The 57,671-nt window shown below is 67.7% G+C and carries 47 protein-coding genes, 1 tRNA gene and 2 pseudogenes (1 of these 50 running past the window's edge); 29 read left to right on the top strand and 21 right to left on the bottom strand.

The genetic code is table 11. The features are described from left to right. On the top strand, positions 1–813 hold the 3' portion of the coding sequence (locus AC0KS4_RS13905; protein WP_225327464.1) for a calcium:cation antiporter. Its footprint begins 294 nt before the window's first position; 813 of the gene's 1,107 nt are visible here — the last part of the coding sequence; its start codon lies off the left edge, out of view; it ends in the stop codon at positions 811–813. A gap of 7 nt (positions 814–820) precedes the next feature. On the opposite strand, the gene AC0KS4_RS13900 is transcribed toward AC0KS4_RS13905, so the two are convergent. Then, positions 821–1,279 carry a peroxiredoxin gene (locus tag AC0KS4_RS13900; RefSeq protein WP_238956164.1) on the bottom strand — a complete coding sequence of 153 codons (459 nt, stop codon included), beginning with the start codon at positions 1,277–1,279 and terminating at the stop codon, positions 821–823. A gap of 94 nt (positions 1,280–1,373) precedes the next feature. On the opposite strand from AC0KS4_RS13900, the gene AC0KS4_RS13895 reads away from it, so the two are divergent. The 11 genes from AC0KS4_RS13895 to usfY all read left to right on the top strand — a co-directional run bounded on the left by AC0KS4_RS13895 (position 1,374) and on the right by usfY (position 13,170). Then, positions 1,374–2,912, top strand: a complete 1,539-nt coding sequence (locus AC0KS4_RS13895; protein WP_238956163.1) for an anthranilate synthase component I — start codon at positions 1,374–1,376, stop codon at positions 2,910–2,912. Beyond that, the gene (locus AC0KS4_RS13890; RefSeq protein ID WP_238956162.1) at positions 2,905–3,591 is read left to right on the top strand and encodes a TIGR02234 family membrane protein; all 687 of its coding nucleotides are present in this window, start codon (positions 2,905–2,907) and stop codon (positions 3,589–3,591) included. Before AC0KS4_RS13895 ends, AC0KS4_RS13890 begins: the two co-directional genes overlap by 8 nt. A 113-nt stretch (positions 3,592–3,704) precedes the next feature. Next, positions 3,705–4,523 (top strand): indole-3-glycerol phosphate synthase TrpC, encoded by an 819-nt coding sequence (trpC, locus tag AC0KS4_RS13885; protein WP_225327468.1) that lies wholly within the window; start codon positions 3,705–3,707, stop codon positions 4,521–4,523. A gap of 70 nt (positions 4,524–4,593) precedes the next feature. Beyond that, positions 4,594–5,856, top strand: a complete 1,263-nt coding sequence (gene trpB / locus AC0KS4_RS13880) for a tryptophan synthase subunit beta (protein WP_238956161.1) — start codon at positions 4,594–4,596, stop codon at positions 5,854–5,856. Beyond that, positions 5,853–6,668 (top strand): tryptophan synthase subunit alpha, encoded by an 816-nt coding sequence (trpA, locus tag AC0KS4_RS13875; RefSeq protein WP_225327470.1) that lies wholly within the window; start codon positions 5,853–5,855, stop codon positions 6,666–6,668. The genes trpB and trpA overlap by 4 nt, the downstream gene beginning before the upstream one ends. Beyond that, on the top strand, positions 6,665–8,233 hold the full coding sequence (locus AC0KS4_RS13870; protein WP_238956160.1) for a prolipoprotein diacylglyceryl transferase: 1,569 nt from the start codon (positions 6,665–6,667) through the stop codon (positions 8,231–8,233). The genes trpA and AC0KS4_RS13870 overlap by 4 nt, the downstream gene beginning before the upstream one ends. A gap of 70 nt (positions 8,234–8,303) precedes the next feature. Then, positions 8,304–8,747: a DUF2752 domain-containing protein gene (locus AC0KS4_RS13865; protein WP_238956159.1), complete on the top strand. Its 444-nt coding sequence runs from the start codon at positions 8,304–8,306 to the stop codon at positions 8,745–8,747. 65 nt (positions 8,748–8,812) lie between these two features. Further along, positions 8,813–10,231 carry a pyruvate kinase gene (gene pyk / locus AC0KS4_RS13860; protein WP_238956158.1) on the top strand — a complete coding sequence of 473 codons (1,419 nt, stop codon included), beginning with the start codon at positions 8,813–8,815 and terminating at the stop codon, positions 10,229–10,231. Further along, positions 10,200–11,132 (top strand): acyl-CoA thioesterase II, encoded by a 933-nt coding sequence (locus tag AC0KS4_RS13855; protein ID WP_238956157.1) that lies wholly within the window; start codon positions 10,200–10,202, stop codon positions 11,130–11,132. The genes pyk and AC0KS4_RS13855 overlap by 32 nt, the downstream gene beginning before the upstream one ends. Before the next feature lie 143 nt (positions 11,133–11,275). Beyond that, on the top strand, positions 11,276–12,673 hold the full coding sequence (locus AC0KS4_RS13850) for a bifunctional lysylphosphatidylglycerol flippase/synthetase MprF (protein ID WP_225327475.1): 1,398 nt from the start codon (positions 11,276–11,278) through the stop codon (positions 12,671–12,673). Positions 12,674–12,858: 185 nt separating this feature from the next. Next, complete coding sequence (gene usfY, locus AC0KS4_RS13845) at positions 12,859–13,170, top strand: protein UsfY (protein WP_225327476.1); 312 nt, start codon at positions 12,859–12,861, stop codon at positions 13,168–13,170. A gap of 36 nt (positions 13,171–13,206) precedes the next feature. On the opposite strand, the gene cydC is transcribed toward usfY, so the two are convergent. The 7 genes from cydC to AC0KS4_RS13810 form a co-directional block, all read right to left on the bottom strand. Next, entirely contained in the window at positions 13,207–14,880 is a 1,674-nt protein-coding gene (gene cydC, locus AC0KS4_RS13840; protein ID WP_238956156.1) for a thiol reductant ABC exporter subunit CydC, read from the bottom strand. Beyond that, entirely contained in the window at positions 14,867–16,480 is a 1,614-nt protein-coding gene (gene cydD / locus AC0KS4_RS13835; protein ID WP_275254404.1) for a thiol reductant ABC exporter subunit CydD, read from the bottom strand. The genes cydC and cydD overlap by 14 nt, the downstream gene beginning before the upstream one ends. Before the next feature lie 62 nt (positions 16,481–16,542). Next, positions 16,543–17,583: a cytochrome d ubiquinol oxidase subunit II gene (gene cydB, locus AC0KS4_RS13830; RefSeq protein ID WP_238956155.1), complete on the bottom strand. Its 1,041-nt coding sequence runs from the start codon at positions 17,581–17,583 to the stop codon at positions 16,543–16,545. A gap of 42 nt (positions 17,584–17,625) precedes the next feature. Next, positions 17,626–19,098, bottom strand: a complete 1,473-nt coding sequence (locus AC0KS4_RS13825) for a cytochrome ubiquinol oxidase subunit I (RefSeq protein ID WP_238956154.1) — start codon at positions 19,096–19,098, stop codon at positions 17,626–17,628. Between the two features lie 86 nt (positions 19,099–19,184). Beyond that, on the bottom strand, positions 19,185–19,790 hold the full coding sequence (locus tag AC0KS4_RS13820) for an HdeD family acid-resistance protein (protein ID WP_425326355.1): 606 nt from the start codon (positions 19,788–19,790) through the stop codon (positions 19,185–19,187). Between the two features lie 38 nt (positions 19,791–19,828). Then, positions 19,829–21,160 (bottom strand): adenylate/guanylate cyclase domain-containing protein, encoded by a 1,332-nt coding sequence (locus AC0KS4_RS13815; protein ID WP_238956152.1) that lies wholly within the window; start codon positions 21,158–21,160, stop codon positions 19,829–19,831. A 682-nt stretch (positions 21,161–21,842) separates the two neighbouring features. Further along, positions 21,843–21,919: transfer RNA gene (locus tag AC0KS4_RS13810), tRNA-Leu, on the bottom strand. Between the two features lie 113 nt (positions 21,920–22,032). Here AC0KS4_RS13810 and AC0KS4_RS13805 point away from each other — a divergent pair. Continuing rightward, positions 22,033–22,650, top strand: coding sequence for an ANTAR domain-containing response regulator (locus AC0KS4_RS13805; protein WP_225327483.1), 618 nt, complete (start codon positions 22,033–22,035; stop codon positions 22,648–22,650). A gap of 162 nt (positions 22,651–22,812) precedes the next feature. Here the strand turns inward: AC0KS4_RS13805 and AC0KS4_RS13800 are convergent, their stop codons facing one another. Together AC0KS4_RS13800 and AC0KS4_RS13795 are read right to left on the bottom strand one after the other, a co-directional pair. After that, a complete protein-coding gene (locus AC0KS4_RS13800) occupies positions 22,813–24,021 on the bottom strand; it encodes a lipid-transfer protein (protein ID WP_196773205.1) in 1,209 nt (402 codons plus the stop codon). Next, a complete protein-coding gene (locus tag AC0KS4_RS13795) occupies positions 24,018–24,470 on the bottom strand; it encodes a Zn-ribbon domain-containing OB-fold protein (RefSeq protein ID WP_238956150.1) in 453 nt (150 codons plus the stop codon). The genes AC0KS4_RS13800 and AC0KS4_RS13795 overlap by 4 nt, the downstream gene beginning before the upstream one ends. Before the next feature lie 164 nt (positions 24,471–24,634). Here AC0KS4_RS13795 and polA point away from each other — a divergent pair, with 164 nt between their 5' ends. The 5 genes from polA to coaE all read left to right on the top strand — a co-directional run bounded on the left by polA (position 24,635) and on the right by coaE (position 32,270). Next, positions 24,635–27,295, top strand: coding sequence for a DNA polymerase I (gene polA / locus AC0KS4_RS13790; protein WP_238957307.1), 2,661 nt, complete (start codon positions 24,635–24,637; stop codon positions 27,293–27,295). Between the two features lie 13 nt (positions 27,296–27,308). Further along, positions 27,309–27,938 carry a TetR family transcriptional regulator gene (locus AC0KS4_RS13785; RefSeq protein WP_238956149.1) on the top strand — a complete coding sequence of 210 codons (630 nt, stop codon included), beginning with the start codon at positions 27,309–27,311 and terminating at the stop codon, positions 27,936–27,938. A 17-nt stretch (positions 27,939–27,955) separates the two neighbouring features. Continuing rightward, positions 27,956–29,491, top strand: coding sequence for a carotenoid oxygenase family protein (locus AC0KS4_RS13780; RefSeq protein ID WP_238956148.1), 1,536 nt, complete (start codon positions 27,956–27,958; stop codon positions 29,489–29,491). A 103-nt stretch (positions 29,492–29,594) separates the two neighbouring features. Next, on the top strand, positions 29,595–31,037 hold the full coding sequence (rpsA, locus tag AC0KS4_RS13775) for a 30S ribosomal protein S1 (protein ID WP_014942332.1): 1,443 nt from the start codon (positions 29,595–29,597) through the stop codon (positions 31,035–31,037). Positions 31,038–31,055: 18 nt separating this feature from the next. Beyond that, on the top strand, positions 31,056–32,270 hold the full coding sequence (coaE, locus tag AC0KS4_RS13770; protein ID WP_238956147.1) for a dephospho-CoA kinase: 1,215 nt from the start codon (positions 31,056–31,058) through the stop codon (positions 32,268–32,270). On the opposite strand, the gene AC0KS4_RS13765 is transcribed toward coaE, so the two are convergent. The 6 genes and pseudogenes from AC0KS4_RS13765 to AC0KS4_RS13740 all read right to left on the bottom strand — a co-directional run bounded on the left by AC0KS4_RS13765 (position 32,271) and on the right by AC0KS4_RS13740 (position 36,900). After that, positions 32,271–32,684: a hypothetical protein gene (locus tag AC0KS4_RS13765; RefSeq protein WP_225327488.1), complete on the bottom strand. Its 414-nt coding sequence runs from the start codon at positions 32,682–32,684 to the stop codon at positions 32,271–32,273. A gap of 58 nt (positions 32,685–32,742) precedes the next feature. Then, positions 32,743–33,528, bottom strand: coding sequence for an Fpg/Nei family DNA glycosylase (locus tag AC0KS4_RS13760; protein ID WP_238956146.1), 786 nt, complete (start codon positions 33,526–33,528; stop codon positions 32,743–32,745). Positions 33,529–33,687: 159 nt separating this feature from the next. Next, positions 33,688–33,832, bottom strand: a pseudogene (locus AC0KS4_RS13755) (ATP dependent DNA ligase); the annotation flags it as partial. 32 nt (positions 33,833–33,864) lie between these two features. After that, the gene (locus AC0KS4_RS13750) at positions 33,865–34,449 is read right to left on the bottom strand and encodes a fasciclin domain-containing protein (RefSeq protein WP_275254156.1); all 585 of its coding nucleotides are present in this window, start codon (positions 34,447–34,449) and stop codon (positions 33,865–33,867) included. A gap of 103 nt (positions 34,450–34,552) precedes the next feature. After that, complete coding sequence (locus tag AC0KS4_RS13745) at positions 34,553–36,262, bottom strand: cytochrome c biogenesis protein DipZ (RefSeq protein ID WP_238956145.1); 1,710 nt, start codon at positions 36,260–36,262, stop codon at positions 34,553–34,555. A gap of 89 nt (positions 36,263–36,351) precedes the next feature. After that, entirely contained in the window at positions 36,352–36,900 is a 549-nt protein-coding gene (locus AC0KS4_RS13740) for a fasciclin domain-containing protein (RefSeq protein WP_374109664.1), read from the bottom strand. Positions 36,901–37,268: 368 nt separating this feature from the next. Between AC0KS4_RS13740 and sigK the strand changes: the two genes are divergently transcribed. Further along, positions 37,269–37,832: an ECF RNA polymerase sigma factor SigK gene (sigK, locus tag AC0KS4_RS13735; RefSeq protein ID WP_238956144.1), complete on the top strand. Its 564-nt coding sequence runs from the start codon at positions 37,269–37,271 to the stop codon at positions 37,830–37,832. After that, the gene (locus AC0KS4_RS13730) at positions 37,829–38,527 is read left to right on the top strand and encodes an anti-sigma factor (protein WP_225327493.1); all 699 of its coding nucleotides are present in this window, start codon (positions 37,829–37,831) and stop codon (positions 38,525–38,527) included. Before sigK ends, AC0KS4_RS13730 begins: the two co-directional genes overlap by 4 nt. On the opposite strand, the gene AC0KS4_RS13725 is transcribed toward AC0KS4_RS13730, so the two are convergent. Continuing rightward, entirely contained in the window at positions 38,508–38,957 is a 450-nt protein-coding gene (locus AC0KS4_RS13725; RefSeq protein ID WP_043955770.1) for a ribonuclease FAU-1 family protein, read from the bottom strand. The genes AC0KS4_RS13730 and AC0KS4_RS13725 overlap by 20 nt on opposite strands. Positions 38,958–39,051: 94 nt before the next feature. After that, entirely contained in the window at positions 39,052–41,556 is a 2,505-nt protein-coding gene (locus AC0KS4_RS13720) for an FHA domain-containing protein (protein ID WP_425326354.1), read from the bottom strand. A 152-nt stretch (positions 41,557–41,708) separates the two neighbouring features. On the opposite strand from AC0KS4_RS13720, the gene AC0KS4_RS13715 reads away from it, so the two are divergent. From AC0KS4_RS13715 to AC0KS4_RS13695, 5 genes and pseudogenes are all read left to right on the top strand, one after another. Then, positions 41,709–43,772 (top strand): serine/threonine-protein kinase, encoded by a 2,064-nt coding sequence (locus AC0KS4_RS13715; protein WP_238956142.1) that lies wholly within the window; start codon positions 41,709–41,711, stop codon positions 43,770–43,772. Positions 43,773–43,963: 191 nt separating this feature from the next. Then, positions 43,964–44,260 carry a hypothetical protein gene (locus AC0KS4_RS13710; RefSeq protein WP_238956141.1) on the top strand — a complete coding sequence of 99 codons (297 nt, stop codon included), beginning with the start codon at positions 43,964–43,966 and terminating at the stop codon, positions 44,258–44,260. Positions 44,261–44,263: 3 nt separating this feature from the next. Continuing rightward, positions 44,264–44,986 (top strand): annotated as a pseudogene (locus AC0KS4_RS13705) (hypothetical protein); the annotation flags it as partial. A gap of 562 nt (positions 44,987–45,548) precedes the next feature. After that, the gene (gene uvrB / locus AC0KS4_RS13700; RefSeq protein WP_225327496.1) at positions 45,549–47,720 is read left to right on the top strand and encodes an excinuclease ABC subunit UvrB; all 2,172 of its coding nucleotides are present in this window, start codon (positions 45,549–45,551) and stop codon (positions 47,718–47,720) included. A 57-nt stretch (positions 47,721–47,777) separates the two neighbouring features. Continuing rightward, entirely contained in the window at positions 47,778–49,196 is a 1,419-nt protein-coding gene (locus tag AC0KS4_RS13695) for an MFS transporter (protein ID WP_238956140.1), read from the top strand. Between the two features lie 12 nt (positions 49,197–49,208). Here AC0KS4_RS13695 and AC0KS4_RS13690 read toward each other — a convergent pair whose 3' ends face one another. Then, positions 49,209–50,792 carry a mannosyltransferase gene (locus tag AC0KS4_RS13690; protein ID WP_238956139.1) on the bottom strand — a complete coding sequence of 528 codons (1,584 nt, stop codon included), beginning with the start codon at positions 50,790–50,792 and terminating at the stop codon, positions 49,209–49,211. 284 nt (positions 50,793–51,076) lie between these two features. Here AC0KS4_RS13690 and AC0KS4_RS13685 point away from each other — a divergent pair, with 284 nt between their 5' ends. Next, positions 51,077–51,520, top strand: a complete 444-nt coding sequence (locus tag AC0KS4_RS13685; RefSeq protein WP_225327499.1) for a universal stress protein — start codon at positions 51,077–51,079, stop codon at positions 51,518–51,520. 19 nt (positions 51,521–51,539) lie between these two features. Here the strand turns inward: AC0KS4_RS13685 and AC0KS4_RS13680 are convergent, their stop codons facing one another. Beyond that, positions 51,540–52,238, bottom strand: coding sequence for an MBL fold metallo-hydrolase (locus tag AC0KS4_RS13680; protein WP_238956138.1), 699 nt, complete (start codon positions 52,236–52,238; stop codon positions 51,540–51,542). A 131-nt stretch (positions 52,239–52,369) separates the two neighbouring features. On the opposite strand from AC0KS4_RS13680, the gene uvrA reads away from it, so the two are divergent. Next, entirely contained in the window at positions 52,370–55,288 is a 2,919-nt protein-coding gene (gene uvrA, locus AC0KS4_RS13675; protein WP_225327501.1) for an excinuclease ABC subunit UvrA, read from the top strand. Positions 55,289–55,372: 84 nt separating this feature from the next. Here the strand turns inward: uvrA and AC0KS4_RS13670 are convergent, their stop codons facing one another. Further along, on the bottom strand, positions 55,373–55,618 hold the full coding sequence (locus tag AC0KS4_RS13670) for a hypothetical protein (protein ID WP_225327502.1): 246 nt from the start codon (positions 55,616–55,618) through the stop codon (positions 55,373–55,375). A gap of 338 nt (positions 55,619–55,956) precedes the next feature. Here AC0KS4_RS13670 and AC0KS4_RS13665 point away from each other — a divergent pair, with 338 nt between their 5' ends. Next, positions 55,957–56,691 (top strand): hypothetical protein, encoded by a 735-nt coding sequence (locus tag AC0KS4_RS13665; protein WP_238956137.1) that lies wholly within the window; start codon positions 55,957–55,959, stop codon positions 56,689–56,691. 361 nt (positions 56,692–57,052) lie between these two features. Further along, the gene (locus tag AC0KS4_RS13660) at positions 57,053–57,655 is read left to right on the top strand and encodes a class I SAM-dependent methyltransferase (protein WP_225327504.1); all 603 of its coding nucleotides are present in this window, start codon (positions 57,053–57,055) and stop codon (positions 57,653–57,655) included. Positions 57,656–57,671: the final 16 nt, after the last annotated feature.

The raw sequence follows: 57,671 nt of genomic DNA, 5'->3' as shown, positions 1-57,671 counted from the left end.
AGGGACACCGCGTTCGCCGCGCTGATGATCACCACCAACGGGATCGCCGGTTTGTCGCTGCTGCTCGGCTCGCGGCGCTACGGCGTGACGCTGTTCAACGCCGAAGGCGCCGGCGCCGCGCTGGCCACGGTCACCACGGTGGCCACGCTGAGCCTCGTCCTGCCCGCCTTCACCACCAGCAACCCGGCCAGGGAGTTCACCCCCAGCCAGCTCACCTTCGCCGCGATCGCCACGCTCTTGGTGTACCTGCTGTTCGTGTTCACCCAGACCGTGCGGCACCGCAACTTCTTCCTGCCGATCGCGCAGAGGGGCCAAAAGCGCGTATTCGAGGACGAGAGTCACGCGGATCCACCCAGCAGGCGGCAGGCGCTGAGCAGCCTGGCGCTGCTGCTCTGCGCGCTGGTGGCGGTGGTGGGCCTGGCCGAGGAGGAGTCGCCGGCCGTCGAGCACGCGGTGACGGTGGCGGGCTTGCCGCAGTCGTTCGTGGGTGTGATCATCGCGGCGCTGGTGCTGCTGCCGGAGACGCTCGCGGCGGCCCGGGCGGCGCGCAAGGGCCGCATCCAGACCAGCCTGAACCTGGCTTACGGCTCGGCGATGGCCAGCATCGGGCTGACCATCCCGACGATCGCGCTGGCGTCGATCTGGCTCAAGGGGCCGCTGGTGCTCGGCCTCGGCCCCATCCAGCTGGTGCTGCTCGCGCTGACCGTCGTGATCAGCGTGCTGACCGTCGTGCCCGGGCGGGCCACCCGGCTGCAGGGCGAGGTGCACCTGGTGCTGCTGGCCGCCTACGTCTTCCTGGCGATCAGCCCGTGAGGGTCGGCTAGGCCCGGGCGCGCAGCGTCGCGAGTGCCTTGTCCGCGTGGGTGTCCATGTTGAATTCGCTGGAGATCACCTCGAGCACCGTGCGGTCGGTGTCGATGACGAACGTGGTGCGCTTGACGGGCATCAGCTTGCCCAGCAGGCCGCGCTTGACGCCGAACTGCGCGGCGACGGTGCCGTCGGAGTCCGACAGCAGCGGGTAGTCGAACTTCCGCAGGTCGGCGAACTTGGCCTGTTTTTGCACGGGGTCGGCGCTGATGCCCACCCGGTTGGCCCCGACCGCGGCGAATTCGGAGGCCAGGTCGCGGAAGTGGCACGCTTCTTTGGTGCAGCCGGGCGTCATCGCCGCCGGGTAGAAGAACAGGACGACGGGCCCGCTCGCGAGCAGTTCGCTGAGCCTGCGCGGCGTGCCGGTCTGGTCGGGCAGTTCGAAGTCGGCGACGGTCTCACCAGGTTTCATTCCGCGAGCGTAACGCTGCTGCCAATTGCAGCGCCGAAAAGCGCAGCCACGTTACGCTCGCGAGCCGGCCGAGCCCGTCTGGGAGGATGGGGCGGTGCACGCCCACCTCGCCGCGACGACCTCACGAGAGGACTTCCGCCAGCTCGCCGCCGAGCACCGGGTGGTCCCGGTGACCCGCAAGGTGTTGGCCGACAGCGAGACGCCGCTGTCGGCGTACCGCAAACTCGCCGCCAACCGCCCGGGCACGTTTCTGCTGGAGTCCGCCGAGCACGGCCGTTCCTGGTCGCGGTGGTCGTTCATCGGGGCGGGCGCGCCCTCGGCGCTGACCGTGCGCGACGGCGAGGCGATCTGGCTGGGCGTGGTGCCGCAGGACGCGCCGACCGGGGGCGACCCGCTGCAGGCCCTGCGGGCCACCCTGGAACTGCTGGCTACCGAGCCGCTCGCGGGTCTGCCGCCGCTGTCGGGTGGCATGGTGGGTTTCTTCGCCTACGACCTGGTGCGACGCCTGGAGCGGCTGCCCGAGCTGGCGGTCGATGACCTGGGCCTGCCGGACATGCTGTTGCTGCTGGCCACCGATGTGGCGGCGGTGGATCACCACGAGGGCACCATCACGCTGATCGCCAACGCGGTGAACTGGAACGGGACCGACGAGCGGGTCGACGAGGCCTACGACGACGCGGTCGCCCGGCTGGACGTGATGACCGCGGCGCTGGGCCAGCCGCTGTCGTCGACCGTCGCCACGTTCGACCGGCCGGAGCCGCGCTACCGCGCGCAGCGCAGCGTCGAGGAATACGGGAAGATCGTCGACTACCTCGTCGAGCAGATCGCCGCGGGTGAAGCCTTTCAGGTGGTGCCGTCGCAGCGGTTCGAAATGGACACCGACGTCGATCCGATCGACGTGTACCGGATGCTGCGGGTGACCAACCCGAGCCCGTACATGTATTTGCTGCATGTGCCGAATGACACTGGGGGAACGGACTTTTCGATCGTCGGGTCCAGCCCGGAGGCGCTCGTCACCGTCGCCGACGGCGTCGCGACCACCCATCCGATCGCCGGAACCCGCTGGCGCGGGGAGACCGACGAGGAGGATCAGCTGCTGGAGAAGGAGCTGTTGGCCGACGAGAAGGAACGCGCCGAGCACTTGATGCTGGTCGATCTGGGCCGCAACGACCTCGGCCGCGTGTGCGCGCCGGGCACCGTCCGCGTCGAGGACTACAGCCACATCGAACGCTATAGCCACGTCATGCACCTGGTGTCGACGGTGACCGGCCTGCTCGGCGAGGGCCGGACCGCCCTGGATGCGGTGACGGCCTGCTTCCCGGCCGGCACACTGTCGGGCGCGCCGAAGGTGCGGGCCATGGAGCTGATCGAAGAGGTCGAAAAGACGCGCCGCGGCCTGTACGGCGGCGTGGTCGGCTACCTGGACTTCGCCGGCAACGCCGACTTCGCGATCGCCATCCGCACCGCCCTGATGCGCGCCGGCACCGCCTACGTGCAGTCCGGGGGCGGGGTGGTGGCGGACTCCAACGGCCCCTACGAGTACACCGAGGCGACCAACAAGGCGCGCGCGGTGCTCAGCGCGATCGCCGCCGCCGAGACGCTGGCCGAGCCGGGTGTGAGCCGCGATGACTGAGGCCCGCGCCGAGCGGCGCCGGCTGGACGGCCGGTGGATGATCCGGATCTCCCAGGCGACGCTCGTGGTGGCCGCGGGCGCGCTGTGGGTGGCCTCGCGCCTGCCCTGGGTCGTGATCCGGTCGTTCGACGGGCTGGGGCCGCCCAAGGAGGTGACGCTGTCCGGCGGGACGTGGTCGACGGCGCTGCTGCCGCTGGCGATGCTGATGCTGGCCGCGGCCGTTGCGGTCATCGCCGTGCGCGGCTGGCTGCTGCGCGCGCTGGCCGGGCTGCTGGCGCTGGCCAGCCTGGCGGTCGGCTACCTGGGAATCAGCCTGTGGGCGCTACCCGACGTGGCGGTGCGCGGCGCCGAGCTGGCGCACGTCTCGGTGATGTCCCTGGTCGGAAGCGAGCGGCGGTACTGGGGCGCCGGGGTCACGGTGGCCGCCGCGGCGTGCGCCCTGATCGCGGCCGTCCTGCTGATGCGATCGGCGTCGGACTCCGGGCCCGCCCGCTCCAGCTCGACGAAGTACACGACGCCGGCGACGCGCCGCTCGATTGCGCGACGCAAAGACGCCGACGGGGCGATGCTGGAGGAGCGACAGACGCCGGAAATGTCGGAGCGGATGATCTGGGACGCGCTTGACGAGGGGCGCGACCCAACCGATCGGCCGAGCGGGTCTGACACCGAGGGTCGGTGACGGGCCGCGAGCCGCGGGCCGCTACCCTTCATTGACGTCGTCGCGATCGGCTGGGGACAACCGAGTGGCCGTGCGATGACAGCGGGGCGACAGGGCGAAGGGAAACGACAGGCATGAGTCCGGCAACCGTGCTTGACTCCATCCTCGAAGGAGTCCGGGCCGACGTTGCCGCGCGCGAAGCCCTCATCAGCCTGTCCGAGATCAAAGCCGCCGCCGCGGCCGCGCCACCGCCGCGAGACGTGATGGCCGCCCTGCGCGAGCCCGGAATCGGCGTCATCGCAGAAGTCAAGCGCGCCAGCCCGTCGGCGGGATCCCTGGCGACCATTGCCGATCCGGCCAAACTGGCCAGGGCGTACGAAGACGGCGGCGCGCGCATCATCAGCGTCTTGACCGAGGAGCGCCGCTTCCACGGTTCGCTCGACGATCTCGACGCGGTTCGGGCGGCGGTCTCGATACCGATTTTGCGCAAAGACTTTGTCGTGCAGCCCTATCAGATCCACGAAGCGCGGGCGCACGGCGCCGACATGTTGTTGCTCATCGTCGCCGCGCTGGAGCAGTCCGCACTGGTGTCGATGCTGGACCGCACCGAATCGCTGGGCATGACGGCGCTCGTCGAGGTGCACACCGAAGAGGAAGCCGACCGGGCGCTCAAGGCCGGGGCCAACGTAATCGGCGTCAACGCCCGCGATCTGGCCACGCTGGCGGTGGACCGGGATTGCTTCGCGCGCATCGCTCCCGGGCTGCCCAGCAACGTGATCAGGATCGCCGAATCCGGTGTGCGCGGCACCGGAGACCTGCTGGCGTATGCCGGCGCGGGCGCCGACGCCGTGTTGGTCGGCGAAGGTCTGGTCAAAAGCGGTGACCCACGCGCCGCGGTCGCCGACCTGGTGACCGCGGGCACCCATCCGTCCTGTCCGAAACCGTCTCGCTAGTCGCTGCGTCACTGAAGAGCCCCTGCGCTGTAACGTTGAACCCCATGAGCCATCCCCGCGTAGAGCCTTGGTGATGGTGGACCTGTCCCGCCCGGACCTTCCGCTTCCGAGCGCAGCCATCGCCGAACCCACCCGTCACGAACCCGATGCGGGTGGCCATTTCGGCGTGTACGGCGGCCGCTACGTCGCCGAGGCGTTGATGGCCGTCATCGAAGAGGTCACCGCGGCCTACGAGAAGGAACGCGTCAACCAGGACTTCCTGGACACGCTGGATTACCTGCAGGCGCACTACGCCGGGCGGCCGTCGCCGCTGTATGAGGCGCCTCGCCTGTCCGAGCAGGCCGGCGCCCGCATCTTCCTCAAGCGAGAAGACCTGAACCACACCGGTTCTCACAAGATCAACAACGTGCTCGGTCAGGCGCTGCTCGCTCAGCGCATGGGCAAGAAGCGGGTGATCGCCGAGACCGGGGCCGGGCAGCACGGCGTGGCGACCGCCACCGCCTGCGCCCTGCTCGGCCTGGAATGCGTGATCTACATGGGCGCCGTGGACACCGAGCGCCAGGCGCTCAACGTGGCACGGATGCGACTGCTGGGAGCCACGGTCGTCTCGGTCCAGAGCGGTTCGAGGACGCTCAAAGACGCCATCAATGAGGCGTTCCGGGATTGGGTTACCAATGCCGACAACACCTTCTACTGCTTCGGCACCGCGGCCGGACCCCATCCCTTTCCCGCCATGGTCCGCGATTTCCAGCGCATTATCGGCCTCGAGGCGCGCGCCCAGATTCAGGCGCAGGCGGGCCGGCTGCCCGACGCGGTGGTGGCCTGCATCGGTGGCGGATCGAACGCGATCGGCATCTTCCACCCGTTCATCGACGATCCCGGCGTGCGGCTGATCGGATTCGAGGCGGCCGGCGACGGTGTCGAAACCGGAAGGCACGCCGCAACCTTCAGCGGCGGTTCCCCCGGGGCGTTTCAGGGGTCATTCTCCTACCTGCTGCAGGACGAGGACGGTCAGACCATCGAATCCCATTCCATCTCAGCGGGTCTCGATTACCCGGGAGTGGGCCCAGAACATGCGTGGCTGCGTGAGAGTGGACGCGCCGAGTACCGGCCCATCACCGATTCCGAGGCGATGGAGGCATTCCGCGCCCTGTGCCGCACCGAAGGGATCATCCCCGCCATCGAATCCGCCCACGCGGTGGCCGGGGCCCTGAAGGTGGCGCCCGAATTGGGGACGGCCGCGATCATCGTGGTGAACCTGTCGGGGCGCGGGGACAAGGACGTCGAGACGGCCGCGCAGTGGTTCGGGCTGTTGGGATCCAGCGACCGATGACCGTCAAGCAGAGCGAAGCGAGCCGGCTCGGGCCGGTCTTCGAGGCGTGCCGCGAAGGCGGCCGCGCGGCGTTGATCGGCTATCTGCCCACCGGCTACCCGGATGTGCGGACCTCGGTGGACGGAATGATCGCCCTGGTCGAATCGGGTTGCGACATCGTCGAAGTCGGGGTGCCCTATTCGGATCCCGGAATGGACGGCCCGACCATCGCCAAGGCCACCGAGGCCGCGCTGCACGGGGGAGTGCGCGTGCGCGACACCCTGGCGGCGGTCGAGGCGATCAGCGCCGCCGGTGGCCACGCCGTCGTGATGACCTACTGGAACCCCGTGTTGCGCTACGGAATTGACGCCTTCGCCCGTGACCTGGCATCGGCCGGCGGTTACGGCCTGATCACCCCGGATTTGATTCCCGACGAAGCCGGGCAGTGGCTGGCGGCGTCCGAGGAGCATCGACTGGACCGGATATTTCTGGTGGCGCCCTCCTCGACGCCGCAGCGCTTGGCGATGACGGTCGAGGCGTCCCGCGGATTCGTCTACGCGGCATCGACGATGGGTGTGACGGGAGCGCGCGACGTGGTATCCAATGCCGCGCCCGAGTTGGTGGGCAGAGTCAAGGAGATATCGGACATCCCGGTCGGTGTCGGGCTGGGAGTGCGGTCGCGAGAGCAAGCCGCGCAGATCGGCGGCTACGCCGACGGTGTCATTGTCGGTTCCGCGCTGGTGTCGGCGCTCGGAGACGGGGGTTTGACCGCATTGCGCGCACTCACTGAGGAACTCGCCGCCGGTGTACGCCACAGGGCGGTCGCGTCGTGACGACGTTGCTCGCCTATTTTCCGAGTCCCGCGCAGGGCGTCTGGCACGTTGGGCCGCTGCCCATTCGGGCCTACGCGCTGTTCATCATCGCCGGCATTGTGGCCGCCCTGCTGATCGGCGACCGGCGCTGGGAGGCGCGCGGCGGCGAGCGCGGCGTGATCTACGACATCGCGCTGTGGACGGTGCCGTTCGGGCTGATCGGTGGTCGGCTCTACCATCTGGCCACCGACTGGCGCACCTATTGGGGCCCGGGCGGAGCCGGACTCGGCGCGGCCGTACGGATCTGGGACGGCGGCTTGGGCATCTGGGGCGCGGTGGCGCTCGGCGCCGTGGGCGCTTGGATCGGGTGCCGCCGGCACGGCATTCCGCTGCCGGCCTTCGCCGACGCGATCGCGCCGGGAATCATCCTGGCGCAGGCCATCGGTCGGCTCGGTAACTACTTCAACCAGGAACTCTACGGCCGCGAGACCACACTGCCGTGGGGGCTGGAGATCTTCTATCGCCGGGACCCCTCGGGTTATATCGACCCGCATTCGCTGGACGGGATCTCCACGGGCCAGGTGGCACTGGTCGTGCAGCCGACGTTCCTCTACGAATTGCTCTGGAACCTACTGATTTTCGTCGTTCTGCTCTATGCGGATCGACGATTCACGCTGGGCCACGGCCGGTTGTTCGCGCTGTATGTGGCCGGTTATTGCGTGGGACGCTTCTGTGTGGAGCTGCTGCGCGACGACACCGCCACCCACATCGCCGGCATCCGGATCAATTCGTTCACATCGACTTTCGTGTTCATCGGGGCGGTGGTGTACCTGATGGCGGCGCCCAGGGGCCGCGAAGATCCCGAGAGCCTGCGCGGAAACCAATACGTTGACGAGGAATACGCCGAGCCGGAACTGGAGCCGGCGACCGTGGCGGCGACGGCGGCCGCGGGGGGTGCGGCTGGTGCCGCGGGTGCTGCCGACGACGACGTGCCGACCGAATCTGTGGTGGGGACCGCGGAAGTCGCCGACACGGGCGGCGACGAGGCGGAATCCGACGAGCCGGAGGCCGAGGCGGTAGCCGACGAGGCCGAGGCGGAGGAATCAGAGGCCGAAGAGCTCGAGCTCGACGAGGCGGAATCCGACGAGGCGGAAGCCGAGGAACCGGAAGTCGAAGAGCCGCAAGCCGAAGAGCACGCGGATGAATCGGAGGCCGAGGCGGTAGCCGACGAGGCCGAGGCGGAGGAATCCGAGGCCGAAGAGCTCGAGTTCGACGAGCCGGAAGCCGACGCGGAAGCCGAGGAACCGGAAGTCGAAGAGCCGCAAGCCGAAGAGGCCGACGAGGCGGAAGCCGACGCGGAAGCCGAGGAACCGGAAGCCGAAGAGGCCGACGAGGCGGAAGCTGACGAGGCGGAAGCCGAAGAACCGGAAGCCGAAGCCGACGCAGAGGATTCCGAATCCGAAGAACCGGAAGCCCAAAGCGCAGAACCCGCTACGGAAGAGCCCGTCGCCGAAAAGGTTTCGGATCAACCAGAAGCCCGGCGGCGATGGGGCTCGCGACTGCGGAACCGACTGTCGGGCCGCTGACTACCCGCTCACTACCGGCGCGCCGGATCCAAGCGCCGGGGCGCCGCGAATCTGGCATGCTGGAAGCACTGTGACCAACGCGAGGTCAGCCCTTCCACCCGCGCATGCCGGCTCGCACGGCCTGCGTGCTCCTCTCGGCTATGCCGGGGCGGCGACCGGCCTCGCGCTGGGCGGCGCGCTCGGCTACGTCGCGCTGGCCGACCCGCACAATCCCGCTTCGATCTATCCGCCGTGTCCGTTCAAGTGGCTCACCGGCTGGAATTGCCCGTTTTGCGGCGGGCTGCGCATGACGTATGACGTGGTGCACGGCGACCTGGCGGCCGCCATCCACGACAACGTTTTTGTGCTGGCCGGAATCCCGATGCTGGCCGCGTGGCTGCTGGTTCGCCGCGCACGCGGCGCTTCGCCGCTGCCGCGGACGGCGTTGCTGACCGTCGTGGCCGCGACGGTCGTCTGGACGGTTGCGCGTAACTTGCCCGCCTTCCCGTTGATTCCGAGCGTTCTTGGTGGGTAAGAGCACACTGCGCGGCGCCGTTATGTGCGGGCCGTTGGGGATACACGCGACTATGCTGGGTCGGCGTGAGTAGACGCGGAAAGATCGTCTGCACCCTTGGGCCTGCGACCAATTCGGACGAGTTGATCTTGGCGCTGGTTGAGGCCGGAATGGACGTCGCCCGGTTGAACTTCAGCCACGGCGATTACGCCGATCACAAAGCCGCCTACGAACGGGTCCGGGTCGCCTCCGACGCGACCGGCCGCGCCGTCGGTGTGCTCGCCGACCTGCAGGGCCCCAAGATCAGGCTGGGACGCTTCGCCACCGGCCCCACCTACTGGGCCGACGGTGAGACGGTCCGGATCACCGTCGCGGACTGCGACGGCAGCCACGACCGGGTGTCGACCACGTACAAAAGGCTGGCGGAGGACGCCGCCGTCGGTGACCGGGTTCTGGTCGACGACGGCAAGGTCTGCCTGGTGGTCGACGGCATCGAGGGCGACGACGTCATCTGCACCGTCGTCGAGGGCGGCCCGGTCAGCAACAACAAGGGCATCTCGCTGCCGGGCATGAACGTGTCCGCACCGGCCTTGTCGGAGAAGGACATCGAGGACCTCACCTTCGCGCTGGACCTCGGTGTCGACCTAGTCGCGCTGTCCTTCGTGCGTTCGCCGGCCGACGTCGAGTTGGTGCACGAGGTGATGGACCGGGTCGGCCGGCGGGTTCCGGTGATCGCCAAGCTGGAAAAGCCCGAAGCCGTCGACAATCTGGAAGCCATCGTGCTGGCCTTCGACGCCATCATGGTGGCCCGCGGCGACCTCGGCGTCGAGCTGCCCTTGGAAGAGGTTCCGCTGGTGCAGAAGCGGGCCATCCAGATGGCCCGCGAGAACGCGAAGCCGGTCATCGTGGCCACCCAGATGCTCGATTCCATGATCGAGAACTCACGGCCGACCCGCGCGGAGGCGTCCGACGTCGCCAACGCCGTCCTCGACGGCGCGGATGCGGTGATGCTGTCCGGGGAGACGTCGGTGGGCAAGTATCCGATGGCGGCCGTACGGACCATGTCGCGCATCATCTGCGCGGTCGAGGACAATTCCACGGCCGCCCCGCCGCTGACCCACGTCCCGCGCACCAAACGGGGCGTGATCTCCTATGCGGCCCGCGACATCGGCGAGCGGCTCGACGCCAAGGCCCTGGTCGCCTTCACCCAGTCCGGCGACACGGTCAAGCGGCTCGCGCGCCTGCACACCCCGCTGCCGCTGTTGGCCTTCACCGCCTGGCCCGAGGTGCGCAGCCAGCTGGCCATGACCTGGGGCACCGAGACGTTCATCGTCCCGATGATGACCTCCACCGACGGCATGATCCGCCAGGTCGACAAGTCGCTGCTCGAACTCGGCCGCTACAAGCGCGGCGACCTGGTGGTCATCGTCGCCGGCGCGCCACCTGGCACAGTAGGGTCCACCAACCTGATCCATGTGCACCGGATCGGGGAGGACGACGTTTAACGCCCGGACCGAAGGAGAGGCCGCCATCAGCACCGATTCTGATTTCCAGGAGCTGCTGGCGACACTCGACCTTCACCGTGTCTCCGATGACCTATTCATCGGCTCGCACCCCAGCAAGAACCCGATGCGCACGTTCGGCGGTCAGCTCATGTCGCAATCGTTCGTCGCGGCCAGCCGCAGCCTGATTCGCGACGACCTGCCCCCGGGCGCGCTATCGGTGCACTTCATCAACGGTGGCGACACCGGCAAGGACATCGAATACCGCGTGACCCGGCTGCGCGACGAGCGGCGGTTCGCCAACCGGCGCGTCGACGCGATGCAAGACGGCACGTTGCTGTGCTCGGCGATGATCTCCTTCATGTCCGGCGGCCGAGGCCTCGAGCACGGAATCGATCCACCCCAGGTGGCCGAACCGCACACCCAGCCCACGATCGGCGAACTGCTGCGCGGTTACGAAGACACCGTCCCGCACTTCGTCAACGCCCTGCAGCCCATCGAATGGCGCTACACCAACGACCCCGCCTGGGTGATGCGGTCGAAGGGGGATCGGCTGCCCCACAACCGGGTCTGGGTCAAGGCGCTGGGAGAGGTTCCCGAGGACCCGGTATTGCACACGGCGACAATGGTGTATTCCTCGGACACCACGGTGTTGGACTCGGTCATCACCACGCACGGTCTTTCCTGGGGATTCGACCGCATTTTCGCCGCGTCGGCCAATCATTCCATTTGGTTTCACCGGCAGGTCAACTTCAACAACTGGGTGTTGTACTCGACGTCGTCGCCCGTGGCGGCGGATTCGCGCGGCCTGGGCGCCGGGCATTTCTTCGACCGGTCCGGGCAGCCACTCGCCACCGTGGTGCAAGAGGGCGTGCTGAAGTACTTTCCGTCTTCTCGCCGATAAACCGTTACCCAATAGCCGCAGGATATCCGCCCGAATCTCTCCCGGTAGGGCCTTGATCGGGCGTAACTTTGACCTAGCCGGGTATTCGGTGCAGAGGCGGCGGACACGCCGCCCAGCTGTTGTCAGCGCATCGGGAGGTGAGTGTGAACGGGCCGGTCGTGGACGTCACGGCAAGACCTCGCGCGCGCGAACGCGTTGTCGTTTCGGCCGATTCACTGGCGGCCCGCCTGATCGGTGCCCTGGCCCTGCTCTGCGCGACGTGCTGGCTCATCGAGATACTCGCTCGCCACCACAGCCAACCCAACTGGCAGTTCGCGGATCGGTTGGCCTGGTCGGTGACGGTGCTGATCGCTGTGGCATGGATCGCGCGCGGCGTGTTCCTGGGCCGCCCGGTGACGACGATGCACGCCATCGCGGCCGCGCTTTTCGTGCTGGCGGGGCTGGGCCTGCACGTGTTGTCCTTCGACCTGCTCGGCGACGTCGTGATCGCCAGCTCGGGCATGGTGTTGATGTGGCCGATGACCTCGCACCCGCGGCCCGCCGACCTGCCGCGTGTGTGGGAATTGATCAACGCGACCAGCGATGACGCGTTGGCGCCGTTCACCATGCAGACCGGCAAGAGCTACCACTTCACCGCCGACGGCTCCGCGGCGCTGGCCTACCGGACGCGAATGGGAATCGCCGTGGTCAGCGGCGACCCCATCGGTGACGAGACGCACTTCCCGGAACTGGTGGCCGATTTCGCCGCCACCTGTCATGCCCACGGATGGCGGATCGCGGTGGTGGGGTGTGGCGAGCGGCGGCTCAAACTCTGGAGCGACTCGGCGACATTGGGACAAACGTTGTGGCCCATACCGATTGGGCGCGACGTGGTGGTCGACGTGTCGGGCTTCGACATGGTGGGCCGAAAGTTCCGCAACCTGCGTCAGGCCGTGAAGCGCACCCATAACTGCGGCGTCACAACCGAAATCGTGGCGGAGCAGGGGCTCGACGACGCGCTGCTGACCGAGCTGACCGAGGTGGTGCGGGAATCGTCCAAAGGGGCGCATGCCGACCGCGGATTCCACATGAATCTCGACGGCGTGTTGGAAGGCCGTTTCCCCGGGATACAGCTGATCATCGCCAGGGACGCCGCGGGCAAGGTGCAGGCATTTCACCGATACGCCACGGCCGGCGGCGGTAGCGACATCACCCTCGACGTCCCGTGGCGGCGCCGCGGTGCCCCCAACGGACTCGACGAGCGGCTCAGCGTCGACATGATCATGGCCGGTAAAGACAATGGGGCACAGCGGGTTTCGCTCGCGTTCGCCGCATTCCCCGAGATATTCGACGACAAGAACCGCGGCTGGACCCAGCGCGTCTTGTACCGGCTGACCCACATCCTCGACCCGCTGATCGCGCTGGAGTCGCTGTACCGGTACGTGCGCAAGTGGCACGCGCTCGACACGCGCCGGTACGCGCTGATCTCCCTGACACAGATCGTCCCGCTGCTGTTCGTGCTGTTGTCGCTGGAGTTCATGCCGCGCCGGCGACACCTCTAACCCGCCGCCGGCGGTGGGGGACAGCCCGATTGGCAGCGGCTGTCCAGTTACTAGACAGAACATTCTCACCCACGGTGACTACCGTTGAAGGCATAGACATGGTCGGCTTCCGCATGTGCGTGGTCGCATGATCGACGCACTGTCCGGACGCCCCCCTGGTGAAACTACGGGGAAAGGGAATTGTCATGGGTGACACGTTTCGCGACCCCATCGACCATGCGAGGACGACGAGGCCGCATGCCGGTGAGTCGCTGATCGACGTGATGAGTTGGCCGGGGTACCTGTTCATGCTCGTGGGCGTGATCGCCGTCTTTCGGTGTCTCGTCGCCCTCGGCACGGGTCACGAAGGCCGCAGTGTGATCGGCGCCGTGATAGCGGTCGCGGCGATGACGGTCGGGTTGGTGTGGCTCAAGGTCGAACGCGGGCGGGTCCGCAAGCTCGAGAACCGCTGGTATGAGGAGCACCCGGACGCCTATCGGCAGCGCCCGGCCAGCTGACCGCTCCCCGGGCGGACACGCGGTAGCTCCTGGCGCTCAGGCTTTGTGACCGACGCGCAGTTCGTCGCAGCCGATTCCCTTGGCCAGGTGGTGAGTGGCCACCACCACGGTGCGCTCGGGGGACAGCAGCCGGGAATCCGGGGCCAACAGGTCGCGCAGGACCTGCTCGGCGTCGGTGACGTCGAGGTGCTCGGTGGGCTCGTCGAGCAACACGATCCGCGCGGGCGAGAGGACCGCCCTGGCCAGCAGTAGTCGCCTGCGCTGGCCCGCCGAAAGGGCTTGCGCGCCACCGATCAACACCGTGGCCAAGCCGTCGGGCAGGCCGGCCAGCCACGCGCCTAGCCCGACGGCGCCCAGGGCCGCGGTGAGTTCGTCGTCTCGGCAGTCGCCGCGGGCGACCAGCAGGTTGTCCCGGATCGTGGTGGCGAAAATGTGGGCGTCCTCGGCGAAAAAGCCGATGGCGCACCGCAAGTCGACTTCGTCAAACTGAGTCAAGGCGACGCCGTCGAGCAGCACCTGCCCATCGCGCGGCGGCAGCAACCCGGCGAGCGTCATCAGCAGCGTCGTCTTCCCCGACCCGCTGGCGCCGGTCACGGCCAGCCGCGCGCCCGGGGGCAAGTCCAGCGCGACGCGGATCGAGCCTGCCGCACCGTGACCGGAACGCACGTCGGCGGTCAACCGGCCGGCGCCGACGGGCCTCGGTGCTGCGTTTGTGGTTTCGACCGCCTCACGCGGAGCGTCGGCCGCCAACTCGAGCAATCGGCGCGCGGCGATCCGCGACCGCGTCAGCTGCACGGCCGCCGCCGGCAGCGGCGTCATCGCCTCGAAGGCGGACAACGGCAGCAACATCAGCACGGCCAGTGTGGTGGGCGCGACCGCGTGCGCCAACCCGATGCCGGCCACCACCGCGCCCAGCACGCTGGCCCCGACGGCCGCGGTGGGCATCGCCTCGGCAATGGCGGCCGGTTTGGCGGCGGCGTCCAGGGCATCGCCCCACGCACGTTGCCGGCGTTGCGATTCGGCGATGACGCCGGGTAGCAGGCCGGCGACGCGAAGCTCGGGCGCATGTTCGAGAGCGATCATCGCCGCGGTGTCGCGCTCGGAATGATGGTGCCGTGCGATGTCTTCCTGGGTCGCGGCCGCCCGGCCGGCGAGGCGGGGCGCGACGAAACCGGCGATCAGCAGGCAGACGGCGAGGACGGCGGCGGCCGCCGGCGAGATGGCGGCGACGACCGCGGTGGCCGCGAGCGCCAGCACCCCCGCGACCCCGATCGGCACCAGGGCGCGCACCAACACGTTGGCCAGCTCGTCGACGTCGGCGCCCACCCGGGCCACCAGCTCACCGCTGTGCAGCCGGACGGCGCCCGCCGCGGGTCCGCGCGCCAGCCGTCGATAGACCTGCACCCGGGCGGTGCCGGACGCGCGCAGGGCCGTGTCGTGGGTGACCAGGCGCTCGCAGTAGTGCAGCACGGCCCGCGAGATGGCGAACATGCGGACCGCGACCGCGGCGATCGAGAGGTCGAGCACCGGCGGCATCTGCCAGGCGCGGGTGATCAGCCACGCCGCGATGCCGGCCAGCGCCAGCGCGCTGCCCAGCGACAGCACCCCGAGCGCGATCGCCGCCAGCACCCGCGGCAGCCGGGGCCGCAACAGTGCCGCCGCGGCCAGTAGGGGTTCGGCGCGGCTCGTCGTCGAATCAGACTGGGGCATAGCGCACCCCACGGTCGGCGGTCACCTCGACGACCTGATCACCGATGGCAAGCACCGGCTCTCGGTGCCCGACCACGATCACGGTCGCACCGGCGCGGGCCCGGTCCACGATGGCCCGCAAGACCCGTTGCTCGGTGTGGGCGTCCAGGTGCGCGGTCGGCTCGTCGAGCAACAGCACGGCGGCCGCCGATCCGAGAGCCCGCGCGAGTCCCAGCCGCTGCCGCTGCCCCAGGGACAGCCCGACGCCGCCGCGCCCCAGCACGGTGTCGCCCCCCGCGGGCAGCTCCGCCAACACCGCATCGAATCTGGATACCGCGCAAGCGTTTTCGAGGTCCTCGAGTTCGCCGAGCAGCGCCAGGTTGTCGTCGACGGTGCCGGGCACCAGCACCGGGCGTTGCGGCAGCCAGGACAGCTGTCCCCACCACCGGGCCGGGTCCAGATCGGCGACATCGATCCCCGCGACCGTGACCCGGCCCGACGAGGGCGCGGTGATCCCGGCGATCGCCTGCAGTGTGGTGCTTTTGCCGGCGCCGTTTCGCCCGGTCAGCACGGTCACGGTGCCGGGTTCGATCAGCGCGTTCAGATCGTGCGGCGCCTGCCCGTCGCGGCCGGCGACGGTGAGATGTTCGAGTCGGATCCGCGCACCGCGCGCGGCGACCGTCTGGGTCCCGGCCCTGGACGGGGTCTGCTCGCCGATGAGGGTGAACGCCTCGCCGGCGGCGGTCCTTCCGTCTTGAGCGGCATGGAATTCCACGCCGATACGGCGAAGTGGCCAATACACGTCCGGCGCCAGCAACAGCACCGTCAAGCCCGTGGTCAGCGTCATCTCGCCGAATACCAGGCGAAGGCCGATGCCGACGGCGATCAGCGCCACCCCCAGGGTGGCCAACAATTCGAGCACCAGTGCCGAGAGGAACGCGATCCGCAGCGTCGCCATGGCCGAGCGGCGGTGCGCGGCAGCGAGTTCGGCGATGCGCTGTTCGGGGCCCGCGCCGCGTCCCAGCGCCCGCAGGGTGGGGATGCCGGCGATCAGGTCCAGCAGTCGGGCCTGCAGGGTGGTCATGGCGGCCAACGCCGCCGCCGACCGGTCCCGGGTCGCCAGCCCGATCAGCACCATGAAGATGGGTATCAGCGGCAGCGTGATCGCCACGATCGCCGTCGATTTCACGTCGTAGGCCGCGATGACGGCGACGGTGGCCGGCGTCAGGATCGCGGCGAGCAGCAGCGTCGGCAGGTATCCGGTGAGGTAGGGACGCAGGCCGTCCAGGCCGCGGGTGACCACCACGGCGGCGGCGTCGCGTTGCGCCGCGAGTGCGCCGGGCTGCCTGGCGGTCACCGCATCGAGCACCTGGCCGGACAGGTCGGCGATGACGGCGCTGGCTCCCCGCTGCCCCAGCCGGGCCTGAAACCAATGCGTCACCGCGCGAATTGCCCACAGCGCCAACAGGATTGACAGCGGCCCCCACCAGGCGTGAAGGCCGCGCGCGGGGGGATCGTCGACGACGCGTGCGACGATGCGCGCCAACACGATCGCCGAGCCGATCGCGCAGGCGGAGATCAGCACCCCACAGCCCACCGCGGCGAGCAGGTAGCGGCGCAGCGCCGTCGATGCCCGCCACAGTCTCGGGTCTAGCGGCGCCCGGCTCGCGCGGTCGTTACCGCTCAGGACGGGCGCCTTGCCAGACCGATGGGCGCCGGTATCCGCTCGGCCGAGATCCGTTGCCGGAAAACCCAGTACGTCCACGCTTGGTACACCACCGTCAGCGGCGCCATGAACGCCGTCACCCACGTCATGACCTTGAGCGTGTAGTGGGTCGAAGAGGCGTTGTAGATGGTGAGGCTCCACTGCTTGTTCAGTGTCGAGGGCACCAGGTTCGGATACAGCGAGCCGAACAGCAGGATCACCACGGCCGCGACCACCAGCGCGATGCAGGTGAACGCCCAGCCGTCGGAGGCGCGCCGCCACACCAGCAGCACCGCGGCCAGTTGCGCGACCACGGCGACGGCCAGCACCAGCCAGGTCCAGTCCTTGCCGTACGCCAGCTGCGTCCAAAGCCCAAAGCCCGCAACCAGTCCGGTCACCGGCAGCGAGAGCCACACCCCGAACCGGTACGCGTCCTCACGGATCGCGCCGGACGTCTTCAGCGCGACGAACACCGCGCCGTACAGCAGGAACAGACCGGCCGTCGCGAGGCCGCCCAACACCGTATAGGCGTTCAGCACGTCGCCGATCGACAGGTGAATGTGGCCCGCGGCGTCCACCGGGAGCCCGCGGACCAACACGGCGAACGCGACACCCCACAGGACGGCCGGCAGCCACGAGCCGGCGGCGATGCCGAAATCGGCCCAGCCGCGCCACTTTGTGTCGTCGATCTTGCCGCGCCACTCGATCGCCACGGCACGCACGATCATGCCAAACAGGATCGCCAGCAGCGGCAGATACAGCGTGGAGAACACGGTGGCGTACCAACCGGGAAAGGCGGCGAACATGGCCGCGCCACCGACGATCAGCCACACTTCGTTGCCGTCCCACACGGGCCCGATCGTGTTGAGTGCCGTGCGGCGCAACGGTTCGGCTTCGCCGATGCCGACGCGCGCGAACGGCTCCATCAACATGCCCACGCCGAAGTCGAAGCCCTCGAGGATGAAGAACCCCAGGAACAGCATCCCGATGATGCCGAACCACACTTCTTGCAGTCCCACTGCGATCAGCTCCTTTCGGCGTCGATAAGCCCCGGCACGCCTTTAGTAGGCGAACGACAGGGGCGCCACCTCGTCAGCGCTGGGCGCGTGCGGGGGAGCGGGTTCCGCGTCGTGTTCCAGTGGCCCTTCGACGGTGTAGCGCTTGAGCAGGAAGAACCAGAGGACCGCCAGCACCGCGTAGACGAGGGTGAAGGTCACCAGCGAGGTGATGACCATGCCGGGCACGTGGTTCGACACACCTTCGCGGACGGTCATCCGGACCAATGGGTCACCCGTCGGGTTCGGGGCCACCACCCATGGCTGGCGACCCATCTCGGTGAACACCCATCCCGAGATGTTGGCCAGGAACGGCGTGGGAATGGTGAGCAGTGCGAACCAGGAAACCCAGCGGCCCTTGGGGGTTCGCCCGGCCCGGGTCAGCCACAGCACCGCCAGGGAGAACGCCACGGGGAACACCAGGAATCCGATCATCAATCGGAAGGACCAGTAAGTGACGAACAGATTCGGCCGGTAGTCGTCGGGTCCGAAGCGGTGCTGGTACTGCTGCTGCAGCTCGTTCACCCCCTGCAGCGTCACGCCGCTGAGCTTGCCTTCGGCCAAAAACGGCAGCACGTAATGCACCTTGATCACTTCCGTGACGCTGCCGCAGTTGTTGTGGGTGCCGATGGTCAGCACCGAGAAGTCGGGGTCGGTTTGTGTGTGGCACAACGCCTCCGCCGACGCCATCTTCATCGGCTGCTGGACGAACATCAGCTTGCCCTGGCGATCGCCGGTGAAGAACAGGCCGGCCGCGGCGAGCAGTACCACCCCACACCCCAGCATTGCCGCGGGGCGAAACATGGTGCGGGCCTCGGTTTCCGCGGCCTCGGTGGTGGATCCCGTCGTGCGGGAGCGCACCATCCACCATGTGCTGACGGCGGCGACGAAGGTGCCGGCGGTCAGCAGCGCTCCGGCCACGGTGTGCGAAAACGCCGCTTGCGCAGTGTTGTTGGATAGCAGGGCGAAAATGCTGTCCAGCTCGGCGCGCCGCGTCTTGGGGTTGTAGTGCGCGCCGACCGGGTGTTGCATGAACGAGTTCGCCGCGATGATGAAGAACGCCGAGGCGTTGACACCGATCGCGACGATCCAGATGCAGGCCAGGTGGAGCAGCTTCGGCAACCGGCTCCAGCCGAAGATCCACAGGCCGATGAACGTGGATTCGAAGAAGAAGGCGAACAGCCCTTCCATCGCCAGCGGCGCACCGAAGATGTCGCCGACGAACCGCGAGTACTCGCTCCAGTTCATCCCGAACTGAAATTCCTGGACGATGCCGGTCGCCACACCGATGGCGAAGTTGATCAAAAACAGCTTGCCGAAGAACTTGGTCAGTCGGTACCACGCGGTGTTGCCGGTGGCCACCCACACCGTTTGCATGATGGCGATCAGCGGGGCTAAACCGATCGTGAGCGGCACAAAGATGAAGTGGTAGACGGTAACAATACCGAACTGCCACCGCGAAATATCGACGACATTCATCTGTCATCTCCCGACTGCGGAGGCCCGATCAACGGCTACGACAGAGTGTAGTAGATAGGTCGGCGCCTGCGCCACCGGCGCCCGCGTCAGCCGCCGAGGGTGTTGGACGCCTTGCGGATGCCGAAGGACGAAATGACCTCGAAGATCCCGATGACGACGAACCACGCGCCGACCACGATCGCCAGGGTGACAATCGATTCGAACGGTGACGCCACGACCACGATGCCAGCGAGCAGGCTGAGCACGCCGAGGAAGATGTTCCAGCCCCGGCCGGGCAGGTGCGGGTCGCTGACGGCCGAAATCGTCGTGGCGACACCGCGGAAGATGAACCCGATGCCAATCCAGATGGCCAACAGCAGAATTGCGTATCCCTGACCGAAGTGGCGGAACGCGAGCAGCGCCAGGATCAGCGACGCGGCCCCGCTGATGAACAACAGGACCCGGCTCCCCGCCGAGACGTGCAGCGAGAACGCGAAGATGACCTGCGCGATACCGGTGATGAGCAGATACACGCCGAAGGCGACGGCGGCGACCAGGATGGAAATTCCCGGCCACGCCAGCACCAGGACACCGAGGACGATCGACAGAATTCCCGACAGCAGAGCGGATTTCCACAAATGCGGCAACAAGCTTGGAACGGGGTGGGTTCCAGGAGAGTCAGGGGAGATAGTCATGGCCGCAGTCTGGCACAAACGCGGGCCGTGGTACAGGGACCGTACAGGGACTTTGATCAGACGTGGGCGGTGTGCGATCGCCCGGTGCGCAGGTCGGTCGGCTCTTCGGCTGCCTTGCGCCCGATGAGATACCAGGTGCGCATAACGCCCTTGCCCTTGACTTCGATGCGGCCCCGCTCCTGCAGGACGAACTCGTTTTTGAGCCTTTCGTACATCGCCTCGGGCACCTGGATGCGTCCGACCGAATCGGTGGACTCCATCCGCGACGCGACATTGACCGCGTCGCCCCACACGTCGTAAAAGAATCGGCGCGAGCCCACGACGCCCGCGACCACGGGTCCGCAGGCCATGCCCATCCGCAGCGCGACCGCGCCGCCGTGCGGATCCTTCAGTGCGGCAGCGACATTGGCCATGTCGAGTGCGAAATCGGCAAGGGCGAAGGCGTGATCCGGCCGGGCCCGCGGGACCCCGCTGACCACCATGTAGGAATCGCCGCTGACTTTGATCTTCTCGAGGCCGTGTTTGTCGACCAGTTCGTCGAAGGCGCCGTACAGCCGGTTCAAAAACCGCACCAGGTCGGCCGGGGTGGTGGTGCTGGCGCGTTCGGTGAACCCGACGATGTCGGCGAACAGAACGGAGACCTCGTCGTACTTGTCGGCGATGACGCTGCGCGACGAGCTCTTCAGCCGCTCGGCGATGCTGCCCGGCAACATGTTGGCCAGCAGCGCTTCCGAGCGCTCGTACTCGGCCTCCATCACCGCCTCGGCGCGCTGGGTGTCGCGCAGGGCGAACCACACCGCCACGAACACCATCACGCAGGCCGAGACGATGGTGACGACGAAGGTCATGGACTGCGCCCACGCCGGCTGTAATCCGGTGTCGCGGGGGACCAGGAACTCCAGCGCGATCACCAGCCCGGCCCCGACCGCCGTGAGGCCGGCCGCCAGCACGGTGTGTTCGATGCCCAGCAACAGCACCACCAGGCACGCGCCCACCAAGAAGAAAAACTGCGAGCCCGTCCCCGTGCCGGCGTCCCAGCAGCTGACGAAGACGGTGATGTAGGCGGCGCCGATGAAGGTCAGCGGCGCGACGAGGGCACCGAAGCGGTGCAGCCATGGCACCGCGGCGAAGATCATCGCGGCGAGGGCGTTGATCGAGATGATCTGCCAGGTCCAGACTCCGGTGATCAACTGCAAAGCGACGAAGTCGACGCAGACCAGCACGGCCAGCCACGCGGCGATCGCGAGCACCCGGTATTGGCGCGCGGCGCTGTCGGCGTAGTGCTGGTTGCGGGCGCGCGGCTGGGCCCGCGCCGCGGCTACACAGTCCGGGCGCTTCGACAAGCCGTCTGGCCATCGCGGTGGGCCACCACAATCCTTGGCCGCCACGCAGCAAGCCTAACCGCTGAGCAGGGTATTTGTCGGCTGTCTAATGAATATCACCGTTTTCGCCCCCGTAAGTTTCCGGATCTGATAACCATCTTGTTATCGGGTTTTTGTCGGGTTTACGAGTCATTTGGTTCGGTTATTCAACACGTGTTGGACGCTCTGTGTGACGCGTGTTCGCCTCGACTAAGGGGTGCCTGATGGCGGTTCTCAGAAGAATCGTTCTTGCGTCGATCATTGCCCTTGCCGCCGCGCTCATGGATGGCTGCAGTATGGCCTGTAGTGATCCGAGTTGGCTGCTACGGGTGGCCGGCGATTCCATCGGCAATTACACCGCGGGGCCGGAGGTTTCGGCTTCGGGCCAGGTGTGCGTCACGCGGTCATTCGGCGACTGAGCCGTTCGCGCTCGCGCGGCGTCCCGGGCGATCAGCCGGGTGGCGTCGCCACGCGTGTCGAATCCCGCCGACGAAGCGCCAATTTATGAATTCAAGTGATCTTTTAAGCGGCATATTGCGGCTGCGACACAAAAGGTCATAAACTCGCGCGGTTTATAAAAACGGGATAATCCATACCTTTGGAAGGTATTACGGTCGAATTGAAAACCGTGAACCGGTTTCGTCCGGCGGACGCGCCACTGCAGTACCGGAATGCCGGGCGGCGCCGATGATGCTGCCGACCGCGCTGCTGGTGCCCTCGGTGAGATTCGAACTCACACTGGACGGGTTTTGAATCCGTTTCCTCTGCCAGTTGGGATACGAGGGCTTGCCGGCCTCTTACCTTAGAGGCAGCCTCCCACCATAGAGGATTTGGTGTCCTCAGCTGTCACACCGCCCCCGCGCACGCTGGTCTGAGGCGTTCGCGACACAATGTCCGTCATGACAGGCCCCACGACCGACACCGACGCCGCTGTGCCGCGCCGGGTCCTGATCGCTGAAGACGAAGCGCTCATCCGACTGGATCTCGCGGAGATGCTCCGAGAGGAGGGTTACGAGATCGTCGGGGAGGCCGGCGACGGCCAGGAGGCCGTCGAGTTGGCCGAGCGCCATCAGCCGGACCTGGTGATCATGGACGTGAAGATGCCGCGCCGCGACGGCATCGACGCTGCCTCGGAGATAGCCAGCAAGCGCATCGCCCCGATCGTCGTGTTGACCGCGTTCAGTCAGCGCGACTTGGTCGAGCGTGCCCGGGACGCCGGGGCGATGGCCTACCTGGTGAAGCCGTTCACCATCAGCGACCTGATCCCGGCCATCGAATTGGCCGTCAGCCGGTTCGGCGAGATCGCGGAGCTGGAGCGCGAGGTGGCGACGCTGTCCGATCGGCTGGAGACCCGCAAGCTGGTGGAACGCGCCAAGGGTCTGCTGCAGACCGAGCAGGGCATGACTGAGCCCGAGGCGTTCAAGTGGATTCAGCGGGCCGCCATGGACCGGCGGACGACGATGAAGCGGGTCGCCGAAGTGGTCCTGGAGACCCTGGATCCGCCCAAGGACGCCTAACTTCGGCGGCCGAGTGTGAGCTCACGGAGTCGAGTGTGAGCTCAGGGATTCGAGTGTGAAGCCACGGCCTTGACCGGGAACCCACGGCGACGACACGCCGAGCGCGGGCGCCGTGGCCGCACACCGAAAGCCGTGGCTTCACAGCCGAAGCCGCCGTAATCCCTAGCGGGCGACGATCACCGACGAACCGTGCCCGAACAGCCCCTGGTTGGCGGTGATCCCGACGGTGGCGTTTTCCACCTGTCGACCGGTGGCCTGGCCGCGCAGTTGCCACGTCAGCTCGCAGACCTGAGCGATCGCCTGCGCGGGGATGGCCTCGCCGAAGCACGCCAGCCCGCCGGACGCGTTGACGGGAACCCGGCCACCGATGGTGGTGGCGCCGCTGCGCAGCAGCGCCTCGGCTTCGCCCTTGGGGCACAGGCCCAGGTGTTCGTACCAGTCGAGCTCCAGCGCGGTGGACAGGTCATAGACCTCGGCCAGGCTCACGTCCTCGGGCCCGATGCCCGCCTCGGCGTAGGCCGCGTCGAGGATATGGTCCTTGAACGCCCGATCGGGTGCGGGCACCGCGGCGGTGGAATCCGTTGCGATGTCCGGCAATTCGGGCAGGTGCTGCGGATAGTTCGGGGTGACCGTGCTGACCGCCCGCACCGACGGCACGCCGGCCAGCGAGCCGAGGTGTTCGCGGGCGAACTTCGCGCTGGCCACGATCAGCGCGGCCGCGCCGTCGGAGGTGGCGCAGATGTCCAGCAGCCGCAACGGGTCGGCCACCACCGCGCTGGCCAGCACGTCCTCGACCGACACCTCCTTGCGGTACCGGGCGTTCGGGTTCTGCAGGCCATGCCGCGAGTTCTTGACCTTGACCTGGGCGAAATCCTCGAGCGTGGCGCCGTAGAGGTCCATCCGCCGCCGCGCCAGCAGCGCGAAGTACACCGGGTTGGTGGCGCCGATCAGGTGGAACCGCTGCCAGTCGGGGTCGTTTTTGCGCTCACCGCCGACCGGGGCGAAAAAGCCCTTCGGCGTGGTGTCGGCGCCGATGACGAGGGCAACGTCGCAAAAGCCGGCCAGGATCTGGGCCCGGGCGCTCTGCAGCGCCTGCGAGCCGCTGGCGCACGCGGCATAGCTCGAGCTGACCGGCACGCCGTTCCACCCGAGCTTCTGCGCGAACGTCGCACCCGCGACGAACCCGGGGTAGCCGTTGCGGATGGTGTCCGCGCCCGCCACCAACTGGATCTGACGCCAGTCCAGGCCCGCTTCGTTCAGCGCGGCCCGGGCCGCGGCCACCCCGTATTCGGTGAAGTCGTTGCCCCACTTGCCCCAGGGATGCATCCCGGCGCCCAAGATGTACAGCGGTTCTGGAGCGCTCATCGTCACGCCACCTTCCACGCGTGCACGATGCGCTGCACGCCGTCGTCGTCGGTGTAGAGCGGCATGGTGGTCAGTTCCATCTCCATGCCGACCTTCAAGTCGGCGGCCAGCGTGCCCTCGACGACCTTGCCCAGCACGATCAGGCCCTCCTTCGCCAGCTCCACGGCGGCGACGGCGAACGGCTCAAACGGGTCCGGCGACGGGTAGGGCGGCGGCGGCGCGTACCGATTCTCGGTGTAGCTCCACAGCTTTCCCCGCGTCGACAGCGCGACCGATTCCAGCGCGTCGCCGGTGCAACCCGGATTGGGGCAGTTGTTCTCCCGCGGCGGGAAGACGTAGGTGCCGCACTCGGGGCACTTGCTGCCGATCAGATGCGGGACACCGGCTTCTTCGCTAGTCGAGTCGGTGGCGAACCATCCATCCACCGCCGGTTCTTGTCGGATGACTTCTGGCACCGGGCCAGCGTACCCAGCCCACGCATAAAACTGAAACGTGTTGCAGTTCTGCGGGCGGCACGGTCGGGACGCGTAACTCGTCGCACCGGGTGCCTAAAGTGAAAGCCGTGCCCGCCACGAAAACCGCTACGAAGGCCAGCGAGGAACAAACCAGGCCGACGCTCATGCTGCTGGACGGCAATTCCCTGGCGTTTCGGGCGTTCTATGCGCTGCCCGCCGAGAACTTCAAGACCCGCGGCGGGCTGACCACCAACGCGGTCTACGGCTTCACCGCCATGCTGATCAACCTGCTGCGCGACGAAGCCCCCACCCACATCGCCGCGGCCTTCGACGTGTCGCGGCAGACCTTCCGCTCCGAGCGCTACCCGGAGTACAAGGCCAATCGGTCGGCGACGCCCGACGAGTTCCATGGCCAGATCGACATCACCAAGGAGGTCCTGGCGGCCCTGGGCATCACGGTGCTCGCCGAGCCGGGATTCGAGGCCGACGACCTGATCGCCACGCTGGCCACCCAGGCCGAAAACGAGGGCTATCGCGTGCTGGTGGTCACCGGCGACCGCGATTCCCTGCAGCTGGTCAGCGAGAACGTGACGGTGCTCTATCCCCGCAAGGGGGTCAGCGAATTGACCCGCTTCACCCCGGATGCCGTGGTCGAAAAGTACGGGCTGACGCCCACCCAGTACCCCGACTTCGCCGCGCTGCGCGGCGACCCCAGCGACAACCTGCCCGGCGTCCCCGGCGTGGGGGAGAAGACCGCCTCCAAATGGATCGGCGAGTACGGGTCGCTGCAGGCGCTGGTCGACAACGTCGATTCGGTGCGCGGCAAGGTGGGCGACGCGCTGCGCGAACATCTGGCCAGTGTGATCCGCAATCGCGAGCTCACCGATCTGGTCAAAGACGTGCCGCTGGCCCAGACGCCCGACACGCTGCGGCTGCAACCGTGGGACCGCGACCAGATCCACCGGCTCTTCGACGACCTGGAGTTCCGGGTGCTGCGGGACCGGCTGTTCGAAACCCTGGCCGCGGTGGAGCCCGAGGTCGACGAGGGCTTCGACGTGCGTGGCGGCGCGCTGGAAGCGGGTGAGCTGGCGGTGTGGTTGGCCGAGCACAGCTCGGGGAAGCGCTTCGGGCTGGCCGTCGTCGGCACCCACCTGGCGTACGACGCCGACGCTACCGCGCTGGCCATCGTGTCCGCCGACGGCGAGGGCCGCTACATCGACACCGCGACGCTGGACCCCGAAGACGAAGCGGCGCTGGCGTCCTGGCTGGCCGACCCCGGCCCGCCCAAGGCGCTGCACGAAGCCAAGCTGGCGATGCACGACCTGGCCGGGCGGGGCTGGGCACTGGCCGGCGTCACCTCCGACACCGCGCTGGCGGCCTATCTGGTGCGCCCCGGGCAGCGCAGCTTTTCCCTCGACGACCTGTCGCTGCGCTATCTACGGCGCGAGTTGCGGGCCGAAAACCCCGAACAGCAACAGCTTTCGCTACTGGATGACACCGACGGCACCGACGACCAGGCGGTGCAGACGCTGCTTTTGCGTGCCGTGGCGGTGCTGGATCTGGCCGACGCGCTCGACGAGGAGCTGGCCCGCATCAACTCCACCTCGTTGCTCAGCGGCATGGAGCTGCCGGTGCAGCGGGTGCTGGCGGGGATGGAAAACGCCGGCATCGCAGTCGATTTGGAGCTGCTGACCGAGCTGCAGAGCGATTTCGCCCGCCTGATCCGCGACGCGGCCGAAGCGGCGTACGCGGTGATCGGCAAGCAGATCAACCTGGGCTCGCCAAAACAGTTGCAGGCGGTGCTCTTCGACGAGCTGGAGATGCCGAAGACCAAGCGCACCAAGACCGGCTACACCACCGATGCGGACGCGCTGCAATCGCTGTTCGACAAGACCGGTCACCCGTTCCTGCAGCACCTGCTGGCCCACCGCGACGCCACCAGGCTCAAGGTCACCGTCGACGGGCTGCTGAATTCCGTGGCCTCCGACGGGCGCATCCACACCACGTTCAATCAGACCATCGCCGCGACGGGCAGGTTGTCGTCGACCGAGCCGAACCTGCAGAACATCCCGATCCGCACCGAGGCCGGCCGGCGGATCCGCGACGCGTTCGTGGTCGGCGACGGCTACAGCGAGCTGATGACCGCCGACTACAGCCAGATCGAGATGCGGATCATGGCCCACCTGTCCAAGGACGCGGGGCTCATCGAGGCCTTCAACACCGGGGAGGACCTGCACTCGTTCGTCGCCTCACGCGCCTTCGGCGTGCCGATCGAGGAGGTCACCGCCGAACTGCGCCGCCGGGTCAAGGCCATGTCCTACGGGCTGGCCTACGGACTGAGCGCCTACGGGCTGTCCGCCCAGCTCAAGATCTCGACCGAAGAGGCCAAAGACCAGATGGAGCAGTACTTCGCCCGGTTCGGCGGGGTCCGCGACTACCTGATGGACGTCGTGGAACAGGCCCGCAAGGACGGCTACACCTCGACGGTGTTCGGCCGCCGCCGCTATCTGCCCGAACTCGACAGCAGTAACCGCCAGGTGCGCGAGGCCGCCGAGCGGGCCGCGCTCAACGCGCCCATCCAGGGCAGCGCGGCCGACATCATCAAGGTGGCGATGATCGAGACCGATAAGGCGATCAAGGACGCCGGTCTGTCCTCCCGGATCCTGCTGCAGGTGCACGACGAGCTGTTGTTCGAGGTCGCGCCGGGGGAACGAGAGCAGCTCGAAGCCCTGGCGCGCGACAAGATGGGCGGCGCCTACCCGCTGGACGTCCCACTCGAGGTTTCGGTCGGCTACGGGCGCAGCTGGGACGCTGCGGCGCACTGACAGGCCACCGTCCATGCCCGCGGCAAAGCGCAGTCGAGGTCGCCCGGCGGGCTCGCGGGTGGATCCCGGCGAGCGGCGCTCGGAGCTCCTCGACGCCGCCGAGCGCGTGATCCGCGCCAAGGGTCCGTCCGCCGGACTGGTCGACATCGCGGGCGAGGCCGGTTTCGTCCGGTCGGCGGTCTATGCCGTGTACCCCGGCCGTGACGCGCTGCTGGCCGAGCTGAGCAAACGCACCTCGCAGCGGCTGCTCGCCGAAATCACCACTCGCGCAGCCGGTTCCACCGACCTTCGGGAGCGGATGGCGTTGTTTTTCGACGTGATCAGCGCGTGGATGCAAGCCGAGCCGAACCTTTACCGGGCCCTGACCGGCGACCCGTCGACCAGTGTCTTCGAGCAGCTGGCCGGCGCGGTCGAATGGATGCTGGCGTCGTCGTCCGGCTCCGAGGATGCGCGCATGGCGGCTGCGCCCTGGTCGCGGGCCATCGTCGGGTCGGCGGTTGCGGCCGCGGAATGGTGGTGCCGGACGGGCACCATGGCGCGGGAGGCGCTCGTCGAACACCTCACCGCACTGTGCTGGGACGGCGGGGCGGCCCTGCCGTTCAACGCGGATGACATCAAGACCATTGACAACGCCCAATCATAATAGACAGACTGTCTTTTATGGTTCTGGCAGAGGTTCAAGCTCCTTCGCGCTACTGGGAAAACATCGTCGGCGAAACCGATGTCGACGTCACCGAAATCACCGGAACGATCCCCGACGGCCTGGTCGGCACCCTGTACCGGAACGGCTCGGGCCGCTGGACCCTCGGATCGGAGCAGGTCGAGAGCATTTTCGATGCCGACGGGATGGTCAGCGCGTTCGTGCTCGACGGATCGGGGGTGCGTTTCCGCAACCGCTTCGTCCGCACCAAGAACTACCTGAAGTCGACGGCTGCCGGACGCCTGGTGGACCGCGGCTTCGCCTACCAGCGCGACGGCGGCACGTTGGCGAACGCGCTGCGGCTTCCCGCCAACACCGCCAACACCAGCGTCATGGTCAACCGCAACCAGCTGCTGGCGCTTTGGGAGGGCGGACCGCCGCACGAGCTCGATCTCGACACCCTGGACACCATCGGGCCGTCAAACCTCGGCGGGACGCTCAAGGGTGCGGTCCGGGCCTATTCGGCGCACTACACCTACGACCCGGCCACCAACACCAAAATCAACTTCGGGTTCGACCCGTACTTTCCGCGGATCGACCTGCGCCACGTGCTGCGCGGGGCCGGCGGTCGCGAGCGGTGGCGCCGGCTGCGGGAGTTGGCGGGCGAGGCGGTGCCGCGGATGCGCCTGCGGCTCTACGAGACCGGCGCCAACGGCGTGACCCGCTACCTGCGCGCGGTGCCGCTGCCCGGGATGGGCGTGGTGCACGACATGGCGTTGACCCGGCGCTACGCGATCTTCGTGGTGTCGCCGCTGCGCATCAACCCGTGGGCGCTGGCCGGCCACCAATCCTATTGGGATTCCATACGTTTCAAGCCGCACGCGCCGTCGTACTTCGTTCTCGCGCCGCGCGACGGGGGCCGGGTGCGGGTGGCCGAGACCGATCCGTTCTATCACTGGCATTTCACCAACGCTTATGACGACGGCGACGACGTCGTCGTCGAGCTGCCACGGTTCGTGCCCCAGACGTATGCCGGCATGAAGAAATACACCGCACACATCCGGTCGGACATCGCCCAGCTCGACGACTACGGGGCCATCGACGACGCCGTGGTGCTGACGCGGTTCCGGATCGCGCCGTCGGGGCGGGTGTCCGGCGAACCGTTGGCCGATTTCGGGTGCGAATTCCCCCAGATCGACCAGCGGCGTTCCACGACCCGGCACGACGTGTCCTACGTGACCGTCCAGGACCCCGCGAAGTTCGAGGGCCAGGGGATCGCGCGCATCGATCACCGCACCGGCGCGGTTCAGACCTATTGCCCGCCCGGGGACGTGTTGGTGGAGCCGACGTTTGTGCCGCGCCCCGGTGGAACGGCCGAGGACGACGGCTGGCTGCTCACCGTCGGATACCACGAATCGCAGCATCGCAGCAGGTTAATGGTGGTCGACGCGGCCCGCGTGGCGGACGGTCCGATCGCGGAGGCGTGGCTGCCGTTCCACGTGCCGATGAGCTACCACGGCGCCTTCACCAGCCGGGTGGCCCACCGAACCGGGTGAAGCGCCGGGACTGGGTTTGGCCAGCGTGTGCACAGTCGAGTAGCCTCGATGGGTAAATCCCAATTGTCCCTACGACCAAACCTGTCCGGAGCACCCCAACAATATGCCGAGTCCCGCCGTCACCTCGCCGCAAGTAGCCGTCAACGACATTGGCTCCAGCGAGGACTTTCTCGCCGCAATAGACAAAACGATCAAGTACTTCAACGATGGCGACATCGTCGAAGGCACGATCGTCAAAGTGGACCGGGACGAGGTGCTCCTCGACATCGGCTACAAGACCGAAGGGGTCATCCCCGCCCGCGAGCTCTCGATCAAGCACGACGTCGACCCCAACGAGGTCGTTTCCGTGGGAGACGAGGTTGAAGCGCTGGTCCTCACCAAGGAGGACAAAGAGGGCCGCCTGATCCTGTCCAAGAAGCGCGCGCAGTACGAGCGCGCCTGGGGCACCATCGAGGCGCTCAAGGAGAAGGACGAGGCCGTCAAGGGCACCGTTATCGAGGTGGTCAAGGGTGGCCTGATCCTCGACATCGGGCTGCGCGGCTTCCTGCCCGCCTCGCTGGTCGAGATGCGCCGCGTGCGCGATCTGCAGCCGTACATCGGCAAGGAGATCGAGGCCAAGATCATCGAGCTGGACAAGAACCGCAACAACGTGGTGCTGTCGCGTCGGGCGTGGCTGGAGCAGACGCAGTCCGAGGTGCGCAGCGAGTTCCTCAACCAGCTGCAGAAGGGCGCCATCCGCAAGGGTGTCGTCTCCTCCATCGTCAACTTCGGCGCGTTCGTCGACCTCGGCGGTGTGGACGGTCTGGTGCACGTCTCCGAGCTGAGTTGGAAGCACATCGACCACCCGTCCGAGGTGGTCCAGGTCGGCGACGAGGTCACCGTCGAGGTGCTCGACGTCGACATGGACCGCGAGCGGGTTTCGTTGTCGCTCAAGGCGACCCAGGAAGACCCGTGGCGTCACTTCGCCCGCACCCACGCCATCGGCCAGATCGTGCCCGGCAAGGTCACCAAGCTGGTTCCGTTCGGCGCGTTCGTCCGCGTCGAGGAGGGCATCGAAGGCCTGGTGCACATCTCCGAGCTGGCCGAGCGCCACGTCGAGGTCCCCGACCAGGTGGTTGCCGTCGGCGACGACGCGATGGTCAAGGTCATCGACATCGACCTGGAGCGGCGCCGGATCTCGCTGTCGCTCAAGCAGGCCAACGAGGACTACACCGACGAGTTCGACCCGGCGAAGTACGGCATGGCCGACAGCTACGACGAGCAGGGCAACTACATCTTCCCCGAGGGCTTCGACTCCGAAACCAACGAATGGCTCGAGGGATTCGACAAGCAGCGCACCGAGTGGGAGGCCCGCTACGCCGAGGCCGAGCGCCGGCACAAGATGCACACCGCGCAGATGGAGAAGTTCGCCGCGGCCGAGGCGGCCGGGCACGCCGGCGGCGAGCAGTCGCCGGGCAACGGTGCGCCCCCGGAGAAGGCGGGCGGATCGCTGGCCAGCGATGCCCAATTGGCCGCGCTGCGGGAGAAACTCGCCGGCAACGCGTGACCCCTTCCTGAGGACGCCATGCTGCGTATCGGGTTGACCGGCGGCATCGGCGCCGGCAAGTCGGCGCTGTCGTCCACGTTCGAACGGTGCGGCGCCGTCATCGTCGACGGCGACGTCATCGCACGTGAGGTGGTCCAGCCGGGCACCGAAGGGCTGGCGGCGCTCGTCGAAGCGTTCGGTGACGACATCCTGCTGCCGGACGGAGCGCTCGATCGTCCGGCGTTGGCCGCCAAGGCTTTTCGTGACGACGAGGCGCGCCAGACGCTGAATGGGATCGTCCACCCCCTGGTGGGGATGCGCCGCGCGGAGATCATCGCGTCGGTGGCCGAGGATTCGGTTGTCGTCGAGGACATTCCGCTGCTCGTCGAGTCCGGGATGGCGCCGCTGTTCCCGCTCGTGGTCATCGTGTACGCAGACGTCGAGCTGCGGCTGCGGCGGCTGGTCGAGCAACGCGGCATGGCCGAAGACGATGCCCGCGCCAGGATCGCCGCGCAGGCCGGCGACGACCAGCGCCGCGCTGTGGCCGACATCTGGTTGGACAACTCCGGCAGCCCGGAAGACTTGGCGCGCCGGGCGCAGGAGGTGTGGGACAACCGCATCGTGCCGTTCGCCCACAACCTGAGCACGCGCCAGATCGCCCGGGCGCCGGCCCGTTTGGTGCCGCCCGACCCGACCTGGCCGGATCAGGCGCAACGAATCCTCAACCGCCTCAAGACGACCTGCGGGCACCGGGCGCTGCGCGTCGACCACATCGGTTCGACGGCCGTGCCGGATTTTCCGGCCAAGGACGTCATCGACATCCAGATCACGGTCGAATCATTGGATGTCGCCGACGAACTCGTCGAACCGTTGCTATCTGCCGGTTACCCGCGCGTCGGGGACATCGGCGAGGATGTTCCCAAGGACACCGCCCGCAGCACCGACCTGAGGTACGACCACAGTGATGCTCCAGGGCTGTGGCACAAGCGCTTTCACAAATCAGCCGACCCGGGCCGGATTACCAACGTGCATATCCGGGTGGCCGGCCATCCCAATCAGCAGTTCGCGCTGCTGTTCGTCGATTGGCTGAGGGCCGACCCCGACGCGCGCGCCGAGTACCTGAGCGTCAAGCGCGCGGCCGAACAGCTCGCCGGCGGTGACACTGCGATATACGCCGACAGCAAGGAGCGCTGGTTCCTCGGCGCCTACCGGCGGGCCTGGGAGTGGGCCGACTCGACGGGCTGGCGCCCTTAGCTAGGGCAGCGGCGCCCCGCACTGCAGCGCACCGTTGTTGGGATCGGCGTTCCCGGCCACCGGCCTGACCATTTGGTCAGCCTGGACGAAAACGTTGTCGTCCACGTCGATCTCGCAGTGCACGTTCGCCGAGTACGGGAAGTGCAGCACGATGCGCATGCCGGCCTGCTGCGGGTCGGGCAACACCGTGTCGGCTTCGAACGCGTTGCCGGGCATCGAGCTCAGCCCAGCGGTGTTCGTCTGGCCGCCGTTGATCACGAACGTGGCCTGACTTCCCGTCGTGACGCCGTCGATCCTGGCGCGATAGGTGATGTTGTGCAGATCCGCCCTCGCCGTCGCCGGGTTCAGCTGAGCGCCGGCGGCGATCAGCGTGACCGCGGCGATCGGCAGGATCATGCGGCCTTTGCAGCTCATAGCCGGTGACATTACAACCAGCGTGATTTGCGAACCAGATGGTTTGCGCTGGATTGCTTCAAGGCTGGCAGCGCGGACACCACAGCGTCGCCCGGCCGCCCACCCGGGCACGCTCGAGCGGCGTGCCGCAGCGCGGGCAGCGCGGGTCGGGCTCGTCACGCACCCTGGTGAGCCAGCGTGGCAAACCCGGCACCCGGCCATGCCGCACGGCGGTGCGCAGCACCCGCGTCATCGCGGCATGCAAGGTCTTCACGTCGTCGTCACCCAATTCCGCGACCGCCACGGTGGGCCGAATCCTGGCCCGCCAGCAGATTTCGTCGACCAGCAGATTGCCGAGGCCGGCGATCACCGATTGGTCCATCAGCGTGGGTTTGAGCTGGCGCGAGCGTGCGGATCGGGAGTTCAGCACCGCGCGGAATTCGCGCAGGCCGAGGCCCAGCGCGTCGGGACCCTGCGGGCCCGTGACGTGGGTGATGTCGTCGGCATCGTCGGCCAGCCATATCCCGCGCAACTTGCGGAGGTCGGCGTAGCGCAGTTCGCCGCTGTCCAGCTCCAGCACGAGCCGCTCGTAGGGGTCGCGGGTGGCCCCGCTGGCGGCATAGTAGGGGCGGCCGGTCATGCCGCTGTGGATCAGCAGTGCCGGGCCGTCCGTGGGCAGCACGAGCCACTTGCCGTGCCGGCGTGGACCGGCGAATCGGTGACCGGTCAGCCTGCGCGCGAACGCTTTTGCGGTGGTGTTACGCAAGATCCCCGGATCGTGCACCTGCACGTGCCGGATCCGCCGCCGCGGCAACCCGGCGGCCAGTTGCCGCCGGAACCCTTCCACATCGGGCAGTTCAGGCACGCAGCTTCGCCACGCGCCGCAGTGGGCCCGCCGGGGAGCGGACGTGCCTCGACATGTTCGCCCACGAATCCGGTTGTCCGGCAGGCTGTTTGGGGCGATCTCGAATGGTCAACCGGTCGGCCCGGAAATCCTGCTGGATGAAACCGGGTTCAGCAGCCATCAGTGCGTCTCCCGCACGACTTCGCCGGGTTCCTTGTCGGCGCGCACCGAGGTAGCGCGGATGCCGCAGCTTGCCATCGCGCGTCCACTCGCTGAATCCGATCTGAACCACCATCTCGGGGCATACCCAGTGCGCGCCGGCCTCGCGATCATGGCGCCAGGGTAGCCCCGGCCGCGCTACGCCGGTGGCATCAAAACGGTGTCGATCATGTACACCGTCGCGTTGGCGGTCGGCACCCCGCCGCAGACCACGCCGGCGTTGTTGACGGTCAAGTTGTTTCCCTGACCGTTGACGGCCAGGTCGGCACCCTGCAGGGTGCGGTGACTGCCGATCACCTTCGCGGGGCTCAGCTGGCCCTGCACGACGTGGTAGGTCAAAATCTTGTTCAGCATCGCGGAGTCGGTTTTCAGCTGGTCGACCGTCGAGGCCGGCAGCTTGTTGAACGCGTCGTCGGTCGGCGCGAACACCGTGTACTGACCGTTGTTGAGGGTGTCGACGAGATTGACCTGCGGGTTGAGCTGGCCGGACACCGCGGAAGTCAGCGTCGTGAGCATCGGGTTGTTGGAGGCCGCCACCGCGACGGGCACCTGCGACATGCCCTGCACCGAGGCGGGGCCGTCGGGGTGTGCGCTCGCATAGTCTCCGCATCCCGGTCCGACCAGGTCGGCGGCCGCGGCCAGCGGGGACGTTGTGATCGCGAAACCCATCATGGTCACCGCGGCAAGCCCCGTTGCCGCCATTGCTTTTTTGTCCAGTTTCATCGCGTTGGTTCCTCCGGTTCGTCGACGGCCACCTTCGGCCGTCGTTACGGGGGATTCGGAGCCGCGGCGTTGTTGGATTGCCCACCGGCGCGATTGGTGGCGATCAACCGTAGGTGAACGAATACACCTGCAGCCCTTTGCCGGGACACACCTCGAGGGTGCCGGTGTCGGGATGGTCGCCGGCGACGATCTGGTGTGACGTCGGCGGCCCGCTGATCGGCAGCGGGGTGGAGCGGCCATCGCGCGTCACCGTGACGGTCCCTGTTCCGCCGACGACCAGGTAGACGTTGGTGGCGTGATAGTTGAGCTTGATGCTGGACTGGTCGCTGTCGGCGGTCGCGCCCTGGTAGTCGAGCGTCCACGGCCCGCGCAGCGCGAAGCTGTCGGCCGCGAGGGCCGGGGGATAGTCGAATGTTGCTGAGCCCTCGTCGTATTGGCCGCTGCCGCCATAGTTGACGACCTTGCCGACGGCGAAGTACGTCTCGGGGGTCGTCTGGTGCCGTGGGGTGGTGTCGGCGGCGTCCACTGGCGGGGGCAGCGCGGCCCGGGGGTCCGCGAGGGAGATCAATTGCCGGATCAGCCGCTCGGTGACGCGGTAGTCGCCCTCGCCGAACTTGATGTGGCGCACCGTGCCGTCCGCGTCGATCAGGTACTCCGCGGGCCAGTACCGATTGCGGTAGTTGGTCCAGGTGGAGTAGCCGTTGTCGAGCGCGATCGGGTATTTGATGCCGAGGCCGGCGGCGCCCTTGGCGACATTGCCGGGTACCTTTTCGAACGCGTACTCGGGGGTGTGCACCCCGATGACTTCGAAGTCGTCGTCGTGATAGGCGTTGTACCAGCCGACGACGTGCGGGATCGCGCGCTGGCAGTTGATGCACGAATACGCCCAGAAGTCGATCAACACGACCTTGCCGCGCAGCGATTTCAGCTCGATCGGGGTGCCGGCGGGGGTGTTCAGCCAGCCGGCGATGCCTTTGAGATCGGGTGCCGGGCCGCAGTTTTCGAGCTCCGGGGCGCCATTGCTGCAGCGGGACAGCTGCGCGTTCTGATCGTTGACGATGCCACCCAGGTTGAGCTTTTCCCGGACCCGCTGATCGCCGGCGAGTTTGTCCTGCAGCGCGCCGGTGTAGTCGGGGATCGCCTGCTGCAGCAGCGCGGGCACATTGAACACGAGCGCCACCGAGAGCCCGATCGTGACTATGCCTGCGGCGATGCGGATCCCGTGCTGCCGGCGCCGGAAGGCCGCCACCCGTTGCGCCACTTGCCGGCCCGCCAGCGCGAAGATCAGCAGCGGCAGCGCGGCACCGATGGCGAACGCGCAGGTGAGCACGACCGTGCCCGTTCCGATCGAGGCGGTCGCCCCGGCGACCACGATCGCGGCCAGCACAGGACCGGCGCAGGGGACGTAGAGCACCCCCAATGCCAGGCCGACACCGAAACCGTTGCCGCGCCCGCCGATTTGCTTCTGCGGGATGCGCGCGAAGGGACGCTCCAGGAGTTGTTCGAACCTGGGGAAGATCAGGCCTAACCCGATCGCGACCAGGGCCGCCAACGCCGCCCACCGGATGGCGTCCTGCGGCAGGCCCAGCAGCCAGAGCAGCGTCGACCCGATCAGGGTGACCAGGCTGAAGCTGAGAACGAGGCCGACGATCACCCGGTAGGGCCGTAGCCGTTGCGAGCGTGAATGTTCGGCCGCGTCGCCGCCGGTGCCTTGCGCGCCCGAGAAGAAGATCACCGGCAGCACCGGCAGAATGCACGGTGACACGCCGGTGATCAAGCCTCCGACGAAGCCGATCAGCGCGAGAGTCAACATGACTGCTATTCGCAGCCGGCCCGGTCATGGATCGCATCGAGTCTGGTGCGCCCACGGCAGGCGCGCCGAAGGCCGATGCTCCGAAGGACCTACTGGGCCGGCGGCATCAGCACGGTGTCGATCATGTACACCGTCGCGTTGGCGGTGTGCACCCCTCCGCACACCAGACCGGCGTCGTTGACCTTGAGGCCATTGCCCTGGCCGGTCACGTTCACCGTGGCGCCCTGCAGGGTCGCGTGACTGCCGTCGATCTTGTTCGGGCTCGTCTGTCCCTGCACGACGTGATAGGTCAGGATGCTCTTGAGCATCGGCGCGTCGGTCTTCAGCTTGTCCAGCGTCGCCGCGGGAAGCTTGTCGAAGGCAGCGTTGGTCGGCGCGAAGACCGTGTACTGACCGTTGTTGAGGGTGTCGACGAGGTTCACGTCGGGGTTGAGCTTGCCCGACAGGGCCGACGTCAACGTGGTGAGCATCGGATTGTTCGACGCCGCGGTGGCGACCGGGTCCTGCGCCATCCCCGCCACCGAGCCCGGGCCGGTGGGGTTCTGCTTCGCGTAGTCCCCGCAACCCGGGCCGACCAGGTCAGCGGCGGGGTCGGCGGCGCCCGACGTTGTCGAAGGCGCGGTCATACTGCTGGTCATGCTGCTGGTTGTCGGCCCAGACGCCGACTTGTCACTGGAACATCCTGACAAGCCGACTAACAGTGCGGTCGCCGCCAGCCCCGTGGCCGCGACCGTCCTTGCGCGAGCGTTCGTCATTGCGTTCGACTCCTTCGTCATGGGCGGCCTTGTGCCGCCGTATTTCGGCCGGACCGCAGTTATTCGGAAACGACGGGGCGGGGGACGGAAATTGGGGCGCACAACAGGTGCGGGCCGCCCGGCGGCCGCGGTGCGATTTCTCGCAACGTCCGCGGCCGCGGCGGCCCCGAATACCAGTTATGGAGGTCCTCGCAGCCGCTCGAACGGCGCGAGTGCGCGCGGCGCCGCGGGACTCGTTACGCTATCGCGCCATGGGTAGTTCGGCGCGCGTCAGCGGCGAGCTCGATACGTTGCTGCGCCGGGTGGCCGACCAGGACACCGACGCGTTCGCGCAACTCTACGACCAAACCCGCGCCCGGGTCTTCGGGCTGGTGTTCCGGGTGCTTCGCGATCCCGGATACAGCGAGGAGACGACCCAGGAGATCTACCTGCAGTTGTGGCGCAACGCCTGGGCCTACGATCCGGCGGCGGGGAGCGCGGTGGCGTGGATCCTGTCGCTGGCGCACCGGCGGGCCGTCGACCGGGTCCGTGCCGAACAAGCGGCGACGGATCGCGAATCACGCTACGGCGCCGCGGATGTCGAGCGCGACCGCGACGTCGTCGCCGACGCCGCGATGGCCCGCGACGAGCGCGACCGGGTCGTCGAATGCCTGCAGGGGTTGACCGACGCCCAGCGTCAATGCGTCGAATTGGCCTACTACCAGGGCCTGACCTACGCTCAGGTTTCCGAGCGTCTTGCGCAGAACCCGTCGACGATCAAATCGCGGATGCGGGATGCCTTGCGCAAACTCCGTCGTTGTTTGGATGTGCCATGACCGACCCATCCGATTTCACCCTGCTCGAGCTGGCCGCCGCGTACGCGCTCGACGCCGTCTCCGACGCCGAACGCGCGGATATCGAGCGACGCGTCGCGGCCGCGCCGCCGTCGGTCGCCGAGGAATTTCACGCCGAAGTGCGGGCGGTTCGCGAGACGATGGCGGTCGTGTCGGCGCACACCGAACTGGATCCGCACCCGAGGCTGCGCGCCAAAGTGCTGGCGGCCGTCGAACCCCGTCGCTCCGGCCGGATACGTTGGCGCACAGCGGCATTGGCGGCCGCCGCGGCCGTGGTCGCCGCGGTGATCGCTACCGGCGTCACCGTGGCGCTCCGCCCGACGCCGACGACATCGACGGCGGAGGCCGTCTTCGCCGCGCCGGACGTCCACACCGCCACCGCCGAACTGCCGGCCGGTGGCACCGCTACCGTGGTGTTCTCCCGGCAACGCAACGCGGCGGTGGTCGTGCTGAACAACGTCGCGCCGCCCCTGCCCGACAGCGTCTACGAGATGTGGCTGATCGACCAGAACGGGCCGCGCCCGGCGGGCACCATGGGTGCCGACACCGTCAAGCCGTCCACCACCGCCATCGTGCCCAACCTAGGGCACAGCACCGTGCTCGCGGTGACGGCCGAACCGGGGCAGGGCTCCGCCCAACCCACGACCACACCGTTTCTCAAACTCCCGTTGAGCTGAGCCAGGTCAGTTCCATGCCGCCGCCGGCCAGCCACCGCGACAGGTCATAGCCGTTGCGGGCCAATCCATCCACCGCGGCCACGGCGCGTTGCACCGCCAGCTCCGCGACCTCGGGGGTTAGCAGGCCGTGGCGCACCGCGTCGAGCAACTCGTCGACATCGGCCAGTTCCGCGCGGGCACCGGTGCGTACCTCGATGTCGAGGTAATGATCCTCGGAACGCCATACCTCGGGGCCCGGCGTGTATTCGCCCACATCCAGGTAGTAGTCGTGGTCGCGTTCATGGCCGGGATTGAAGTGAAAGACCGTGGCGCGCAAGCCCAAGGACGGCAGCAGCCACGACTCGAGGTAGTGGAACTGGGCGCGGCCGGGGGTGGGACGCGCGACATAGAGACCCCACGGGCGCACCGCATACTCGTCCACGGCCCGCACAATGCCCTTGGGATCGGTGTTGGTGCGGCCCGCCAGGTCGAACGTTTCGTGTTTCGGTGGATGAATGTCGCTTTTCCTCCTGAATGATGTCACCCTACCGGCGCAACCGGATCTTCCACCGCACAAAGCCGGCATACAGCAGCGACAGCGCGGCCAGCATGCCCATGTCGAGCAGCCAGCTCTTCGGCGTGTGCTGCCAGAACCTGTCCTGCGACAGCAGCGAATCGGGCACCAGGTGCCGCAGGTCCACCGTCGACGAGGCGGCGGCATAGCCCCAGCGCGCCGGCATCGCCCAGGACAGCTGGTTCAGGCCGAGCCGGCCGGTCACGGGCACCATGCCGCCGCACAGCACCAGCTGCGCCATCACGGTCACCACGAACAGCGGCATGATCTGCTCGCTGGAGCGCACCAGCGACGAGATGGCCAGTCCCAGGATGGCCGACGCGACGCACGTCGCGGCGACGGTGGTAAACAGTTCGACGGTGGCCCCGAGCGTGGAGTGGCCGAACAGAACCGCGCCGCGCGTGGGTGCGCCCTTGCCGGCCACCACGATCGCCGTGACGATCGCCGACTGCAGGATGGCGAACGCGCAGAACACCGCGCTCTTGGCGAGCAGGTAGGCGGTGGTCGACAGGCCGACCGCCTGCTCCCGCTGAAAGATGGCCCGCTCGCCGACCAGGTCGCGAATCGTCAACGCGGTGCCCATGAATGCCGCGGCCGGCATCAACAGGGCGAGTATCTGCGCGGCCTCGTCGGGCGTTCCCGCGTTCGGCCCGGGCGCACGAAATCCGTTGCTGCCCGGGACGGTCAATGACAGCGAACCCAGGATGAACGGCAGCAGCGCCAGGAAGACGAAGTAGGCGCGGTCGGCGACGACGAGGCGAAATTGCCGTCGGGCGATGGTCGAGATCTGGCGTCGCACGCTGGTGTGCACCGGCTCGCCGAGGCCGCTGGGCTCATCGGCCTTGTCCGGCACGCGCTTTTGGGCCTCGCTCCGTTCCACAAAGCGACGGTTCGCCTCGTCCGGGTCCGCACCGACCTGGGTGAAGATCTTGGCCCAGTTGGTGGTCCCCATCGCGTCGCCGATCTGCTCGGGCGAGCCGCGGTAGGCCGTCTTACCGCCGGGGGCCATCAGCAACACCTGGTCGCAGACGTCCAGGTAGGACAGCGAGTGCGTGACCACCAGCACGACGCGGCCGGCGTCGGCCAACTGGCGCAGCATCGTCATGACCTGCAGGTCGAGCGCGGGGTCCAGGCCCGAGGTGGGCTCGTCGAGGATCAGCAGTGACGGCCCGGTCAGCAGCTCGAGCGCCACCGACGCGCGTTTGCGCTGCCCGCCGGAGAGCTTGTCCACGCGGGTGTCGGCGTGCTTGGTCAGGTCGAGCTCGTCGAGCACCTGGGCGACGACCTTGGCGCGGTCCGCTTTGCCCGTGTCGGGCGGCAGCCGCAGCTCGGCGGCGTAGCCCAGCGCCTGGTTGACGGTCAGCTGGCGATGCACCACGTCGTCTTGGGGCACCATGCCGATCCTGCTGCGCAGGGACGCGTACTCGGCGTGAATGTTGTGTCCCTCGAACGTAACTGAGCCCGAGCTCGGGGTGGTGTAGCCGGCGATGAGCCTGGCCAGGGTGCTCTTTCCGGCGCCCGACCCGCCGATCACGGCCGTCAGTGTTCCGGGACGGGCGATCAGCGAGATGTCGTCGAGCAGTTGTTTTCCGTTGTCGACGACGTACTTGACGTTGCGCACCTCGAGGCCGCCGGTGCGTGTCGCGGCCTCGCTGTGTGGGGTGAGCGTGCCGGCGCGAAAGACCAGGTCGACGTTGCCGATGGTGACGACGTCGTCGTCGGACAGGATCGCCGACCCGACCCGGGTGCCGTTGACGAACGTGCCGTTGACGCTGTTGTCCCGGATCTCGGTGCCCAGCGGCGTGGGGACCAAGGTCGCGTGCTGACGCGACGCCAACACGTCGGGGACGACGATGTCGTTTTCGGGGGCACGCCCGATGGTCATTGCGCCGGTGGTGCCCGCGGCGGACGACGCGCGCGGGGAGAGCAATCTCACAAAACGCGTCGCCAGGTTCGACACGTCGGCAGTCTTGGCGTCGATCACCGTGAATTCCGTTGCGGGTGAAACGGAGTGGACGACGGTCGGCGGCTCGGGTGGACCGCCCCGGCCCGGCGGCGGCCGATGCGGCGCGTTCGGTTGCGCGCCCGGCGCTGACCACGCCAGTGTCGGCGGGCCGGAATCGTGGCGGGGCCGGGTGCGGGCCGGGCGGCCGGCGTGGCCCTGGCGGGGCCCGATCGCGAAGGTCAGGTGCGGGCCCCGCGGGTTCCCGACGTGGATGCTCTGGCCGTCGTGGATGTCGATGACCGGCATCCGGTAACCGTTGAGATAGGTCCCGTTCAGGGAGCCGTTATCGATTGCCAGCCAGCGGCCTTGGTCGAAACGCAGGATCAGATGCGCGCGCGAGATTCGCGGATCGGCGATCCGCACGTCGGCCTGCACGTCGCGTCCGACGACCACTTCGTGTCCGGCCGCGAAGGATCGTTGGGACCCGTCGTGCCGAATCGTCAGGAGGGGCGGGGCGGGTCGAGTCACCACTCAAGTATCGGGCCGCGCCGGCCATGCTTCGATGAGATCCGGCTGTGACTTCCCTTTGTTTCGGCTCGGCGATTCATAGCGCTTTCATAGTCGGCTGAGTCGAATCGCCCACTGGCGTGCGGCATTATTCGAACGAGGGGGCCAAGCGATTAATGGATGAGCACAAGCGAACGACCCGGCGCATCGGCACCGGGCGACGACTGCTGGGCAACCCGCGCCAGGCCCGTGAGGCCCTGCGCGCGGGTTTTCACTCGCTGCCCGCCATGCCGATCGGGCAGCTGTTTCGCCGGATACCACCGGTAAGTTCCGCGCCGAACGCGGAACCCGAAGCGGCACAACCGCGCAGCGAGTCCAGTGCGCCGCGCCTTGCGGTGGGAAACGGCGCGTCCTTCGCCGGCTACACGATCTTGCGGCAGCTGGGCGCCGGCGGCATGGCCGAGGTCTACCTGGCGTTGCATCCGCGGCTGCCGCGCCGCGACGTGATCAAGGTTCTCGCCGAGGCGGTGACGGCCGATCCCGAGTTCCGCGAAAGGTTCAACCGGGAAGCCGATCTCGCGGCGACGCTGTGGCATCCGCACATCGTCGGCGTCCACGACCGCGGCGCATTCAACGGGCATCTGTGGATTTCTATGGACTATGTCGAGGGCACCGATGCGTCGCGGTTGGTCAAAGAGAGCCACCCCGAAGGCATGCCGATTCACGAGGTGGGCGCCATCGTGCACGCGGTCGCGGGCGCGCTGGACTACGCGCATGACCGTGGCCTGCTGCACCGCGACGTCAAGCCCGCCAACATCCTGCTCACCCATCCTGAGGATGGGGAGCGCCGAATCCTGTTGGCGGACTTCGGTGTCGCGCGTCACCTGGGTGACGTGAGCGGCATCACCGAGACCAATGTCGCGGTGGGAACGGTGGCCTACGCCGCGCCCGAGCAGCTTGCGGGTGCGCCTATCGACGGGCGGGCCGACCAATATGCTTTGGCGGCAACGGCTTTCCACCTGCTCACCGGCGCCCCGCCGTTCCAGCATTCCAACCCGATCGCGGTGATCAGCCAGCACCTGCACGAGGCCCCTCCTCGGCTCAGCGATTTTCGGCCGGACCTGGCGGGGCTCGACGACGTGTTCTCGAAGGCGCTGGCCAAACGGCCCGAGGACAGGTTCGCGCGCTGCCGCGAATTCGCCACCACCGTCAGCGAGCAGTTCTCCGAAGCGGGCCGCCGCCCGCCGCGCGCCGTTCCGTTGACACCGCACCGCCGGCGCGGACCCGGTGGCGCCCTGGCGGCCTTGAACCACCGCTTTTCGTCGAAAACCCGGTGGGCCGCGGCGCTGGTGTGCGCGGTGCTCGTCGCCGTCGCGGCGACCTGGTCGATCCTGTACTCCGTCGAGCCCGCCGCGCCGCCGCCCCACCCCACCCTCGCGTCCAAACCGTCGGTCCCCGTTGCGAGTGCCGCACCTACCGCCGGGGGACCGGCGCTGAATGGGACGTACCGGCTGGACTACGACCAGACCAAGCGGACCACCAACGGCATCGGCATCCGCCACGGCGGGGCCACCACCGATTGGTGGGCGTTCCGGTCGGCCTGTACGACCAACGGATGCGCGGCGACCGGGACCCAGCTCGACGATGCCACCCACCAACTGGCCAACACCGCCGGCGGCGGCCAGGCCGACACCCTGCGCTACGTGGGTGGTTACTGGCAGGGGGCGCCCGAGCAGCTGCGGGTGGGCTGCGCCCAGCCGAACGGGCACGTCCCGGCCACCCAGCAGGAAACCGTCGCCTGGTCACTGGCGCCGCAGGCCGACGGCACGCTGCGCGGCACGGAGACCGAGACCGTACTCAGCAACGAGTGCGGTGCTCAGGGGGCCGTGGTCCGGGTGCCCGTGGTGGCCACCCGGGCGGGCGCCGCGCCGGCCGGGGTGACGTTGGGCGACCCCACCCAGGTCATCAACACCTCGGCCACCGCGCCCGCCCCGGCGCCGCCCGTGCTCGGCGGGTTGTGCGCCGACGTCGGCAAGGTCGCCTACGACCCGACCAACAACGAGCAGATCGTGTGCGAGGGCAGCAGCTGGGCCAAGGCCCCCATCACGATGGGCGTGCACGCGGCCGGCAGCTCGTGCGACCGGCCGGGCACCTCGGTGTTCGCCATGAGCACCTCCAGCGACGGCTACCTGTTGCAATGCGATCCGGTCACCCGGACGTGGACGCGTCCCGCGGGATAGCCGGGGACGGCCGCGCGGAGTGGTCAGCCTCCAGGGACCAATAGGTGACTTTCACATCCGCTAGCGGATGCGCTAGCAGGTTCGGGAACCGCCTCGTCGTTCCCTCCTGGTACCCATGTGACGGATGTGGGCGGGCGCATCGCAGCGCTGAGTGACTTTCGCGGCGACGCATTCCAAATAAACTTGCGCCCATGCAGGTAGTACGCGTGGACACGGCCGGGCTGCAGGCGATGGCCTCCCGGTGGGAGGCGTCGGCGGGCGAACTACAGGCTTCGATCGCTCCGGTTGCGCCGGGATTGTCGTGCCAGGCCAGCGCGGCCGCCGTCAACATCGCCCATGCCGACGTCATGGCATTCACGGCTGCGCTGGCCGGTCGGGTGCAGACCCACGCAACTCGTGTCACCGAAGCCGACGGCCGCTACACCCTCAACGAAGCTGACGCGGCTGACGAGATGACCGCAGTGACCCATTCGGCGATTGTCGTGTAGCCCATGACAGCAGTCGGGGGCTCTCCCATCCTCTCGCAGGTGCTGTCCTGGCCGACCCAACACCTGACCGACGCAGCCGATTACTGGGAGGCCGTGGGGGCACGCAATTACACGGTGGCCAATCAAGTCTGGCGTGATGGCCTATCCGTTGATTGGCAAGGTCGCGCCGCTGATGCGTTGCACACCACGACGCACGCCGACATGCAGAAAACAAGCGCGGTTGTCGACCAACTGCAACTCGCGGCAAAAGCCGCCCGAGGCGGGGCCTCCGACTTGTCCGCGGCACGCTCGCGAGTTCGATATGTCGTCGAGGACGCCTTTAGGGCGGGGTTCGATGTGCGCGAAGACATGTCGGTCACCGATCGTTCGACTGCCGGTTCGATTGCGCAGCGCGCCGCCCGGCAAGCTCAGGCGGAAACATACGCCGGTGATATTCGCCAACGTGCTGCGCAAGTGGTCGCCCTGGATCAACAGGTCGCCGGCAAAGTCAGCGCGGCCATGGCCGGGATCCGCGACACCTTCCCGCCGGAACCGAATCCACCCGGGCTGGACCGAAAACCCAAAATCCAAGCCGTCGACAACCACACGTTCAAGCAAGCACCACCGCCACCGGGGACGTACCCCGTCAATGAGGTGGTCGCCGAGGCCACCGATTTAGACGGCAACCGCGTCGTTCTCCGACGCGGTTACTACGATGCGGAGACCAAAAAGGGATGGGGCTGGAACACCAATGTGCCCATCAACTGAAACTTCCGACGTGCATAGCGAATTCGCAGCACGAGTGCTGCGGAACCTATTGCGCCACATCGAAGATGAGAACAGACGAGGAAGCAAGCCGTTCCTGGTCTCACATGCGTGGACCGACGGACCAACGATGTACCTCGTGTACGCGGCGCCGCCATCGGACAGAATTTGGGGGCTCGTGCGCGACACCAGGGAGTCGATCATCGACCCTGGCCCTTGGCCGGATGTCGAGGAGGCGGCGCGTTACTACTATCTCCTGGATCTGGAAGAGGGCCAGCCATGGGGTTCTTTCCGTCGGCCGGGGGAATCGGACGGAATCGTGTGGGACGGCTTTCCCCTCGAACAAGATCTACCTGTGCGCCCGTCGGACATCCGCGACGAGTATCGATACACGCCACCACCAGGAACCTTGTCTGGGGAGCATTGCCAAGATCAAGGTCGCCCCGTCACGGAACCGCGCCTGTACGGGAATCCCCTATGAGCGCGCCGGCTCGTAAAGACCAGCTCCAACGCACTTGTCGGTGAGCGCCTCTACCCTGGTGGCATGGCATTTGCCACGGAACATCCAGTAGTCGCTCATTCGGAATATCGCCCGGCGGAAGAGGCCGTGGCGGGGTTGGTGCGCGTCGGCGGCCGCTTCGAAGTGGTCAGCCCGCACGATCCTGCGGGGGACCAGCCGGCGGCCATCGACGAGCTGGAGCGCCGGATCAGGGCGGGGGAGCGCGACGTGGTGCTGCTCGGCGCCACCGGCACCGGGAAGTCGGCCACCACCGCCTGGCTCATCGAGCGGCTGCAGCGGCCGACCCTGGTGATGGCGCCCAACAAGACGCTGGCCGCCCAGCTGGCCAACGAGTTGCGGGAGATGTTGCCGCACAACGCCGTTGAGTACTTCGTGTCGTACTACGACTACTACCAGCCCGAGGCGTACATCGCGCAGACCGACACCTACATCGAGAAGGACAGCTCGATCAACGACGACGTGGAGCGGTTGAGGCACTCCGCGACGTCGTCGCTGCTGTCGCGGCGCGACGTGGTCGTGGTGGCGTCGGTGTCGTGCATCTACGGCTTGGGCACACCGCAGTCGTACCTGGACCGCTCGGTGGAGCTGCGGGTCGGCAACGAGGTGCCCCGGGACGGGCTGCTGCGGCTGCTGGTCGACGTCCAGTACACCCGCAACGACCTGTCCTTCACCCGCGGTTCGTTTCGGGTGCGCGGTGACACGGTGGAGATCATCCCGTCCTACGAAGAGCTGGCGGTGCGCATCGAGTTCTTCGGCGACGAGATCGAGGCGCTGTATTACCTGCACCCGCTGACGGGCGACGTGATCCGCCAGGTCGACTCGCTGCGCATCTTCCCGGCCACCCACTACGTGGCCGGTCCCGAGCGGATGGCCCACGCCATCTCGACGATCGAGGAGGAACTGGCCGCCCGGCTGGCCGAGCTGGAGGGCCAGGGCAAGCTGCTCGAGGCGCAGCGCCTGAGGATGCGCACCAACTACGACATTGAGATGATGCGCCAGGTCGGGTTCTGCTCGGGCATCGAGAACTACTCGCGCCACATCGACGGCCGGGGGGCGGGCTCGCCGCCGGCGACCCTGCTCGACTACTTCCCGGAAGACTTCCTGATGGTCATCGACGAGTCGCACGTCACCGTGCCGCAGATCGGCGGCATGTACGAGGGCGACATGTCGCGCAAGCGCAACCTGGTCGAATACGGGTTCCGGTTGCCGTCGGCGTGCGATAACCGCCCGCTCACGTGGGAGGAGTTCGCCGACCGCATCGGGCAGACGGTGTATCTGTCGGCCACCCCGGGCCCCTACGAGCTCAGCCAGTCCGGTGGCGAGTTCGTCGAGCAGGTCATCCGGCCCACCGGTCTGGTGGACCCGAAGGTGGTGGTCAAGCCGACCAAGGGGCAGATCGACGACCTGATCGGCGAGATCCGCAAGCGCACCGACGCCGACCAGCGCGTGCTGGTCACGACGCTCACCAAGAAGATGGCCGAGGACCTCACCGACTACCTGCTCGAGATGGGGATCCGGGTGCGCTATCTGCACTCGGAGGTCGACACGCTGCGCCGGGTGGAATTGTTGCGCCAGCTGCGGCTCGGCGAGTACGACGTGCTGGTCGGCATCAACCTGCTGCGCGAGGGCCTGGACCTGCCCGAGGTGTCGCTCGTCGCCATCCTGGATGCCGACAAAGAGGGGTTCCTGCGGTCGGCGCGCAGCCTGATCCAAACCATCGGCCGCGCCGCCCGCAACGTCTCCGGCGAAGTGCACATGTACGCCGACACGATCACCGACTCGATGAAGGAGGCGATCGACGAGACCGAACGGCGCCGGGCGAAGCAGGTCGCCTACAACGAGGCCCACGGGATCGACCCGCAACCGCTGCGCAAGAAGATCGCCGACATCCTCGACCAGGTCTATCGCGAGGCGGACGACAGCGAAACGGTGGAGATCGGCGGGTCAGGGCGCAATGCGTCCCGCGGTCGACGCGCACAGGGCGAGCCGGGCCGCGCGGTCAGCGCCGGGGTGTTCGAGGGGCGCGACACCGCGAGCATGCCCCGCGCCGAGCTGGCCGACCTGATCAAGGACCTGACCGCGCAGATGATGGCCGCCGCCCGCGACCTGCAGTTCGAGCTGGCCGCCCGGTTCCGGGACGAGATCGCCGACCTCAAGAAGGAGCTGCGCGGGATGGACGCCGCCGGCCTGAAATGAGTTTGCTGGCAACCGATCTCCGGCCGGTATCCCCGCCGCACCCCATACGGTAGAGGGGTGACCGACGCGGCGACTATCACCGGCGGCTGGCGAGAGCTGCTGGGCGCCAGGTATCTGAGGACGTCAATCCTGTTGGCCGGCGGGGTAGCGCTTTACGCCACCAACGAGTTCCTGACCACCAGCTTGTTGCCCAACACCATCGCCGAGATCGGCGGAAGCCGGCTCTACGCGTGGGTGACGACGCTGTACCTGGTCGGGTCGGTGGTCGCGGCGACGATGGTCAATCCGATGCTGCTGCGCGTCGGGGCGCGGTCGTCGTATTTGTTCGGACTCGCCGTGTTCGGCATCGCCAGCCTGGTTTGTGCCGCCGCGCCCACCATGCATGTTTTGATTGCTGGGCGGGCGATGCAGGGGGTGGCCGGGGGGCTGCTGGCGGGCCTGGGCTATGCGGTGATCAACTCCGCGTTGCCCCGCTGGCTGTGGACGCGGGGCTCGGCGCTGGTGTCGGCGATGTGGGGCGTGGCGACCGTGGTGGGCCCGACGACGGGCGGCCTGTTCGCACAGTTCGGGATCTGGCGGTGGGCGTTTGTCGCGATGGCCGTCCTGACCGTCCTGATGGCGATGCTGGTGCCCGTCGCGCTGGCCCGCGTCGACCCGACGAACGGCATCCCGCGGATGAAGGTGCCCGTGTGGTCGCTGCTGATCATCGGTGTGGCCGCACTCGCCGTCAGCGCCGCGCAGATTCCGCGCAACACCGTCGCGACGTACGGGCTGCTCGCGGCCGGCATCCTGCTTGTCGTCCTGTTCGTGATCGTCGACTGGCGCATGCACGCGGCCATCCTGCCGCCCAGCGTGTTCTCTCCCGGGCCGTTGAAGTGGATCTATCTGACCATGGGCGTCCTGATGGGCGCGGCGATGGTGAACACGTACGTGCCGCTGTTCGGGCAGCGGTTGGCCCATCTGACGCCGATCGCGGCCGGATTCCTGGGCGCCGCGCTCGCCCTCGGGTGGACGGTCAGCGAAATCGTCAGCGCCTCGCTGGAAAACCCCCGGACGATCGGGCGGGTGGTCATGGTGGCGCCGCTGGTGGCGGCGTCCGGCCTGGCGCTGGGGGCGGTGGCCCGGCACGGCGACGGGTCCGCCTGGACCGCCGCGCTGTGGGCGGTGGCCCTGCTGGTCGCCGGCGTCGGGATCGGGATGGCCTGGCCGCACCTGTCGGCCCGCGCGATGGCCAGCGTCGACGATCCCGCGGAGGGCGGCGCCGCCTCGGCGGCGATCAACACCGTCCAGCTGACCTCCGCGGCGATCGGCGCCGGGCTGGCCGGCGTCGTCGTCAACACCGCCACCGGCGGCGAGGCGATGGCGGCCCACCTGCTGTTCACGGTCTTCACCGCGTTGAGCGCCGCCGGTGTGGCGGTGTCGTACGCCGCGACCCGCGCCACGCGCCAGGCGCGGCCGGTCGTCAGCGTGGGCTGAGCCGCTCGGCGATCACCGCGTGGACTTGACCACCTGCGAGTAGTGGAATTGCCAGCGCTCGACAATGTGGAAGCCGAGGTAGCCCGGGAATCGGTACGCCGGGGCGCGCCCGAATGCGCTTCCGGGCGGCAGCGAATGTCCCGATTGGTGATCGGGCAGCGACGCGTCTTTGTTGGTAATGGTCCAGATGGTCGAGCATTTGTTGATTTTGGCCGTGGTCAGCCATACGGCGACGTGGCCGTCCCACAGCGAGCCGACCTTCGGGCCGTACACACCGCGCTCGACGTCGATCAGCGACCGGAAGGCCGCTGGCCGGGTGGCCAGCAGCGCCCGGATCGGGCCGGGCCGCCACGGCACGGTGTTGTCCACCATCAGGCAGTCGCCGGGGGCGGCGTGTGAGGCGATCAGGTCGGCGACCTGGCTGTAGTCCCAGCCCTCCTTGGCGTACGGCCAACGCTGGACGAACAGGTAATTCGGCACCGCGGCGATGGCGAACAGCAGCACCGCGGCGATTATGAGCCAGGACCGGCGCGCCAGCGTGGTGATACAGACGGCCAGGACGATGGCCATCGCGGGCGCGGTGAAGATCAGATAGCGCGGGTAGTAGATCGGTTCGCTGACGGCCGAATAGATGACGATGAGCGCGGTCGGAATGACCATCCACGCCGCGCAGAGCATCAGCAAGCGGCGCGGGTCGCCGGCCGGGGCCGGCGCACCGGCCAGCCGGGACAGCGCCGCCGCGACGATCAGCACCGCGCTCAGCACGGCAACAGCGACGCTGTGGTCGAAGTACTGCCGCAGGATGATGTCGAAGCCGTAATGCCAGCTCACCGGGTAGATCCAGCCGACCTGCCACACCTGGCCATGAGCGAACAGCGCGAACGGAACCATGGCCCCGACCGCGACGGCCGAACTGCCGGCCCACCACAAGACCGGGGACCTGCGGGCCCCCGCGGGGAGCAGCAGGGGCAGGATCGCGCCGTACACCGGCACCAGCAACACCAGGTTGACGTTCAGCAGGATCGACAGCATCAATCCCAGCGCGTAGCAAATCCACCAATTCGGCCTGTTGCGCCGGACGGCGGCCACGAACAACACCGTCAGCCACATCGACGCGGCCGCCACGAAGCCATACGAACGCGCCTCCATGCCGGCCCACGTCGTGCGGGGCAGGATGGCGAAGACGACGCCGGCGCACACCGCCGTCGACCGCGTCGCGAACCGCTTGGTGAACACCGTGACCCCGGCGGCGGCGGCGCCCACTGCCAGCGCGCTGGGCAGCCGCGAGAAGAACTCGGTGGGCGGAAACAGCGCGAACCAACCGTGCATCACCAGGTAATACAGCCCATGCACGGCGTCGATGTGGCCCAGCAGCCGCCACAGCTCGGGCAGCGTCCGGCTCGCCGCGGCCGAGATCGTGGCCCCCTCGTCGAACCACAGCGACGGCCGGCAGGCCCAGGCGGCGCTGACGGCGGAGGCGAACAGGGCGATCGCCCACGGGTCGAGCAACCTGCCGCGGGGGCGCTCGGCGACGGGTTTGTCGACAACATCCCCGGCGCGCGGCTCGAAAATCGGCTCGAGGGTGGGCATGGACATGATGATTGTTACTGTAGGGCGCGGCCGGTCGGGCCGGTCACAAACAGCACCCGCCGCATTCGCAGTTCACGCCCGTATTCACGAAAAGCGGCGTCATGCAATGCTTTCCGTTATCGGCCCGAGCATGCGATTGTTTCGTCATTGTCGATATTGTCCGTTGGCGCAGCCAGACGCCGCAAATCGCGGGTGCGCCACGCCACACCGTGTCGTTCATCTATCTCCTCTGCATCGAGCAAACGCGATACTGTCTTGGGTTGGCTGACCAACCGAAACTGGGAGGGTAAATGGGCGCCTATCGGACTGTGGTGGTAGGAACCGATGGCTCGGACTCGTCGATGCGCGCGGTGGAGAAGGCGGCGCAGATCGCCGGGCCGGACGCCAAGCTGATCGTGGCCTCGGCGTACTTGCCCCAACATGAGGACGCCCGGGCCGCCGACGCCCTCCGGGACGAAAGCTACAAGGTTTCGGGCACCGCGCCGATTTACGCGATTCTGCGCGACGCCAAGGACCGCGCCCAGGCGGCCGGTGCGCAAAACATCGATGAGCGCCCGATCGTGGGGGCGCCGGTCGACGCGCTGGTGCATCTCGCCGAGGAAGAGCACGCTGACCTGCTCGTGGTCGGCAACGTCGGTCTGAGCACCATCGCCGGCCGGCTGCTGGGATCGGTGCCGGCCAACGTGTCGCGGCGGGCCAAGACCGACGTCCTGATCGTGCACACCACGACGTAGAAGCCCGGCCTGCCGGCGACTACCAGCCCCGCGCCCGCCATTCGCTCAGGTGGGGGCGCTCGGCGCCCAACACCGTGTCGTCGCCGTGGCCGGGGTAGATGACGGTCGAGTCGTCATACACGTCGAACACCCGGGTGGTGACGTCGTCGAGCAGCTGCTCGAAATCGCCGGGCTGCCAAGTTTTGCCGACGCCGCCCGGGAACAGGCAGTCGCCGGTGAACAACTGCGTGACCCCGCCGGTCGCGGGTCCGTCGAGGGCCAGCGCGATCGATCCGGGGGTGTGACCCCGCAGGTGGATGACGTCGAAGTTCAGCTGGCCGATCCGCACCGTGTCACCGCCCGCCAGCAAACGGTCCGGCTTGACCGGCAGCGCCTCGGCGTCGATTTCGTTGGCGGCGGTCGGCGCGCCAGTCGCTTTGGCCACGGCGTCCAGGGCCTGCCAGTGGTCGAAGTGCTGATGGCTGGTCACGATCAACGACACCTTCGGCGCGTTCTGCCGGATGAGGCCGATCAGGTCGTCGGCATCGTTGGCGGCGTCGATGAGCAGTGTTTCGCCGGTGGCGGAACACGTCACCAGATAAGCATTGTTGTCCACGGGGCCCACCGACGCCTTTATGATCGTGGCGCCGGGTAGGGTCCGGCGGGCCGCGGTACCAGGGTCGACGTGTCCCGTGTAGTTGTCGACGAGCTTGTCAGTGGGGCCGTCCTGGGCAGTCATAGCGGCCACGTTACTGGTCACACGCTGCTTGTCGGTATGGACACATAGCATGGAATGCGCCGTGCGCAATTCCGATCCGGATCGGCTTTGCGGCTACGGAAAGTTGCCGATAGTTCCTGAGAGGGGCAGCGTTGGCTGACCGTCTGATCATCAAGGGCGCCCGCGAGCACAACCTGCGCGGCGTCGACCTCGACCTGCCCCGCGACGCGCTGATCGTCTTCACCGGGCTGTCGGGTTCGGGCAAGTCGTCGCTGGCCTTCGACACGATTTTCGCCGAGGGGCAGCGGCGCTACGTGGAGTCGCTGTCGGCCTACGCCCGCCAGTTCCTCGGGCAGATGGACAAGCCGGACGTGGACTTCATCGAGGGCCTTTCCCCGGCGGTGTCCATCGACCAGAAGTCCACCAACCGCAATCCGAGGTCGACGGTCGGCACCATCACCGAGGTCTACGACTACCTGCGGTTGCTGTACGCGCGCGCGGGCACCCCGCACTGCCCGGTGTGTGGTGAGCGGATCGCCCGCCAGACCCCGCAGCAAATCGTGGACCAGGTGCTGGCGATGCCGGAGGGCACCCGGTTCCAGGTGCTCGCCCCGGTGGTGCGCACCCGCAAGGGCGAGTTCGCCGACCTCTTCGAGAAGCTCAACGCCCAGGGCTACAGCCGGGTCCGGGTCGACGGCGTCGTGCATCCGCTGACCGATCCGCCGAAGCTGAAGAAGCAGGAGAAGCACGACATCGAGGTGGTGGTGGACCGCCTCACCGTGAAGGCCAGCGCCAAGCAGCGGCTCACCGACTCGGTGGAAACCGCGCTGAATCTGGCCGACGGCATCGTGGTGCTCGAGTTCGTCGATCACGAGCACGACGCCCACAATCGCGAGCAGCGGTTCTCCGAGAAGCTGGCCTGCCCCAACGGCCACGCGCTGGCCGTCGACGACCTGGAGCCGCGGTCGTTCTCGTTCAACTCGCCGTACGGCGCCTGCCCCGAGTGCAGCGGGCTGGGCATCCGCAAGGAGGTCGACCCCGACCTGGTGGTGCCCGACCCCGAGCGCACCCTGGCCGAGGGCGCGGTGGCGCCGTGGTCGACGGGCCACACGGGGGAGTACTTCACCCGGATGATGGCCGGGCTCGGTGACGAGCTGGGCTTCGACGTCGACACCCCGTGGCGCAAGCTGCCGGCCAAGGCCCGCAAGGCGATCCTCGAGGGCTCCGACCATCAGGTGCACGTGCGGTACCGCAACCGGTACGGCCGAACCCGGTCGTACTACGCCGATTTCGAGGGCGTGCTGGCGTTTTTGCAGCGCAAGATGGCGCAGACCGAATCCGAGCAGATGAAGGAACGCTACGAGGGCTTCATGCGCGACGTGCCGTGCCCGGTCTGCGAGGGCACCCGGCTCAAGCCGGAGATCCTGGCCGTGTCGTTGAGCGCGGGGAATCGCGGCAAGAAGTCCATCGCCGAGGTCTGTGAGCTGTCGATCTCCGATTGCGCCGACTTCCTCAACACCCTCACCCTTGGGCCGCGCGAACAGGCGATCGCCGGGCAGGTGCTCAAGGAAATCCAGTCGCGCCTGGGCTTTTTGCTCGACGTCGGGCTGGAATATCTGTCGCTGTCCCGTGCGGCGGCCACGCTGTCCGGCGGTGAGGCGCAACGCATTCGGCTGGCCACCCAGATCGGGTCCGGTCTGGTGGGCGTGCTCTACGTGCTCGACGAGCCGTCCATCGGGCTGCATCAGCGCGACAACCGTCGCCTCATCGAAACCCTTACTCGCCTAAGGGGTTTGGGCAACACGCTGATTGTCGTCGAGCACGACGAGGACACCATCGCGCACGCCGACTGGATCGTGGACATCGGCCCGCGGGCCGGCGAGCACGGCGGCCAGATTGTGCACAGCGGCACCTACAGCGAGCTGCTGGCCAACAAGGACTCGATCACGGGCGCCTACCTGTCGGGCAAGGAAAGCATCGAGATGCCGGCGATCCGGCGTCCCGTCGACCGGCGCCGTCAGCTCACCGTCGTCGGCGCCCGCGAGCACAACCTGCGCGGCATCGACGTCTCGTTCCCGCTCGGGGTGCTCACGTCGGTGACCGGCGTGTCCGGGTCCGGCAAGTCGACTCTGGTCAACGACATCCTCGCGGCGGTGCTGGCCAACCGGCTCAACGGCGCCCGGCAGGTTCCCGGGCGTCACACCCGGGTCACCGGGCTTGACCACCTGGACAAGCTGGTGCGGGTGGACCAGTCGCCGATCGGGCGCACGCCGCGGTCGAATCCGGCCACCTACACCGGCGTGTTCGACAAGATCCGCACCCTGTTCGCCGCCACCACCGAGGCCAAAGTCCGTGGCTACCAACCGGGCCGGTTCTCGTTCAACGTCAAGGGCGGCCGCTGCGAAGCGTGCACCGGTGACGGCACCATCAAGATCGAGATGAACTTTTTGCCCGACGTGTACGTCCCGTGCGAGGTGTGTCATGGCGCCCGGTACAACCGGGAAACCCTCGAGGTGCACTACAAGGGCAAGACCATCTCCGAGGTGCTGGACATGTCCATCGAGGAGGCGGCCGAATTCTTCGAGCCGATCACCGGCATCCACCGCTATCTGCGCACCCTGGTCGACGTCGGCCTCGGTTATGTGCGGCTCGGCCAGCCGGCGCCGACGCTGTCCGGCGGCGAGGCGCAGCGCGTCAAACTGGCCGCCGAACTGCAGAAGCGCTCCACCGGACGCACCATCTACATCCTCGACGAGCCCACCACGGGGCTGCATTTCGACGACATCCGCAAGCTGCTCAAGGTCATCAACGGCCTTGTCGACAAGGGCAATACGGTCATCGTCATCGAACACAACCTGGACGTCATCAAGACCTCGGACTGGATCGTCGACATGGGCCCGGAAGGCGGCGCCGAGGGCGGAACCGTTGTCGCGGAAGGCACTCCGGAGGACGTCGCGGCGGTGCCCGAGAGCTACACCGGGAAGTTCCTCGCCGAGGTCATCGGGCGCAGCGCACCGCCGGCCAGCGCTCCCGCGCGCCGATCGACCCGGCGCCGCAAAGCCACCGCCTGAGCCCGTTTTCGCGGTAGCGGCCGATAGCGTTGTCGGGCAAGGCATCTGGCAAATCCCTCAACGGCCGCGTAGCCCCCGCGTTCCTCACGCGTCGCCGTCCCGTCGCATCGACTCGCGGATCTGGGCCAGCCGCTCGGCCGCGGCGCGCCGGCGTTCGTCGTACTCGTCCTCGACCGAGCGCCCCTCGGGTGACTCCGCATCGAGTTCGGCGGAGCCTTGTGCCGTCGAGTACCTCGCCTCAATCTTGTCGCGCACGGACTCGAACGTAGGCACACCGGCGTCGTCGTATCCGGCATCGGCGACGCCTTCAGTGGTCGGTTCGTCGGGCATACCGCCACGGTACTGCGCGCAGCTGTCGAAATAGGCAACATCCGTTGTCAGTTCTTGGAGTCGCTGTGCGTCGCATTTCGGGTGCTCTAGCCGCACGCCGGCGTTAACCATAAATCGGCCCGCCGTCGCCGGTTACTGAACGGTAGCTGACGTTTTCGTCAAATCCCCTGCGCCGCTGAGCAAGCGCGCGTTGAAACTTTCACCCGCGCTGCGCGGCTGCCATTAGCTACTTATGCCACAATCTCCTTGGTTATTTGTCGCGAGTCGAATTGAGAAAGCGATTCAAGACGCGTTCAAGAAATAGTGCGGATCGCACGGTTAATAGTGGAGGCAAACCCATGGAAGCGGCTCAGCTCGAAGCAAGAGTGTTTGATGCCCCGCGGTCGGACAGTGTGTCCGGCTGGCGCGATGACGCGACGGGATGTTGGGTCGTCGCCTCCACACCGAGGGCCGAGCCCGCACTGTGGAACCAATACCTGGAAGGCGCGCTGGACAGCTATCGCAGGCACGGGCTGGATTGGGTGCTCGACGTGGACGCCATCCAGGACGGTGCGGACACGGCGCTGTTCTTCGCCGCGCTTGACCCGCAGGGGCGCGTGGTCGGGGGCACGCGCGTCGTGGGGCCCTTGCGCTCGCCGGAGGACTCGCACGCTCTGGTGGAGTGGAAAGGCAGCCCGGGCCTTTCCCTGTTGCGCCATATGATCGCCAACCGGCTTCCGTTTGGTGTTGTGGAGGTGAAAAGCGCTTGGGCCAATTCCCGCGAATATGGCAATCAGTCGCTTTCCCGAGTTTTGGCCCGCACGGCCCTGCCGACGATGACGCTGCTGGGTGCTCAATTCGTGATGGCTACCGCGGCGGCCCATGTGCTGGAGCAGTGGCAATCCTCCGGGGGCGTCGTGGCCGCGCGCGTTCCGGCAGCGGCCTATCCGAACGAAAACTACCGAACCAAAGTGATGTGGTGGGATCGGCGCACCCTTTCCACCCATGCCGAGCCGGGGCAATTCAAGCTGATGTGCGCCGAGAACGCCGAAATCCTCAGCCGCTTTTCGGCATTGGAAGAACTGACGTCTTGACAACGCGGTCCCGGTTGGCTGCGAAGTGTTCTAGGGTCGTGTCGTGCCCATCGCTGAGCCCAAGCGTGACGTCGCCGCGTCCACGGTGAAACCGGGAAGGCGGTGTCGCACAATGAGCTCCGCGCGCATAGCGGCCACGATGACGAACATCCAGACCGCAAATTTGCTCGCGATGACGTTGCGCGACTGAGCGTTACGTCGAGGTACTTCGCGAGCCGCCGCGGCTATGCCCGCCGAGGTCGACGAGAACCGGGCCCGCGACGCGCGATGTCGAGGTCGCCGGCGCGCACGGCGCCCAGCGCGATGATGCGGATCGGGGGTCGGAGACGGGCCGGTTGCCGCGAATGCCATCATTGCGGCTATGGCTTCTCGGCACACGCGATTTCGGTTCTTCTACCGGGTCGGCTTCACGCCGTGGGAGGGCCATCCGATCGGGCAGCCTCTGCGGGATCTGGTCGAGGGAACCGGTGACACACCTGCGCTTCCCAAGGGCCAGGCTCTCGACGTGGGATGTGGCACCGGAGATTGCGCCATCTACCTCGCCCAGCAGGGCTGGGAGGTCACAGGGGTCGATTACGTCGCGAAACCTCTTGAAAAGGCGCGGGCGAAGGCGCGCAACGCCGATGTCTCGGTCAATTTTGCCCGTGCCGATGTGACGCAGCTGAGTCAGTCCGGGATCGGAACGGGCTTCCAGTTGATCGTCGACAACGCTTGCATCCACAACATGAGTGGCGGCGACCGTGAGGCGTACGTCCGGGAAGTCACCGCAGTGGCGGCACCCGACGCACGGCTGTTCATTGCCGCATTCCCTCCCGGGGGCCGGTTCGGCGTGCCGGGCATTGATCACGCCGAGATCGAACGGCGCTTCGCCGCCGGCTGGACGCTGTTGTTCACGGGCGACGAGCAGGAACTCGACGATAAGAAAACCCCGGCGAATTACTACCTGTTCCAACGTCGCGCCTGAGCGACCGACCGTCTGC

The sequence above is a fragment of the Mycobacterium sp. NTMscope_MAC_12 genome, from assembly GCF_976985675.1.
The sequence above is the reverse complement of the archived record's forward strand: the minus strand, read 5'-3'. Positions and strand labels throughout refer to the sequence as shown.

What these genes read in the sequence shown, in the direction of transcription:
- AC0KS4_RS13900 (WP_238956164.1), bottom strand. Translation starts at nt 1,279, where the DNA reads ATGAAACCTGGTGAGACCGTCGCCGACTTCGAACTGCCCGACCAGACC.
- AC0KS4_RS13890 (WP_238956162.1), top strand. Translation starts at nt 2,905, where the DNA reads ATGACTGAGGCCCGCGCCGAGCGGCGCCGGCTGGACGGCCGGTGGATG.
- trpC (WP_225327468.1), top strand. Translation starts at nt 3,705, where the DNA reads ATGAGTCCGGCAACCGTGCTTGACTCCATCCTCGAAGGAGTCCGGGCC.
- trpA (WP_225327470.1), top strand. Translation starts at nt 5,853, where the DNA reads ATGACCGTCAAGCAGAGCGAAGCGAGCCGGCTCGGGCCGGTCTTCGAG.
- AC0KS4_RS13855 (WP_238956157.1), top strand. Translation starts at nt 10,200, where the DNA reads ATGTGCACCGGATCGGGGAGGACGACGTTTAACGCCCGGACCGAAGGA.
- usfY (WP_225327476.1), top strand. Translation starts at nt 12,859, where the DNA reads ATGGGTGACACGTTTCGCGACCCCATCGACCATGCGAGGACGACGAGG.
- cydC (WP_238956156.1), bottom strand. Translation starts at nt 14,880, where the DNA reads ATGCCCCAGTCTGATTCGACGACGAGCCGCGCCGAACCCCTACTGGCC.
- AC0KS4_RS13825 (WP_238956154.1), bottom strand. Translation starts at nt 19,098, where the DNA reads ATGAATGTCGTCGATATTTCGCGGTGGCAGTTCGGTATTGTTACCGTC.
- AC0KS4_RS13805 (WP_225327483.1), top strand. Translation starts at nt 22,033, where the DNA reads ATGACAGGCCCCACGACCGACACCGACGCCGCTGTGCCGCGCCGGGTC.
- polA (WP_238957307.1), top strand. Translation starts at nt 24,635, where the DNA reads ATGCTGCTGGACGGCAATTCCCTGGCGTTTCGGGCGTTCTATGCGCTG.
- AC0KS4_RS13785 (WP_238956149.1), top strand. Translation starts at nt 27,309, where the DNA reads ATGCCCGCGGCAAAGCGCAGTCGAGGTCGCCCGGCGGGCTCGCGGGTG.
- AC0KS4_RS13780 (WP_238956148.1), top strand. Translation starts at nt 27,956, where the DNA reads ATGGTTCTGGCAGAGGTTCAAGCTCCTTCGCGCTACTGGGAAAACATC.
- rpsA (WP_014942332.1), top strand. Translation starts at nt 29,595, where the DNA reads ATGCCGAGTCCCGCCGTCACCTCGCCGCAAGTAGCCGTCAACGACATT.
- coaE (WP_238956147.1), top strand. Translation starts at nt 31,056, where the DNA reads ATGCTGCGTATCGGGTTGACCGGCGGCATCGGCGCCGGCAAGTCGGCG.
- AC0KS4_RS13765 (WP_225327488.1), bottom strand. Translation starts at nt 32,684, where the DNA reads ATGAGCTGCAAAGGCCGCATGATCCTGCCGATCGCCGCGGTCACGCTG.
- AC0KS4_RS13750 (WP_275254156.1), bottom strand. Translation starts at nt 34,449, where the DNA reads ATGAAACTGGACAAAAAAGCAATGGCGGCAACGGGGCTTGCCGCGGTG.
- AC0KS4_RS13745 (WP_238956145.1), bottom strand. Translation starts at nt 36,262, where the DNA reads ATGTTGACTCTCGCGCTGATCGGCTTCGTCGGAGGCTTGATCACCGGC.
- AC0KS4_RS13740 (WP_374109664.1), bottom strand. Translation starts at nt 36,900, where the DNA reads ATGACCAGCAGTATGACCGCGCCTTCGACAACGTCGGGCGCCGCCGAC.
- sigK (WP_238956144.1), top strand. Translation starts at nt 37,269, where the DNA reads ATGGGTAGTTCGGCGCGCGTCAGCGGCGAGCTCGATACGTTGCTGCGC.
- AC0KS4_RS13730 (WP_225327493.1), top strand. Translation starts at nt 37,829, where the DNA reads ATGACCGACCCATCCGATTTCACCCTGCTCGAGCTGGCCGCCGCGTAC.
- AC0KS4_RS13715 (WP_238956142.1), top strand. Translation starts at nt 41,709, where the DNA reads ATGGATGAGCACAAGCGAACGACCCGGCGCATCGGCACCGGGCGACGA.
- AC0KS4_RS13710 (WP_238956141.1), top strand. Translation starts at nt 43,964, where the DNA reads ATGCAGGTAGTACGCGTGGACACGGCCGGGCTGCAGGCGATGGCCTCC.
- uvrB (WP_225327496.1), top strand. Translation starts at nt 45,549, where the DNA reads ATGGCATTTGCCACGGAACATCCAGTAGTCGCTCATTCGGAATATCGC.
- AC0KS4_RS13690 (WP_238956139.1), bottom strand. Translation starts at nt 50,792, where the DNA reads ATGTCCATGCCCACCCTCGAGCCGATTTTCGAGCCGCGCGCCGGGGAT.
- AC0KS4_RS13685 (WP_225327499.1), top strand. Translation starts at nt 51,077, where the DNA reads ATGGGCGCCTATCGGACTGTGGTGGTAGGAACCGATGGCTCGGACTCG.
- AC0KS4_RS13680 (WP_238956138.1), bottom strand. Translation starts at nt 52,238, where the DNA reads ATGACTGCCCAGGACGGCCCCACTGACAAGCTCGTCGACAACTACACG.
- AC0KS4_RS13670 (WP_225327502.1), bottom strand. Translation starts at nt 55,618, where the DNA reads ATGCCCGACGAACCGACCACTGAAGGCGTCGCCGATGCCGGATACGAC.
- AC0KS4_RS13665 (WP_238956137.1), top strand. Translation starts at nt 55,957, where the DNA reads ATGGAAGCGGCTCAGCTCGAAGCAAGAGTGTTTGATGCCCCGCGGTCG.
- AC0KS4_RS13660 (WP_225327504.1), top strand. Translation starts at nt 57,053, where the DNA reads ATGGCTTCTCGGCACACGCGATTTCGGTTCTTCTACCGGGTCGGCTTC.